Below are 54854 nucleotides of genomic sequence, written 5' to 3' on the forward strand. Positions count from 1 at the left end.
GCACGCATGAGCAGCAACGACCTCAACGACGTCGAGCACCTCGCCTGCGACGTCCTCGTCATCGGCGCGGGCGGCGCCGGCCTCCGCGCGGCCGTCGAGGCCCGCCTGGCCGGCAAGACCGTCATCGTCATCTCCAAGTCCCTGTTCGGCAAGGCGCACACCGTCATGGCCGAGGGCGGCGCGGCCGCCGCCATGGGCAACGTCAACGCCAACGACAACTGGCAGGTCCACTTCCGCGACACCATGCGCGGCGGCAAGTTCCTCAACAACTACCGGATGGCCGAGATCCACGCCCAGGAGGCGCCCGACCGGATCTGGGAGCTGGAAACCTACGGCGCCCTGTTCGACCGCACCCCCGACGGGAAGATCAGCCAGCGCAACTTCGGCGGCCACGAGTACCCGCGCCTCGCCCACGTCGGCGACCGCACCGGCCTCGAACTCATCCGCACCCTCCAGCAGAAGCTCGTCTCGCTCCAGCAGGACGACGAGGCCGCCGGGGAGGGCGAGGCGAAGCTCCAGGTCATCGACGAGACGACCATCACCGAGCTGTTCATCGAGCAGGGCAAGGTGAAAGGCGCGTTCGGGTACCGACGCGGCACGGGGCGCTTCATGGCGATCGCCGCTCCCGCGATCGTCCTCGCCACGGGCGGGATCGGCCGGTCGTTCAAGGTCACGTCGAACTCGTGGGAGTACACCGGCGACGGGCACGCGCTGGCGCTGCGGGCCGGGGCGAGCCTGATCAACATGGAGTTCATCCAGTTCCACCCGACGGGGATGGTGTGGCCGCCTTCGGTGCGCGGCATCCTCGTGACGGAGTCGGTGCGCGGCGACGGCGGCGTGCTGAAGAACTCCGAGGGCGAGCGGTTCATGTTCAATTACATCCCCGAGGTGTTCAAGGCGCAGTACGCCGACAACCCCGAGGAGGGCGACCGCTGGTACACCGACCCGGACAGCAACCGGCGCCCGCCGGAGCTGCTGCCGCGCGACGAGGTGGCGCGGGCGATCAACTCGGAGGTGAAGGCGGGCAGGGGCACCGAGCACGGCGGGGTGTTCCTGGACATCGCGTCGCGGCGCAGCGCCGAGTACATCACCGAGCGGCTGCCGTCCATGTACCACCAGTTCAAGGAGCTGGCCGATGTGGACATCACCTCGGAGCCGATGGAGGTGGGCCCGACCTGCCACTACATCATGGGCGGCATCGAGGTCGACCCGGAGACGGCGTCGTCGAAGGTGACGGGGCTGTACGCGGCCGGGGAGGTCTCGGGCGGCATGCACGGCTCGAACCGGCTGGGCGGCAACTCGCTGTCGGACCTGCTGGTGTTCGGCAAGCGCGCCGGCGAGTTCGCGGCGGAGCACGCGACGGCCACGGAGGCGCCGAAGCTGACCGACGAGGAGATCGCGGCGGCGCAGACGGAGGCCTTGCGGCCATTCGGGAACGACGGGGAGAACCCGTACGAGCTCCAGGCGGCGCTCCAGGCGATCAACGGGCGGCTGGTGGGGATCATCCGCAAGGCCCCGGAGCTGGAGGAGGCCCTCGCCGAGCTGGAGGCGCTGAAGCCGCGGATCGACAACGTCACGGCGGTGGGCGGTCGCGCCTACAACCCGGGCTGGCACCTGGCGCTGGACCTGCGGAACATGTTCGTCTGCTCGGTGGCGACGGCGAAGGCCGCGCTGGAGCGGGACGAGTCGCGCGGCGGGCACACCCGCGAGGACGCTCCGGGCATGGACCCGGAGTGGCGCCGGGTCAACCTGGTGGCCGCGCTCGACGGCGGCGAGGTGTCGCTGACGCGGCAGGACGTGCCGTCGATGACCCCTGAGCTGCTGGGGCTCTTCGACACCAGTGAGCTCGCGAAGTACATGACCCCCGGGGAATACCGGACGGAAGCGGAGGACGCCTGATGAGCACGAGGACCTTCCGGGTGTGGCGGGGCGACGCCGAGGGCGGCGACTTCGCCGAGTTCGACGTCGCCGTGAACGAGGGCGAGGTCGTCCTCGACGTGGTGCACCGCATCCAGGCGGAGCAGGCGCCGGACCTGGCGGTGCGGTGGAACTGCAAGGCGGGCAAGTGCGGCTCGTGCTCGGCCGAGGTGAACGGGATGCCGCGGCTGATGTGCATGACGCGCATGAACGTCTTCGAGGAGGGCGAGCCGGTGACGATCACGCCGCTGCGCACGTTCCCGGTGGTGCGCGACCTCGTCACGGACGTGTCGTTCAACTACGAGAAGGCGCGGCAGATGCCGCAGTTCGCGCCGCCCGCGGACCTGAAGCCGGGCGAGTACCGGATGCAGCAGGTCGACGTGGAGCGGAGCCAGGAGTTCCGCAAGTGCATCGAGTGCTTCCTGTGCCAGAACACCTGCCACGTGGTGCGCGACCACGAGGAGAACAAGCCGCCGTTCTCGGGCCCGCGCATGTTCATCCGCGCGGCCGAGCTCGACATGCACCCCCTGGACGCGCGCGACGACCGGCGCGAGGCGGCGCAGGACGAGCAGGGCCTGGGGTACTGCAACATCACGAAGTGCTGCACGGAGGTGTGCCCGGAGCACATCAAGATCACCGACAACGCGATCATCCCGATGAAGGAGCGCGTCGCCGGGGACCGGTACGACCCGCTGGTGTGGCTGGGCCGCAAGATCTTCCGCAAGGACAGGAGGCCCGCTTAGGCGGACTGTCGGACCCCTGCGGCAGGGTTGTTGCCGGGGGCGCTGCGGATGTCCGTTTTACGCAGAACCGCCGAGGCGCACCCGTTTCACGTTCGAGGGCCCGGCATCGCATCGCGGTGCCGGGCCCTCGTCATTGGTCGTGCCTAGTCGTCGGCGGCCTGGACCAGGTCGATCTCCACGACGATGTTGCCGCGGGTGGCGTTGGAGTAGGGGCAGACCTGGTGGGCCTTCTCCACGAGGGCCTGCGCGGTCTCGCGGGGGGCGCCGGGGGTCGAGACCTCCAGGATGGCGTTGAGGCCGAAGCCCTCGCCCTCCTTGCCGATGCCGACGCTGGCCTCCACGGCGGACGCGCCGAGGTCGACCTTCGCGGCGCGGGCGACGGCCTGGAGCGCGGAGTGGAAGCACGCGGCGTACCCGGCGGCGAAGAGCTGCTCGGGGTTGGTGAGGCCGCCGGGGCCGCCGAGCTCCTTCTGGATGGCGAGGTCGAGGTCGATGAGGCCGTCGTCGGTGGCGACGTGGCCGTTGCGGCCCTCGCCGGAGGAGACGGCGTGCGCGACGTAGAGCGGTTCCATGGTGTTTCCCCTTTACTCGGAGGCGGTTTCGCGGTGTCTGACGGATGCGGTGAACTGGTTGAGCCGGTCGCGCAGGGCGACGAGCTCGTCGTACGACATGCCGGAGGCGGAGCCGACCACCTGGGTGATCTCGCAGCCCTGGCTCTCCAGCTCGGCGCCGCTGGCGGTGAGGTGGACGGTGACGCGGCGCTCGTCGCCCGATTCGCGGCGGCGCTCGACGAATCCGGCGGCCTCCAGGCGTTTGAGCAGCGGCGAGACGGTGCCGGAGTCGAGCTGGAGCTCCTCGCCGATGTCGCCGACGGTGCGGCCGTCGGTCTCCCACAGCAGCATGAGGACCAGGAACTGCGGGTAGGTGAGCCCGAGCCGGTCCAGCATCGGGCGGTACAGCCCGACGACCGCCCGGGAGGCGGCGTACATGGCGAAGCACGCCTGCTCGCGGAGTCTCGGTGTCGCGTCCATGAGAGAAACATAGCGCACAACTCAATTGTGCACAACATAAAAGAGTGTGACGTGCTGGTCAGGCCTTCCGGCGGCGACTATTCGCCGAGGAGGGTGGCGGTGGCGACGGCCTTGAACGCCTCCTCGGGGTTGTCCATGACCCCGGGCGGGAAGTTCCCGGCGATGAGGAGCCCGGCGAAGCCGTGCGCGAGCGACCAGGCGGCCAGCGCGCGGACGTTGAACACGGCGCCGGGGACGGCGCCGGTGCCGCGGTGGAGGGCGTCGCGGGAGCGGGCCTCGGCGCGGAGGAGGTCGGGGTCGTCGGCGTGGAGCAGCTCGGGCCGGAACATGACTTCGAAGTGGGCCTTGTGGTCGATGGCGAAGCGGACGTAGGCGCCGCCGACGGCGTGGAAGTCGCCGGTGGACTCCCAGGCGCGTTCGAGCGCGTCGGCGAAGCGGTCGAAGCCCTCGGCGGCGACGGCGGTGAGGAGCCCGGCCTTGTCGCCGAAGTGGTGGGCGGGCGCGGCGTGCGAGACGCCGGCGCGCTTGGCGACGGCGCGCAGGCTCAGGGCGCTCGGGCCGGCCTCGGCGACGGCCTCGACGGCGGCGTCGATGAGGGCGCGGCGGAGGTCCCCGTGGTGGTAGCGGTCGGTCACGGTGACCACTGTAGCGCGTATCTTGACAGTGTCAAACGCCACTGGCCAATGTCAAGATTTTAACTTGACACTGTCAAGACACGTGGGTACCTTCAGATCAGCACCGCCACGAGATTGGAAGCCCCCTGATGTTCGAGTCCGCCTTCGCCCTGAGCGACGCCTCCCGCCTCCTCGCCGGGATCGTCCTGCTCACCGTCGTCACCATCGAGTTCGGCGGCACCTTCCTGGTCCGGATCGCCAGCGGCAAGGTGCCCTTCACCGAGTTCCAGAAGTCCTTCTCCCGCGCCGGGCACGCCCACGCCGGCGTCCTCGTCATCTTCAGCCTCGTCGGCCTCGTCCTCGCCGACGCGACCGCCCTGGACGGCGCCTGGGGCTGGATCGCCCGCGCGGGCGTCCCCGCCGCCGCGATCCTCATGTCCGGCGGGTTCTTCGCCGCCATGGCCGGGAAGGGCCGCACCGAGCCGAACAAGGCGATCGCGCTCCTCTACGCGGGCGCGGCGAGCCTCGCGGCCGGGACCCTGACCCTCGGCGTCGGCCTCCTGTCCGCCTGAGCCCACATCGCGAGGTCGCGCCGCATGCCCGCGGCGCGGCCCCGCTTAGAATCGGTTCTCGTGAAACTCAGCATCGGTATCGTCGGCCTGCCCAACGTCGGCAAGAGCACGCTGTTCAACGCGCTGACCCGCTCGGACATCCTCGCGGCGAACTACCCGTTCGCGACGATCGAGCCGAACGTCGGCGTCGTCGCCGTCCCCGACGACCGGCTGCCGAAGCTGGCCGAGATCTACAGCTCGGAGAAGATCCTCCCGGCCACCGTCACGTTCGTCGACATCGCCGGCCTGGTCAAGGGCGCCTCCGAGGGCGCGGGCAAGGGCAACCAGTTCCTCTCCAACATCCGCGAGACCTCCGCCATCGCGCAGGTCGTGCGCGTCTTCGAGGACGGCAACGTCACCCACGTCGACGGCAAGGTCTCCCCCGTCGACGACATCGAGACGATCAACACCGAGCTGATCCTCGCCGACCTCCAGACCGTCGAGAACGCCATGAAGCGCCTGGAGCGCGAGGCGCGCATGAACAAGGACGCCAAGCCGAAGCTGGAGGCCGTCCAGGCCGCGCAGGCCGTCCTCGACTCCGGCCGCACCGTCTTCGCCGCCGGACTCGACACCGAGCTGCTGTACGACCTGCACCTGCTCACCGCGAAGCCGTTCATCTACGTCTTCAACGTCGACGAGGACCAGGTCGCCGACGAGGAGCTGGCCGCGAAGCTCCGCGCCCTCGTCGCTCCCGCGCAGGCCGTCGTCCTCGACGCGAAGTTCGAGTCCGAGCTCATCGACCTCGACGAGGCCGAGGCCCTGGAGCTCCTGGAGTCCACCGGCCAGACCGAGCCCGGCCTCGACCGCCTCGCCAGCGTCGGCTTCGCCACCCTCGGCCTCCAGACGTACCTCACCGCCGGGCCCAAGGAGACGCGCGCCTGGACGATCAAGCAGGGCGCGACCGCCCCCGAGGCCGCCGGCGAGATCCACACCGACTTCCAGCGCGGCTTCATCAAGGCCGAGATCGTGTCCTTCGACGACCTCGTCGAGGCCGGCACCATGCAGGCCGCCAAGTCCGCCGGCAAGGTCCGCATGGAGGGCAAGGACTACGTCATGGCCGACGGCGACGTGGTCGAATTCCGCTTCAACGTCTAGGAGCACGGCATGACCGACCCCGCCCCCGGGAGCCGGTGGCACGTCGCCGCCGACGGCACAGTCCTCAAGTCCTACCCGAAGGCCCTCGACCACACCGACACCCGGCGTGAACCGCCGCAGGGCCTGAAGTACCTCCGCTACGCCACCGAACGGCCGGTGGCCCTCGCGGACCTCCAGGCGATGGACGAACGCGTCGCGCGGTCCATGGCCGGCTTCGGGCGGCTGACCGCGGTGACGCTGGTCGCCGGGGTGCTCGGCATCGCCGGAGTGCTGGCCGGGTGGATCGTGCTCCCGCTGCTCGGCGCCCCCGACGCGGCGGGCGTGACGTTCGTCGTGTCGGTCCCGCTCGTGGCGGCCGGGTTCCTGGCCCTGGTGATCGTGCCGGGCGCGATGCGCGGCAGTGTGAAGCGGGCCGGCGCGGCCGCGGGCCTCGCGCCCGATCCGGCGCAGGTCGTGAAGGAGCCCGAGGCGCGGGCGGTCCTCGACGCGCCCGGGACGGTCTCCGGTCCGGCCGCGCGGTAAGCGGCGCAAGCGAAAAGGCCCGCACGAGGTGCGGGCCTTCGTGATGTTCGGCGGATCGCCGGGAGGTGGGGTTCCCGGCGGTCCGCCTTGTCGTTGCCACCGTTCCGGTGGTGGTCCGCCGCTCGCGCGGTGCGGACCGGCCGCTACTCGCCGCGCCTGAGCCAGCGGAAGCGGCCCTTGGCGAGACCGGTCTCCTCGGCCGCGAGGTCTCCGGCCATGGTGATGTAGGCGGTCTCGACGCGCCCGGCGAAGGTCACGTCGGTGAGGCTGAACCCGCCTTCGCGGGCGAGCACGATGAGCGTGGCCTCGTCGGTCCGCCGCACGTCCGGGCGGACGCCGAGCGTGTCGGCGAAGATCTTGATCTGCTCCGCGAGCTCGGCGTGCTGGGAGTCGTCGAGCGGCAGCGACCGCGAGAGGCGGCCGTCGTCCGCTACCCAACCGTTGAGCTCCCTCAGTGCATCCAGCAGCACGTTGTCGTCTTGCTCCGTTCTCCCCATGGCACCGTCGCCATTCATGTCGCCGTTCCGAATCGCCGCGTCCAGCAGAGCTGTGCCCTGCCGGAGCAGGGCCGCGACCGATCAGTAAGGTTGGTCTGACAGCGACCCGGCAGTCACGAGGGGCGTTCGTGTCTGAATTGTCGCCGGATCTTTATCATTTCTGAACCGAGTCTTCCGCGTTGTTCAGCTTCTGTCCAGACCGGCAAACGGGATTAATCAGGTATATCGGAAATACAGGGACAGTTCTTGTCTGGTTCTGTGCCGACGGACACGATTCCTGACCACCCGGCCCATGCGATATCAACCGAACGTATGAACAACAGGATGCTCACTAGCCATCACGCATCGTCATCGTTCGTACGAAAGATAACGAAACGCCTTCAGCACGGCAACGGACCCATCCGACGCTCCCGGGCCACTGGCCCTAGACTCCTGCCGGTGAGCGAAGCACCCGCGCCCCGCATCGTCGTCGGCGCCGCCATCCGCGACGGCCGCACCATCCTCGCCGCCGCCCGCGCCTACCCGCCCGCACTCGCCGGGCTCTGGGAGTTCCCCGGCGGCAAGCTCGAACCCGGCGAGACCGAGGCCGAGGCCCTGCGCCGCGAGTGCCGCGAGGAGCTCGGCGTCGACATCACCGTCGGCGACCGCGTCACCGGCGACCTCACCACCGGCGACGGCCGCTACCTCCTGCGCGTCTACTACGCCGACCTCGCGGGCGGCGAGCCGCACGCGAAGGAGCACGCCGAACTGCGCTGGCTCGCGCCCGACGAGCTCGACTCGGTCCCGTGGCTCCCGGGGAACCGCCCGGCGGTCGACGCGATCCGCGAGGCGATGGGCGCGTAGGCGCCCGGCGGCAGGCGTCAGAAGAAGGTCCGGACGGCGTCGATCACGGTCCCGGTCTCCTCGTCCACGACCGGCAGCAGCCGCCACTTGTCGAAGCCGGTGCAGGGGTGGGAGAGGCCGAGGCGGACGGTGTCGCCGACGGCGAGGCGGTCCACGGCGCCGGTGAGGAACAGGTGCTGGTCGCTGATCTGCGGGCACTGAGCGTCCTTGAGCCCCAGCGGGATCGGCAGGTCCTGGTCGTACGGGAAGTCGCGGCGGCCGCCGTCGAGGATCGCCAGTCCCGGTTCGGGCCTTGAGATCACGCGCGAGCGCCCTTCGAGGGCCGGGCGCAGCCGCGGGCCGTCGCCGCCGCGCGCGGTCGGGGTCATGCGGGCGTAGAAGCCGTGGTCGTGGACGAGGTAGGAGCCCGAGCGCAGGAGCACCTCGGCCCGGTCGGCGAACGGGCCGAGGATCACGGCGACGCGGTCGAAGTAGGCGCTGCCCCCGGCGCTGAGGACGGGCCGGTCCGTCTCGAAGTCCAAGGCCTCGAACAATGTCACGAGGTCGCCCAGGTAGTCGTCGACGGCGGCGATCGAGGCGGCGTCGGTCCCGCTCGCCACGGCCCCTTCATAACCGGCGACCCCTGCGAGCCGCAGGTGCGGCGCGGCCTCGATCTGCGCGGCGACGGCCAGCGCCTCGGCGACGCTCCGCGCCCCGGCCCGGCCGCCCGGGCTTCCGAGCTCCACGTACACGTCGAGCGGCCCGGCCCCGGAACCCCTGACGAACGTCAGGGGTGCTTCGGAAAAAAGTCCGATGGCAGTGCCTTCACCAGCCCATACGCTTAGTCGTGCAAGCTCGGCCGGATCGGCGATCTGGTTGGCGACGACGATGCGGGGCACGCCGAAGTGACGGGCCACCCCGGCTTGAAAGGAGGTGGCAACGGTAATCGCGGCAGCGCCGGCATCCAGCTGGCGGCGCCACAACTGCGGAGCCATGGTGGCCTTGCCATGAGGGGCAAGCGCAAGCCCCCGGTCGGCACACCACGTGGCCATGGCCCGCAGATTGTGCTCAAGCGCCTGGTCCGATATCGATACGAGGGGGGTGGGGAGGGTGGGGGTGGGGGGCCCCGAAGCGATCCACTCGCCGACCGTGAGCCCGTAGGCCGCGGCCGGGACGCCCTTGTGGCGGAAGTCGAGGACCTCATCGCGGAGCGCGTCGAGGCGGGCGATGTCCATCATCGGCGACCGGCCAGGACACGCGGCGCGGCCGGGAGGCCCGTGGCGCTGGGTGCGTGGAGCCGGGCCCGGCGGTCGGCGCGATCGCGAGGCGCGCGGTGGCGGACCTCGGCGGTGGGCGGGTCGAGCCGCGGTCGGCGGTCGGCGCCGTCGTGATCAGGGCCGAGGTGGATCGCTGCGGCGGACGGGGCGAGGCGGGTCCGGCGGCCAGCGCCGTTGCGGAGCGCGCCGTGGCGGGCCTCGGCGGTGGGTGGGTCGAGCCGGGTTCGGCCACCGGATTCCCCGCGGGCCGCGACTGGAGGAAGCTTCGCGAATGGCGGGCGGGGCCGGGTTGGGCGGCCAGCGCCGTCGCGGGCCGCGCCGTGGCGGGCCTCGGGGGTGGGCGGGGCGGGCCGCGGTTGGCGGGCCGCGTTGTGGCGGGTGTCCGTGGGGGGTTGGTTGGGTCGGGTGTGGTTGATGGGTTCACCGCCGTTGGTCGGGCCGCCGTTTATTGGAAGGTATCTTCACTATATGACCGAGAAGATCGCGATCCGCACCGACGCCGCTCCCGCCCCCGCGCACGCCTTCCCGCAGGGGGTCCGCAAGGGCCCGCTGCTCACCGTCTCCGGGCAGGGGCCGGTCGATCCGGCGACCGGCGAGTACCTCTTCCCCGGCGACGTGAAGGCCCAGACCCGGCGGACGCTCGACAACGTCGCGGCGATCGTGGAGTCGGGCGGCGCCACGATGGCCGACGTCATGACGCTCCGCGTGTACCTCGCCGACCGCGCCGACTTCGCCGCGATGAACGAGGTCTACGAGGCGTTCCTCGAAGAGAAGATCGGCGCCGCCGCGCCGTTCCCGTGCCGCACCACCGTCATCTGCACGCTCCCGAGGGCCGAGATGCTGGTGGAGGTCGACGCCCTGGCCTGCGTAGACTAGCCGGACTTTTGCCGACGGGGAGGGGCGCGCAGTGACCGCAGGAGACTTCGTCATCCGGGGCGCCGCCGTCGCCGACGGCACCGGCGCGCCCCTCTACCGCGCCGACGTCGCCGTCCGCGGCGGCCGCATCGCCGGGATCGGCGAGCGGCTCGACGGGGCGCAGGTGATCGACGCGGGCGGGCTCGTGCTCGCGCCCGGGTTCATCGACATGCACGCCCACTCCGAGCTGGCGGTCCTGACCGACCACGACCACCTCGCCAAGCTCGGCCAGGGCGTGACCCTCGAAGTGCTCGGCCAGGACGGCCTCTCCTACGCGCCCGTGGACGAGGCCACCGCGCCGCAGATGCGCGACGCCATCGCCGCCTGGAACGGCCGCCTCGACGTCGAGCACGACTGGCGCACCGTCGGCGAGTACCTCGACCGCCTCGACCGGGGCATCGACGGCCGCGGCATCCCCGTGAACGCCGCGTACCTGGTCCCCCACGGCACGGTCCGGATGCTCGCGATGGGCTGGGACGACCGCCCGCCCACAGGCACGGAGCTCGCCGCGATGAAAGCCCAAGTGGCCCAAGGCATGGAGGAGGGCGCGTTCGGGCTCTCTGCCGGGCTCAGCTACACGCCCGGGATGTACGCGGCCACGGCGGAGCTCGTGGAACTGTGCACAGTGGTCGCGCAGTACGGCGGCTACTTCGGGCCCCACCAGCGCAGCTACGGCGCGGGCGCGATGGAGGGCTACGCGGAGATGATCCAGATCGCCCGCGAGGCCGGGTGCGCCCTGCACCTCGCCCACGCCACCCTGAACTACGAGGTCAACGCGGGCCGCGCCGCCGAGCTCCTCAAGCTCGTGGACGAGGCCCTGGACGAGGGCGTGCCCGTCAGCCTCGACACCTACCCGTACCTGCCCGGCATGACGATGCTCGCCGCGCTTCTGCCGAGCTGGTCGCTCGCCGGAGGCTATGGGGCCCTGAGGGAGCGGCTCGCCAGCGCCGAGACGCGGGCGCGGATCGTCCACGAGCTCGACGTCACCGGGACCGACGGCGCCAACGGCGTGCCCGGTCACTGGGACCGGTACGAGATCGCGGGCGTCGCCGACCCCGGGCTGCGCGGGTACGTGGGCAAGACCGTCGCCGAGGCGGCCGGGGGGCGGCGGCCCGCCGAGTTCTACCTGGATCTGCTGGTGCAGGACGACTTCGGGACCGGGTGCCTCATGCACGTGGGCAACGAGGAGAACGTGCGCGCCATCATGCGGCACGGCGTCCACACGGGATCGTCGGACGGCGTGCTCGCCGGGGACAAGATCCACCCCCGCGCCTGGGGTTCCTTCGCGCGCTATCTCGGGCACTACACGCGGGAGCTGGGGCTGTTCAGCGTCGAGGAGTGCGTGGCCCACCTGAGCGGCCGCCCCGCCGCGGTCCTGGGCCTCGCCGACCGCGGGCTCGTCAAGGAGGGTTTCGCGGCGGACCTGGTGCTCTTCGATCCGGACACTGTGGACGCGCAGTCGACGTTCGCCGAACCGCGTCGGCAGGCCGCGGGCATTCCGTACGTCTTCGTCAACGGCGCCTTGGCGGTCGACGGCGGCGAGCGCACCGGGGCCCTCGCGGGCGGGGCGGTCCGGAAGGCGGCCTAGCGGGGGGCCGTCGACTCGGCCAGGGCGCCCTGCGCGGCCGGGAGGGCCGCGGTGGCGATGACCTCGTCGAGGATCGCGCGGGTGCGGTGGAGGTCGGCGATGGTGCGGTCGATGCGCTCGCGCTCGGCCATGAGGTCGCGCGCGAGGCTCTCGGTGGTCAGCTCGTTGGGGCCGCCGTCCTCGTCGTGGATGCACGGCAGGACCGAGGCGACGGTGGCCGAGTCGAGACCGGCCGCGAACAGGACCTGGATGCGGATGACCCGGTCCACGGCCTTCTCCGCGTAGTCGCGGTGGCCGCCGGGGGTGCGCTCGGAGGCGAGCAGGTCGCGCTCCTCGTAATAGCGCAGGGACCTGACGGAGACGCCGGTCCGCTTCGCGAGCTCACCGATTCGCATGGCGTGCCTCACAATCCCTTGAACCTCACATGGGTGTCAGGTTCTACGGTACCCGCATGACGAACGCAACCACCGCTCAGCACCTCCCGGAGTCCGCCGCGCAACGCCTCTTCGAGCCCGTCAGGCTCGGGGCCCTGGAGCTCCCCAACCGCATGGTCATGGCCCCCATGACCCGCAACCGCGCCACGTTCGCGGGCGTGCCGCTGCCGCTCATGGCCGAGTACTACGGCCAGAGGGCCACCGCGGGCCTCATCGTCGGCGAGGCGAGCACCCCCTCCCCCGCCGGGTTCACGTACCCGGAGATCGCCGGGCTCTACGACGACGCGCAGGTCGAGGGCTGGCGGGCCGTGGCCGACGCGGTGCACGCGGGCGGCGGGCTGCTGGTCCTCCAGATCGAGCACGGCGGGCGCATCGGGCACCCCGACAACAACCCGGGCGGCCTCCTGCCGCTCGCGCCCTCGGCGGTGCGGCTGCCGGGCGGCATCCACACGCCCACAGGGCATCAGGAGGCGCCGGTCCCGGTGGAGATGACCGAGGCGGACGTGAAGGCGACGGTGGGCGAGTTCGCGGCGGCGGCCCGGAACGCGCTGCGGGCGGGCGCGGACGGCGTGGAGGTCCATGCGGCGAACGGGTACCTGCTCAACCAGTTCCTGTCGTCGAGCACGAACCGGCGCGCCGACCGGTACGGCGGCTCGGTGGCGAACAGGATCCGGTTCGTCGTGGAGGTCGCGGAGGCCGTCGCGGCGGAGGTCGGCGCGGCGCGGACGGGGCTGCGGATCTCGCCGTGGAACACGGGGAACGGGATCGACGTGTCCGACAGCGCCGAGGTGTTCCCGGCGCTGCTGGACGCGGTGTCGCACCTGGGTCTGGCGTATCTGCACATCGGGCGGGCGCTGCCGGGCGAGGCGCTGTTCGGGGAGTTGCGGCGGCGCTGGGCGGGGCCGCTGGTCGCGAACCCGGAGCTGGGCGAGGAGCTGCCGATCCCGGCCGACGGGGGCCTGTCGCGGGGGCTGCAGCTGCTGGAGGCGGGGGCGGACGCGGTCGCGTTCGGGCGGGCGTTCCTGGCGAACCCGGACCTGGTGGAGCGGTACCGGAGGGGCGCGGCGCTGACGCCGGTGCGCGAGGACCGGTCGATGTACGGGCGGGGCCCGGAGGCGTACACGGACTACCCGTTCCTGTCCGCTTGAGGCGCAAGGGGAAGGCCCCCTGCCGCGGGTGCGGCAGGGGGCCCGGGTGTTCAGTCGGGTCTCAGCAGTTCAGCTCCTCCAGGGTGAAGCTGAGGTCGGCGGTGTCGCCGGCCGGGAGCGCGAGGCTCCCGAAGTCGGCGGCGTAGCCGTCCTTGGAGGCGATGACCGTGAAGTCGCCCTCGGGGAACCAGTAGGAGTAGTCGCCGTTCTCGTCGGTCCAGAAGTGGAAGCGGTCGCCGTCGGCGCCGCGGACCTGGACCTGGACGTCGCCGAGCGGGACGGTGTCGCCCTCGCAGGTGGCGGCGAGGACGGTCCCGGTGACCTTGCCCTGCTCGACGGTGGGGACCACGAGCATGGAGACGTCCACTGCGGGCGACTCGTTGGGGCTGGTGTAGTTCGCCGTCAGGACGGCCGTGTAGGTGCCGGGCTGGTCGACGCCCGCGTCGGCGGTGGCGCTGGTCTTGACGGTGACGGTGACCGTGGCCCCGGCGGGGACGGTGACCGCGTCGACGCTCGTGGTCAGCCACGAGGTGTCGCCGGGGTAGCCGTAGCCGAGGATGGCGAAGCCGCCGTCGGAGACCGAGAACGTGACGTCGCCGTCGGCGGTCCCGGTGTTGGTGAGCCGCAGCCGGGTCGACCAGGTCGCGCCCTGCTGGACGTAGGTGCTGACGGAGGTCGCGGAGATGCTGATGTTCGCGACGCCGATCGCGAAGTCCGCGGTCGTCACGGCGTCGGGGACGATCGCGACGTCCTCGGTGGCGGAGCCGTAGTCGGCGACGACGGCCTTGAACTCGCTCGGGCCCGAGCCGGGCGCGAACGTCCAGTAGGAGCCGTCGGCGTCCGTGACGGCGGCGTACCCGGACGCGGTGTGGGTGACCACGGCGTCCGCGATGGGCTCGCCGGTCTCCAGGTCGGTCACGGTGCCGCGCACCAGGCCGCCCTCGATGGCGGTGCAGTCGCGGGAGGTGCCGACGAACACGTCGTCGACCTGCCACCACCACGCCCACGTGGTGTTGTCGTTGTAGTGGAACTTGACCTGCGCCGCGGTCGCGTCGGCCCACTCGGACAGGTCGATCTCGACGGTCTGGTCGCGGACGTTCGCGGTCGGGGCCCACACGGTCTCCCACGTGGCGCCGGCGTCGGGGCTGAAGAGGACCTCGGCGACGGTGTTGTAGGAGCCCTTGTAGTAGTCGGTCGCGAAGGACAGGACCGGTTCGTCGGCGGCGGACAGGTCGAACACCGGGGAGACGAGGTCGGAGTCGAGGAGCTTCCCGCCCGATCCCTGCTCATCGGAGTCGGCGATGGCGAACCCGCCGGAGCCGGGGGTGCGGTTGCCGCGCCCGCCGGGGTCGTCGAACGTCCACGGGTTCTCGGCGCGGTTGACGACGGTCCAGCCCGCGGGGGCCGTGCCGCCCTCGAAGCCGGAGCCGAGGGGCTCGTACCCGTAGCCGGGCGCGGTGCAGTCCTCGGTGATCGGGACCTCGATGACGAGGTCGTTCGCGGAGACCACGCCGGTGGTGACGGTCTGGTAGCCGGGGTAGTCGGCGTCGACCACGAGGTCCCACTCGCCGACCGGGAGGGTCAGCGAGAACTCGCCGGTGTCCGGGTCGGTGGTCGTGGAGACCTCGCCGCCTTCGGTGGAGACGGTGGCCGCGAGGGGCCAGCCGTGGCCGGAGCCGTCGACGACGGTGCCGCTCACGGTGCCCGAGTCGACCTGCGTGAGGACGGCGTCGAAGACCGCGGACTGGTCCGCCTCGACGGTGACGGTGCCGGTGGCCTGCGCGTACCCGAACTTGTCGACGGTGACCGCGTACGTGCCGGTCGGCACGACGGGGAGCGCGAACGCCCCGTCGTCGCCGGTGGTCGCGCGGCGGGTGAACTCGCCGGTGAACACCAGGTCGGCGTCCGCGACGGGGGCGCCATCCTGGTCGGTGACGGTGCCGGAGATCGATCCGGTGTCGCCGATCGGGGAGGCGAGGACCGCCGCGAGCGCGTCGAGCTTCCCGTTGCCCCACACGTTGTTCAGGTCGGCGGTGCCGCCGCACTGGTCGTCGTCCACGGGGACGGCGGTGCCGGTGAGGGCCTCGTAGACGCCGTCGTAGTCGCCGTCGAGCGCCGGTGCGGCCGAGAGGATCAGGGCCACGGCGCCGACGACGTGCGGTGCGGCCATGGAGGTGCCGCTCTTGAGGCCGTAGCCGGTCCCGGGGATCGCGGAGCGGACCGCGACGCCGGGGGCGGCCAGGTCGGGCTTGACCTGCCCGTCGCGGCCGGGGCCGCGGGCGGAGAAGTACGCGATCTCGCCGGCCGCGTCGTAGGCGCCGACGCCGATCACGTTCGGGTACAGGCCCGGCGAGCCGGCCGACTCGCAGCCCTCCTCGCCGTTGTTGCCCAGGGACATCACGGGGATGATCCCGGCGGCGTGCCACAGGGCCACGACGTCCTCGTAGAACGGGTCATCCACGGAGGCGGTGGTGCCCCACGAGTTGTTGACCACGTCGGGCGCCTTGGACGGGTCCGGGTCGGAGCCGTCGGCCTTGGTGGGCGCGGCGATCCACTGGCCCGCGTCCAGGAGCGCGTCGGCGCTGGGGCAGCAGCCGTTCACGGCGATCCACTCGGCGCCGGGGGCGACGCCGATCTGGTTCCCGGCCCCGTCGTCGCCGACCATGGTGCCCATGGTGTGGGTGCCGTGGCCGTTGGTGTCGCAGGGGGCGTCCCCGGCGCAGGCGTTCGCGACGTCGAAGAAGTTGTAGTCGTGCGTGAAGGTGCCGTCGCCGTTGTTGCCGCGGTACTGGTTCACCAGGGCCGGGTGGTCGTAGTCCACGCCGGTGTCGATGGAGGCGACGACGACGCCGGTGCCGTCGTAGCCGAGGTCCCACACGTCGGGGGCGTTGATCGCGTCGACGCCCCACTCGGTCGCGGTGGTCCCGAAGCCGCTCTCGGGCACGGGGTCGATGAGCTCGTACTCGGGCGCCTGGACGAGGGCGTCCACATTGGCGACCTGCACGAGGTCGGCGACGAGGTCCTTGCCGCCGGTGGCGCGCACGGTGTTGGAGCCCCAGTAGGATTCGTAGTCGACACCTGACTGCTCCAGGAGGTCGATCACGTCCTTCTGCGAGGCTTCGGCGAACTCCTGGGCCGCTGCAACGGCCTCGGAGCCCTTCTCGGTCTTGGTGTCTGCGGCGAGGGCGGGGCCGAAGTCGGGGGCGCCGTCAAAGCGCACCCAGATCTCGGCCTCGCCCTCTGACTCGATCGCCGCCAGCAGGTCGGCGGCGACCTTGTCGTCTATCAGTGCGTCGGTGTCGGACTCGGCGAAGGCCGCGGTACCGGGCATGGCCGATACCAGCAGGCCCGCGGCCGCAGCCGCGAGCGCCCTGCGCCATCGTCGTTGCGGATTCGTCACGACGGCTCCTGTTCTGTTGGGCTCCGGGCGCGGGGTACGGCCCGGAGTTGGGGGGGTCGTCCGGCGCCTCGCGTGGATGCGCGGACGCCGACGAGGACACGTTGCCAGTCCACAAACGAACGCACAAGGCCCCACTTCGCACGGTTCGGTCACCGGCCGACACAACACCGGTAACGGCCGTATGCGGCGGAGCGGGCGAAGAGCCCGTACCGGAAGCGACCGGCAGAGCCCCTGAACTCGGGAGATTCCCGCGCAGCCCGGCGGAAGCGGGACGCCGCGGCGCGCGGGGTAACGCTTCGTCAACACTCCGGAAACGGAACGTAGACCCTTTGCAGTGATCAAGATCACAAGGAAGGTTGCGCGAAGGCGTTGGGGCGCTTGGGACTCACGTCGAGTAGTGGCCGCATTACCCCTTCTGCCCCCTGGGGCACGCAAAAGGCCCCCGCCCACAGGAGGGCGGGGGCCGAAGCCGGAGCGCGCGGCCTACTCGAAGCCGCCGCCGAAGTCCCCGCCGCCCCCGAAGTCGCCGCCGCCGAAGTCCCCTCCGCCGTAGTCGCCGCCCCCGTCGCCGCCGTCCGCGGACGCGTCCCCGCCGTCGGCGAGGCCGTCCTGGTAGCCGTCGGCGTACCCGCCCTCGACCGCGCCCATCGCGTAGGCCGGGGAGATCATCGCGTCGAAGATCATCATGCCCACCAGGGCGCCCCCGGCGCCCGCCAGCGCGGGCTGCCACCACGGCGTGTTGTACCAGCCGGACGGGACGGGGCGTCCGTCCACATTGCCGCCCGGGTAGTAGTGGCGGTTCTCGTCGCTGGGGTCGGGCGAGCCGGTGTACCGGCGGCCCTCGACCTCGGCGCTCACCGGCTCGGTGAGCGCGCCGGTGCGGCGCTGGCCGCGCATCGTGGGGATCTCCGGGCCCGGGTCGAGGTCCATCGCCAGGCGGGCGGCCCGCACGTAGTGCAGGCCCTCGATGGCGGTCTCGGCCGCGAGCCGGTACTGGTTGATCGACTGCGCCTGCTCAAGCTGGGAGCCGGTCGCCGTGTAGCGCTCGCCCGCGTCGGCGAGGGCCTGCCCGGCGGGCAGGTTGTCGCCGGGGGCGAGGAGGTTCATCGTCTGCCCGCCGAGGCGCTCGTGCAGGCGCCGGGCCTCGGCCTGCGCGTCGGCCAGCTCGGCGGCGGCGCGCTTCTTGTTGGACTGGACCAGGAAGGCGATGACCAGGATGGCGATCACCAGGAGGGTCAACCACAGGAACATGTACCGACTCTACCTGCGGCCGCCCGCTTAGACTGGCCCCTATGACGTGGGTCCTATTGGCGGCGGTGTGCCTCGCGGCGGGCGGGGTCGGGGGATGGTTCGCCGGGCGGTCGCGCCAGGCGGCGGAGCTGGCGGCCGCGACGGCCCGCCTGGAGGCCGCCGCGGAGAACGAGCACCGGCTCGAAGCGACCCTGCGGACGGTGGCGTACGAGGCGACCGACCATTCGCGGGAGGCCGTCGGGCAGGTCCTCGCGCCGATCGCGGACACCTTGCAGCGCTACGAGACGCGCCTGGGCGACGTGGAGAGGGCGCGCGTGGACGCGTACGCGCAGCTGCGCATCCAGCTCTCGGGCGTCGCCGACATCTCCGAGGGGCTGCGCGAGCAGACCGGGCGGCTGCTGGGCGCGCTGCGGTCCCCGCAGGTGCGCGGCCAGTGGGGCGAGGTGCAGCTGCGGCGGATCGTGGAGGCCGCCGGGATGGTCGAGCACTGCGACTTCTCCGAGCAGCACACCGGTTCGGTGGACGGGCGCGGCGTGCGCCCCGACCTGGTGGTGCGGCTGTCGGGCGGGCGGACCCTCGTGGTCGACGCGAAGGCCCCGCTCCAGGCGTACCTCCAGGCCCTGGAGGTCGAGGACGAGGCGGGGCGCGACGAGCTGCTGAAGGCGCACGCGAAGCACCTGCGGCGGCACGCGGAGGCGCTGGCGGGCAAGGAGTACTGGCGGGCGTTCGACGACACGCCGGAGCTGGTGGTCCTGTTCGTGCCCGCGGACGCGTTCCTCGACGCGGCCCTGCGCGGGGACCCGCTGCTGCTGGAGGACGCGTTCGCGCGCGGCGTGGTCATCGCGTCCCCGGCGACGCTCATGGCGCTGCTGCGCACGGTGGCCCACACGTGGCGGCAGGAGGCGCTGGCGCGGCACGCGAAGGAGGTCCACAAGCTGGGCCGGGAGCTCCACGAGCGGCTCGGCTCGGTCGCGGGGCACTTCGCGCGCCTCGGCTCGTCCCTGGAGGCGGCCGTGGGGTCGTACAACGCGGCGGTGGCGAGCGTGGAGTCGCGGCTGCTGGTGACGGCGCGGCGCTTCAGCGAGCTGGAGGTCGCGGGCGAGCCGCCCGAGTCCCCGGCCCCGGTGGTGACGCCGGCGCGGCGCCCGTCCTGGGACGAGTGAGGCGCGGCGGGCGCGCGCGCCACCCACTGGGTGGGTGGGCCAGGTGTAAGACCATCCCTAGCCCCCACCCACCCGGGGAAAGGTAGGCCCATCCTTCCCGGCGGGTCCGACAGGAACGGGCGCCGCAGGCGCCCGTGTCACCCGATCGGGTCAGGCGCGGCCGGCGGCGCGCAGGTCGGTGACGAGTTCGCGCGGGAGCTGGAAGGTGATCTTCTCGGTGACCGGCTCGAACTCCTCGACGCTGGTGAACCCGCGCTGGGCGAGGTGCGACAGGACGTCCTGGACGAGGTTGTCGGGGACCGACGCGCCCGAGGAGAGGCCCACGGTCGCGGCGCCGTCGAGCCAGTCCTCCTGGATCTCGTGCGCGAAGTCGATGAGGTGGCCCGAGCGGGCGCCGTGCTGCACGGCGACCTCCACGAGGCGCACCGAGTTCGAGGAGTTCTTGGAGCCGACGACGAGCATCACGTCGCACTCGGCGGCGATGTCCTTGACGACCTGCTGGCGGTTCTGCGTCGCGTAGCAGATGTCGTCGCTGGGCGGGCTCTGGAGCATCGGGAGGCGCTTCTTGAGCCGGTCGACGGTCTCCATGGTCTCGTCCACCGACAGCGTGGTCTGCGACAGCCACACGACCTTCTCGGGGTCGCGGATCTTCACGCCGTCCACGGCGTCGGGGCCGTCCACGAGCTGGATGTGCTCGGGGGCCTCCCCGGCGGTGCCGACGACCTCCTCGTGGCCCTCGTGGCCGATGAGGAGGATGTCGTAGTCGTCCTCGGCGTAGCGGCGGGCCTCCTTGTGGACCTTCGTCACCAGGGGGCAGGTCGCGTCGATCGCCTTGAGGCCGCGCTCGGCGGCCTGGTCGTGGACCTCGGGCGCCACGCCGTGCGCGGAGAACACGACGACGGACCCGGGCGGGACCTCCGCGTTCTCCTCCACGAACACCGCGCCCTTCGCGGCGAGCGTGTCCACCACGTGCCGGTTGTGCACGATCTCCTTGCGCACGTAGACGGGAGCGCCGTAGAGCTCCAGCGCCTTCTCGACGGTCACCACGGCCCGGTCCACGCCCGCGCAGTACCCGCGCGGCTTGGCCAACAACACTCGCTTCGGGTCTGCCACGCCTCGATGGTAACCGGACGCCCGGTTTCGTCACACCCCCCAGTTACTCTGGCCACGTGACCGCCGCAGAGCAGAGCAGCCCAGCGCAGGGCCAGGACGCACCGGCCACCGGGCCCGGCGCTCCGATGAGCGCCGAGAACCCGTGGCCGCTGCGGGTGGTGTCGAAGAAGATCGGCGACTGGCTGGCGCGGCTCGGGGAGGTGTGGACCGAGGGGCAGATCACCGAGATCAGCCACCGGGGGCGCACGGTGTACCTGACGCTGCGCGACCCCTCGGCGGAAGTGTCGATGCGGGTCGTGGACTTCACCGGCGCGGTCGCCGCGTGCGACCCGCCGCTGCGCGACGGCGCGCAGGTCGTCATCCGGGCGCAGGCGCAGTGGTGGGACAAGAACGGGTCGCTGTCGCTGCACGTGCGCGAGATCCGGCAGGTCGGGCTCGGGGAGCTGCTCGCGCGACTGGAGCGGCTGAAGAAGCTGCTGGCCGCCGAGGGCCTGTTCGCGGCCGACCGGAAGAAGCCGCTGCCGTTCCTGCCGTACCGGATCGGGCTCATCACCGGGCGGGCCTCGGACGCGATGCGCGACGTGCTCAAGAACGCGAAGGCGCGGCTGCCGTCCGCGGACTTCGCGGTCCGCGAGGTCGCCGTCCAGGGGCCGCGCGCGGTCACCGAGGTGTGCGCGGCGCTCGCCGAGCTCGACCGGGACCCGGACGTGGAGGTCATCGTGATCGCCCGCGGCGGCGGCTCCATGGAGGACCTGCTGCCGTTCTCCGACGAGACGCTGTGCCGGGCCGTCGCCGAGGCGGTGACGCCGGTGGTGTCGGCGATCGGGCACGAGCCCGACACGCCGATCCTCGACTACGTCGCCGACTGGCGCGCCTCCACGCCCACCGAGGCCGGGAAGAAGGTCGTCCCCGACCTCGCCGAGGAGCAGCGCGGCCTCAACATCAGCCGCACCCGGCTGCGGCAGGCCCTGCACGCGATGCTCGTGCGCGAGTCGGACGGGCTCGCCGCGATGCGGGCGCGGCCGGTGCTCGCGCGGCCCGAGTCGATGCTGGAGGCCCGGTCGGAGGCGGTCGCGAACCTGGTGCACCGCATGCGGTCCCGGGTCGGATCGCGGCTGGAGCGCTCGGCCGACGAGCTGGAGCACCTGCGGGCGCGGCTGCGCACCCTCTCCCCGCAGTCCACACTGGACCGCGGCTACGCGATCGTCACGGACACCGCGTCGGGGGCGGTCCTGCGGGACGCGGCCGACGCCGGGGAGGCCGTGGAGGTGCGCCTCGCGGCGGGCGCGCTGCGGGCGGCGGTCGTGGCGACGACGACAGAGCAGACGGCAACGGACACGACGGAGGACGACGCGTGAGCGACGAGCAGTTGACGTACGAGGAGGCCCGCGCCGAGCTGGTCGCGACCGTGGAGCGCCTGGAGGCGGGCGGGGCGACCCTGGAGGAGTCCCTCAAGCTCTGGGAGCGCGGCGAGGCCCTCGCCGACCGGTGCCAGTCGCACCTGGAGGGCGCCCGCGAGCGCCTGAAGGCCCGCACGGAGCCCGAGGCGGACGGGGACTAGTCCCCGCGGGTCAGGAGGCGGCGGCGACGCCCGCGGCGAGGGCGTCGAGGTCGCCCGTGCCGTCGGTCTCGGCCGAGAGCACGACCGTGGCGCCGTCGATGACCGCGACCCACGCCTCGCCGGAGTCAAGGTCGTAGGAGGCCCACTCGATCCCGGCGGACTCCACGGGCGTCCCCGCGCCGGTGAGGCCCTCGTCGACGGCGGTCGGGTCGCCGGAGGTCTCGGCGACCTGGAGGCCGTTGCCGTCGGGCGAGTACCAGCCGGTGCGCAGCGTCGTCACGGTCCCGTCGGCGGCGAGGTGCGTGGAGATCGGCTTCCAGTCCTCGCCCAGCTCCGGCTCGATCGCGGGCAGGCCCAGGCTCGCGGCCGTCGCGTAGTTCTCGCCGGTGTCCACGACGCTGACCTGCCGGTCCTCGGCGATCCAGCCCCACCCCCAGTAGACGAGGCCGAGCGGCACCAGCAGCACCGCCATCGACAGCGCCATGTCGCGCATGCGCCGGGGCTTGGGCCGCTTGGCCTTCGCGGACTCGGCGTTCGCCTCCGCGGCCTCCCGGGCCCCGTCGATGTCGGCCTCCGCGGCCGTGACCTCTTCGCTGGACATGCCCCCATCCTGGACGACCGCCGCGGCGCGCCCCGAGCCGCCCCGCCGCGGGGTGGCGCACGAGTCCCCGCGCCGCCGGGCCGCGATGCGGCCGAACCGGGACGCACGCCGCCAACGAGGCGCGAATCCGACTTCCGGGCCCTCGGGGCACTGCAATAACCTTTCGTGCAGCGGCACCCGCGCCCGACCGGAAGGAGCCCCCGTTGATCCTCGTGGCAGGCGAGAACGTCATCGACCTCGTGCCCGCACCCGGCGGCCAGCTCCGCCCCACCTGCGGCGGCGGCCCCGCGAACACCGCCGTCTCGCTCGCCAAGCGCGGCATCCCCACCGCGCTCGTCGGCTCCGTCGGCGGCGACCACTTCGGGCGGCGCGTGTGGCGCCGCCACATCTCCGCGGGCGTGCGCCGCGACTGGCTCCAGCGCACCGACCTGCCCTCGACGCTCGGCCTCGCCGTCGTCAACGGCGACGGCACCGCCCGCTACGACTACTGGACGACCGGCACCGCCGACTTCGCGTGGGAGGGCCGGGCTCTGCCCAAGCCCGACCCGGCCGCGGTGGACCTCGTCCACTTCGGGTCCCTCGCGGCCTACCTGGAGCCGTCGGCGCGCGCCATCGAGCACTGGGTCACCCGCGCCCGCGGCTCCGTGCCCGTCACGTTCGACCCGAACCTGCGCCTCGGCGTCATGGGCGAGGCCGCGAAGGTCCGCGAGCGCACCGAGCGGCTCGTGGGCCTGTCGACCCTCGTGCGCGTCTCCGAGCGCGACCTCGCGCAGATCTACCCCGGCACGCCCGTCGACCGGGTCGCCCGCGAATGGCTCGGCGCCGGGCCCGAACTCGTCGTCGTCACCCTCGGGGACGCCGGGTCGGTCGCCTTCCACCGCAACCACACCACCGAGGCCACCGCGCCGCCCGTGGACCTCGTGGACGCGATCGGCGCGGGCGACGCCTACACCTCGGGCCTGCTCGGCTGGCTCACCTCCGCGGGCTGGATGCGCCTCGACCGCCTCGCGTCCTGGGGCAACTCGACCGTGGTCGCCGCGGCCCTGCGGTACGCGAGCCAGATCGCCGCCCACGCGTGCACCGTCCCCGGCGCGCCCTGACCCGCGCCCCCCACACGCCCGCAATCCGGACACCAGCGGCATAAAATGGACTCGTGCCACACCAGGAACTCCGGATCTGCATCGCCGAGGACGACCTCGACGCCGCGCTGCGCCTCGACGTGCGCCGCGGCCTGACCTCGGAACCCAAGCACCTCCCGATGCGCCTGCACTACGACGGGCGCGGCTCGGCCCTGTTCGGGGAGCTCACCCGCCAGCCGGAGTACTACCAGACCCGCGCCGAGCGCGCCGTCCTGCGCGACAACGCCGCCGCCATCGCGGCCTTCGGCGCCGGCCCGGTCGCCGTCGTCGAACTGGGCGCGGGCCGCGCCGAGAAGATCCGCCCGGTCCTCGACGCCCTCGCCGCCGCCGGGCGCCTCGACGCGTTCTGGCCCTTCGACGTCGCCGAAGGGGAGGTGCGGGACGTGCTCGCGGAGCTGGCCCCCGCCTACCCGGGCGTGCGGCTCGGCGGGATCGTCGGCGACTTCACCCGCCACCTCTCCCAGCTGCCCGACAGCGGGTCCGCGCGCCTCGTCGCGTTCCTCGGCGGCACCTTCGGGAACTTCACCGGCCCCGAGCGCGGCCGCTTCCTCCAGGACCTGCGCGAGGCCCTGCGCCCCGGCGACCGGTTCCTCCTCGGCGCCGACCTCGTCAAGGACCCCGAGGTGATCCTCGCGGCCTACAACGACGCCGCGGGCGTCACCGCCGAGTTCAACCGGAACGTCCTCCACGTCCTCAACCACCGCCTCGGCGCCGACTTCGCGCCCGAGCACTTCGAGCACGTCGCCCTCTGGGACGGCGGCACCGACACCGTCGACATGCGCCTGCGCGCCCTGAAGCCGATGACCGTCCGGATCGCGGACCTGGACCTGGACGTGTCCTTCGCGGCCGGCGAGGAGATCCGCACCGGCATCTCCGTCAAGTTCCACCGCGGCGAACTGGAGACGCAGCTGCGCGCCGCCGCCTTCGCGCCCGAAGCGTGCTGGACCGACGAGGACGGCCGCATGGGCGTGTTCCTCGCCGAGGCCGCCTGAACACGCGTGCCGGTCCGGTCCGGCGGCTAGGGTGGCGGGCATGGGAGAGATCGTGCTCATCCGCCACGGCGAGACGACCTGGTCGGCCTCAGGGCAGCACACGTCCGTGACCGACCTCGACCTCACCGAGCACGGTGCGGCCCAGGCGAAGGCGCTCAAGCCGCTCCTGGCGGGCCGGCGGTTCGCCGCGGTCTGGTCCAGCCCCCGCAAGCGGGCCCTGGTCACCGCCGACCTCGCCGGGCTCGACGTGGACGCCGTCATCCCCGACCTCGCCGAATGGGCGTACGGGGACTACGAGGGCCGCACCGGCGACGAGATCGCCGCCGAGGACCCGCACTGGTCCCTGTGGACCGACGGCGGCAAGGGCCCCGCAGGGGAGCGCCCCGAGCAGGTCGCCGCCCGCCTCGACCGGGCGCTCGCCGAAGCCGAGCCGCTGCTCGTCCAGGGCGACGTCGCGTTCGTCGCGCACGGCCACAGCCTCCGCGTCGCCGCCGCCCGCTGGCTCGGCCGCCCGCCCCGCGACGGCCGCGACTTCACCATCGACACCGCCTCGGTCGGCGCCCTCGGCTACGAGCACGGCGGCCACGCCGTGACCCTGTGGAACCTGACCGCCCCGGCGGTGGCCCCGCCGGAATAGGCTTGGCGGTGCACACCACGAAGGGGCACCGCCATGGATCCGATTCTCGTCTCGATCGCCACCGCCGCCGCCGGGAAACTCGCCGAGGAGGCCGCCCGCGGGATCGTCGCCGCCGGACGGTTCGTCAAGGAGCGCTTCGCCAAGGACGACAAGCAGGAAGCGGTCCTCATGCGCGCCGAGACCGGCCGCGCCCCGGTCGAGGACCTCGCCGCCGCCATCGAGGAGGCCGCCGCCGCCGACCCCGGGTTCCTCTCCAAGCTGGAGCAGCTCGCGGGCCGCAAGATCGAAGTGACCCAGGTGAACCAGGCAGGACAGCAGGTCATGTTCCAGAACAACTTCTACGGCGGCGGGCCCGAGAAGGTCGTCCAGGGGGAGACCGTCAACATCCGGAACCTGTAGCCTCACCGTTCATGAGCGATCCCCTCCCCTCCGCACGCGTGCCCGCCCGGGCCTGGCTGTGGGCCTTCGGCGCGGCGCTGGCCGTGGAGCTGCTGGCCGTCGCCTTCGGCTGGGACGGCGTCAGGTGGGTCAGCAAGGGCGCCTTGACGCTCCTGCTCCTCGGCTACCTCCGGTCCGCCCTCGCGCCGGGCCAGACCGTCGCCCGCCTCTTCGCGGCGGGCCTGCTGTTCGCCTGCGCCGCCGACCTCGCGCTCCTGGTCGAGGGCACGCCCGCGTTCCTCACGGGCATGGGCCTGTTCGCGGTCATGCAGGTCCTCTACATCGCCGCATTCGTCAAGCTCGGCGCCATCCATGCGTTCGACAGCGGCCGCGTCGTCCTCATCTCCTACTTCGCGTTCTGGGCCGGGCTCATCACCGCACTGTGGACGCAGCTCGGCCCCCTCGCCGTGCCCGTCGCGGTGTACAGCCTCCTCCTCGTCGCCATGGCCGCCCTCGCCGGAGTGCTCGGGTTCTGGAACACCCTGAAGCACCCCCTCGGCTGGGGCGGCCTGCTGTTCGTCGTCTCCGACTCGATCCTGGGCCTGGGCGTCGCCGGGTACGACATCCCCGGCGCGGGACTCGCCGTCATGTCGACCTACGGGATCGCGCAGCTCCTGCTGACCCTGGGCACCGCCAGGTTCCTCAAGCGCCGCCCGGCCCACTAGAGTCGTGCCATGAAACGCGTCCTGTGGGTCCTGGCGTTCGTCGTCGGCGGCTACTTCATCGTGCGGGCCCTCATGGAGCCCTTCGTCATCGACTTCTCGGACCCGTCCTCGTACGCCGAGGACTGGGGCGGCCCCAGCCTCTTCGGCGTCCTCCTCGTCCACATGGGACCGGGCGTGCTCGCCGCGGCCCTCCTCGTCTGGCTCGTCAGAAGGAACGACAGGGCCAAGAAGGCCGCCCGCGACCAGTCCTAGGCGAGGTCGATCCGCTTGAGCCGCTGGGTGGCCCGGGTGAGGACCACGTAGGCGACGCCGGGGCCGTGGGCCGCGGCGACCGCGTCGAGGTCGACGGCGATCACGGCGTCCCATTCCAGGCCCTTGGACTCCAAGGGCCCCACCAGGGTCACGCGGTCGTCGGTGACGACCGCGGCGAGCTCCCCGTGGCGGCCGTAGGGCGCGATGACGCCGACGGTGCCCTCGACGGCCCCGAGGGCCTCGGCGACGGCGCTGGCGAGCTCCGGGAGGAGCGCGTCGGCGTCCACGGTGCGGGCCTCGACGGGGATGCCGGTCTCGCGCACGGCCTCGGGGAGGTCGATGTTGCGCAGGCGCGGCTTGGCCCACTCGGCGGCGTACTCGAAGACCTCCATGGAGTTCCGGTAGTTCTTCGTCAGGTGGAACTCGTGGATCTTGCCGCGCGGGACGGCGCGGCGGCGGGCGTCGGCCGACTCCTTCGGGCGCGGCCAGCTCGACTGGGCCTCGTCGCCGACGATGGTCCACCCGGCGGCGCGGCCGCGGCGCGAGAGCATGCGCCACTGCATCGGCGAGAGGTCCTGGGCCTCGTCGACGATGACGTGCGCGTAGTCCTCGTAGAACGCGTCGCGGGCCTGGCGCTCGGGCCGGTCGTAGAAGCGGTCCTGAGCGGTCGAGACCTCCTGGATGCCGTCCCACGAGCGGATGCGGTCGCGCCCGCGCGGCTGGGCCCTGACGCCAAGGAGGAGGCGCAGCTCGTCGAGGAGCGCCACGTCGGGGATGGAGAAGTCGGCCTCGCGCAGCGACGCGGCGACCAGGTCCACGGTCTCGCGCTTGAGGTGGCCCTCGGAGGCGGACGCGAGGCGGCGCGCGTCGCCGCCCCAGCCGAGGACCTCGGCGGGGTCGAGGTCGGGCCACCAGTGGTCGAGGAAGGTGAGGAACTCGCCGCGCGAGCCGACGTCGCGCGAGAACTTCGCGGGCTCGGCGTCGGGGATCACGGGCTTGATCTTGCGCCACAGGGCGATGAGGAGGGCGCGGCCGGCCTCGGTCTTGGCGAGGTTGGGGCGCGGCTCCTTCTCGAAGACGCGGGCGCGCGCGGCGGCGAGGTCGGCGGCGTCGAGGCGGAACACGTCGCCGCGGTAGACCATGCGCAGCTCGTCGGGCGCGCCCGGCGGGGTCTGGCGGACCAGGCGCCGCAGGATCGGGAGCATGATCGTGCCGCCCTTGACGGCCGCGACCTGCGGCAGGTCCTGGCGGACCGCCTCGACCCCGGCGTACAGCTCGCCGAGGGAGTACAGCGCGGCGGTCTCCTCGCCGAGGCTGGGGAGGACGCGGCCGATGTACTTCATGAACACCGCGGAGGGCCCGACGACGAGGATGCCCGCGGCCTCGTACCGGCTGCGGTCCTGGTAGAGCAGGAACGCGGCGCGGTGCAGGGCCACGACGGTCTTGCCGGTGCCGGGCCCGCCGGTGATGATCGTGGCGCCGCGCCCGGGCGCGCGGATCGCGGCGTCCTGCTCGGCCTGGATGGTCGCGACGATGTCCCGCATGCGCCCGGTCCGCTTGCGGCCCAGGGCGGCCATGAGCGCGCCGTCGCCGATCACGGGGAGGCGCTCGGCGGCGTCCTCGTTGAGCAGGTCGTCGCTGATCTCCTCGACCGAGCGGCCGAACGAGCGGATGACGCGCCGCCGGGCCACCTCCTGGCGGTCGACGGCGGTCGCGCGGTAGAACGGGGCGGCGGCGGGGGCGCGCCAGTCGACCAGGAGCGTGCGGTACTCCTCGTCGCGCACGCCGAGGCGTCCGATGTGGCGGACCTTCCCGTCGTCGAAGTCGAGCCGCCCGAAGACGAGCCCCTCGTGCTGGGAGTCGAGGTCGGCGATGCGGCGGGCGGCCTGGTAGACGAACACGTCGCGCTCGTACCGCGCGCCGGGCACGGTGGCGGCGAGGTGGGCGTAGCCGGAGTCGCGGTTGCCCTCGGCTTCGCCTCGGAGCACGTCGACGCGGCTGTAGACGCGGTCGACGAACTCCTGCTCGATCGCGATCTCCTGCTCAGGGGTGTTGGCGGGATCGGGATCGGGCACGGCGTGGGACGTGTCGACGTCCTCCGGGCGGCGTTCGTCGGCGGGGCCTGGTTCCTGGGACACGGCGCTCCTCGCTCGAATTCGGGACGCACCAGCCTAGCGCGCCCGCGCGACCCCCGTCCGCCGATCATGGACCGGCGAGTGCTCGGCCACCTGCCGGGCCGCTACGGCCGCGCGTCCCAGACCCGGTACATCCACTTGTAGCCGTCGGCGATCTCCTCGAACCCGAACTGCCGGTAGAGCCCCTGGGCGTCGGCGGTGGCGAGCACGACCCGCTTGACGCCCATCTCCTCGGCGTCGGCGACGATCCGGTTCATGAGCAGCTTGCTGATCCCCTGCCCGCGCACGGACCGGTCCACGAAGACGTCGCTGAGCCACGCGAAGTAGGTCCGGTCGGTCACGAGCCGCCCGAACGCGACCTGCCCGCCGGGCCCGTAGACGCCGTAGACGAGGGAGTGCGCGATCGCGTGGTCCATGTCCTCGCGGGTGCGGCCCTCGGCCCAGTACGTGTCCGTGGAGATGACCCGGTGGACCCAGTCCCGGTCGAGCCGGTCGGGGTCAGTGGAGATCTCGTACGCTTCGCTGCCCATGTGGTGCTCCTTCGCTCTCAGGCCCCTGCTGTGCTCTGAACGACGGTGCCCCGCTTCCGCTTGCGCCGCAAGTAGATTTCCATGAAGGCCACGTTCAGGACGATCGAGGAGACGACCGCCGAAGTGTAGGCGGCGTCGAACAGCGGCTCGAAGTCCCCGCCGTAGTACCCGTCGAGGAGCGGGAGCTGGAGCGCGATGAACAGGCCGAGGTAGACGCGCAGGTTCACGGCCGCGAAGGTCCCCGCGAAGTTCCGCAGCATCCACTCCCGGTGCGCGGCGAAGTCGCGGGCGCGCACGGCCCGGTAGGCGCGCAGCGCCGAGTAGAACCACCACACGTCGAGCAGCACGAACGTGGCCATCGGGACCGGCCCGGCGGTGGTCAGGAACGCGACGACGATGCCGCTGAGGCTGCCGGGCAGGACCCCCGCGAGGAGGTAGGTGCGGCCGAGGACCCGGTGGACCTTCGGGTGGTTGTCGCGGATCGAGGCGAAGAACTGGAACGGGCCGACGAGCAGCGCGATCCCGGCCGTGGCGGCGTGGACCACGAGGAACGGGAGATGGAACGGCACGTCCTCGCGGATGCCGACGCGGGAGTCCACGTCGGGGACGAGATAGGCGGGCACGGCGTACAGGACGATCGCGACGCTGAGGATCGCGACGGTGAGGACGGCGGCCCGGCCCTTGCGGGCCGCGGGCGGTCGCCCGAGGGTGGCGGTCATGGGGTGCTCCTGGTGTGAGTTTCACTATCGATAGTGAAACTATCACCTGAGATCGGCCACCGTCAACGCCGCTTCGGGTAAGAAAGACCCATGCGAATCGGCGAGCTGAGCGCGAGGACCGGGGTCCCCGCGGCGACCATCAAGTACTACGTGCGCGAGGGCCTGCTCTCCGGCGGCGAGCGCCGCGGCCACAACCAGGTCGAGTACGGCGAGGAGCACGTGCGGCGGCTGCGCCTGGTGCGGGCGATGGTCGAGGTCGGGTCGGTGCCGATCGCGAAGGTCCGCGAGGTGCTCGCCGAGATCGAGGACCCGCGCCGCGACCTGGACTCGACGCTCGGCGTCGCGAGCCGGGCCCTGTCGCAGCACCGCGTCCCGGCCGAGGCGCCCGCGGAGGAGGACGTGGCGACGGCGAAGGCGATCGTGCGCGGCCGCGGCTGGAACGCGGTCCCCCTGGAGCACGGGTACGTCTGGACGCTCGCGGACGCGATCGGACGGCTGCGGGAGCTGGGCCTCTCGGACATGGTCGACATGACCGGCGAGTACGCGCGCGCGGCCGAGATCGTGGCGGAGTTCGACCTCAAGCTGCTCCAGATGCGCAGCGACCGCGACGAGATTCTGGAGGCGATGGTCGTCGGCACGGTCCTGGGGGACGCGATCTTCGAGGCGCTGCGCCGGATCGCGCAAGTCGAGGTGTCGGCGCGGGTATACCCACCGGGGCAACGGGAACCGCGACAAAGCGAAGAAGACTCGTCCACTGGGGAGTAAGGATTGGAAAGCCTTTCCCTCTCCCCCACCCTGTTTCATGCACTAATGACAATGTCTGCACTTGTCGGGTTTTTGACTTCGCAAGTCGATTGGGTGGTTCTAGGCTTATTCCACGCCCGGAAATGGCGTGGCGGCGGGTTTCCAAGCCTGCTCGACAAGCGACTTCGCCGCCATCACCAGGAGGCCGTCCGCCGAAGTGGGGTAGACGGACGGCCCGCGGCGGGGTCCCGACTACCTGGCCCGGGGCCCCGCCGCCTTTTTTGCGGGGCCCCGGGCCAGGTAGTCCAGAAAGGCGAGGTCCTGGCCCGGGGCCCCGCCGCCTCCGAAAGCCGAAGGTTGAGCCGGGGCACCCCGGTCTCTACGATGGAGACCACCGTCTACCTCTGGAGTGCGATTCCCGTGGCCCTCAACTCGTCCATGGTCCCGCTCGGTACGGCCGCGCCGGACTTCTCCCTCCCGGACCTCGACGGCGAGGTGCGGTCGCTGGAGAGCTTCACGGCGCCCGCGCTCCTGGTCGCCTTCGCCTGCAACCACTGCCCGTACGTGCGCCACATCGAGCAGACCTTCGGGAGCTTCACCGCGGGCCAGGCCGACCTCGACACGGTCGCCATCTGCGCCAACGACACCGCCTCCCACCCCGAGGACGGCCCGGCCGGGCTCGCCGAGCAGGTCGCGCGCGCCCAGTGGACGTTCCCGTACCTGGTGGACGAGTCGCAGGAGGTCGCCCGCGCCTACCGGGCGGTCTGCACGCCGGACTTCTTCCTCTACGGCCCCGATCGCAAGCTCGCCTACCGCGGCGCGTTCGACGGCTCGACCCCCGGCAACGGCGTGCCCGTCACCGGGGAGTACCTCGCGTCCGCGATCGAGCGGGTCCGCAAGGGCGAACCGGTGCCCGAGCCGCACTACCCGTCGATGGGGTGCGGCATCAAGTGGCGCTAGACGAGTGCGCCGCCGCGGGCCGCGACGCGGCCGTTCTTGACGACGAGCGTGCGCGGGCGGTGCTCCAGGACCGCCTCTGACGGGGTGCGGCCGGGCACGGCGACGAGGTCGGCGGTGTCGCCGACAGCGAGGCCGTAGCCCTCGACCTTGAGCAGGCGCGCGCCGCCGAACGTGGCGGCTTCGAGGGCCAGCTCGATGTCGGCGTCGCGGCTGAACCCGGCGTTCCGCGCGAACCACTGGGTGCGCTGGAGCATGTCGCCGGTGCCGTAGGGGCTCCACAGGTCGCGCACACCGTCGTTGCCGATGCCCATCGTGACGCCAGCCGCGTCGAGCTCGCGCAGCGGCAGGATCTGCCTGGGCGCCACGGAGGTCAGGCCGATCTTCAGCTCCGCGAGGTCGGCGATGAGGCGCTCGCGGGTGGCGTCGTCGGCGTCGCAGAGCGCGAACGCGTGGCTGATGACCACCTTGCCGGTGTAGCCGAGCGCGCGGGTGCGCTCGATGATGAGGTCGAACTCCCGGATGCCGAGGTCGCCGCCGTCGTGGAGGTGGATGTCGATCTCGGCCCCGTACTGCGCGGCCAGCGCGAAGACGAGGTCGAGGTGGGTCTCGGCGTCGAGGTCGAACCCGGCGGGGTCGATGCCGCCGATGGACTTGACGCCCGCCTTGAGGGCCTCTTCGAGGAGTTCGGCGGTGCCGGGGCTGACGAGGATGCCGGTCTGCGGGAAGGCCACCAGCTCGACGTCGATGCGCCCGTCGAGGCGCTGCACGCCTTCGAGGACGGCCTCCACCGCGCCGATGCCGATGCCGGGGTCGACGTCGACGTGGGAGCGGGCGTGGGTGGTCCCGGAGACGACCATGTTGGTGAGCAGCGCGGTGATGAAGTCGGGGTTGGGGACGCCGAACTCGGCGCGGCGGTCGCGGCCGTAGGCGATGGCGGCGGCGAGGCCGGGGCCTGCGGTGCGCGGGACCCAGGGGCCGCCCCAGAGGGTCTTGTCGACGTGGGCGTGCGCGTCCACGAGGCCCGGGACGACGACGGCGCCGGCGAGGTCTTCGACCTGTGCGCCTTCGTCTTTCAGAGCGTCGCCGATGGCGCTGATGCGGCCGTCCTGGACGAGCACGTCGGTGCGTCCCTCGCGGCCCCAGAGCCGGGCGTCGCGCAGCAGCAGGTCGGTCATGGTGTCGGTCCTTCCCTCAACGGTTCCCGCAGTTAACGGTATACCACTAACATGGACCGTATACCGTTGACGGGCCTCCGTCCACCTCCGAGGAGCACCATGAGCCGAGCCGACCAGGTCTACCAGGCGCTGCGCGAGCGCATCGTCACCGTCGGGCTGCGCCCTGGCGCGCGCCTGATCGAACGGGACCTCGCCGCGGAGTTCGAGGTCTCCCGCATCCCCCTGCGCGAGGCCCTCCAGCGGCTCGCCGCCGACGGCCTGGTCACCGCCGTCCCCGGCCAGGGCAGCATCGTCACCGTGCCCACCCCGAAGGACATCGCCGACCTCTTCGACGTGCGCGCCGGGCTCGAACCGGTCGCCGCGCGCCTCGCCGCGGCCAACGCCGCGCCCGAGGACCTCTTGAAGCTCCAGGCGTGCGTGCTCCCCCGCGAGGCCGCGTCCTCCCGGACCGAGGCCAACGCCGCGTTCCACCGCGAGCTCGTCGCCGCCGCCCGCAACCCGCTGCTCGCCCAGATCATGGAGCCCCTGGAGGCGCGGATGCGCTGGGTCTTCCACCTCACCGTCGAGCGCGACCCCGAGCGCCAGCGCCAGGAGCACGCCGAGCTGCTGGAGGCCCTGGTCGCGCCGGACCCGGACCGGGCCGCGGCGGTGGCGTTCGCGCACGTCGAGGACGGCCGCTCGTTCACGCTGGAGGCGGCCCGCAGGTGGCAGCTGGAGGCCGTGGACGCGTACGAGGCGACGCGCACGAGGCGCCGCCGGGTGGACGCGGAATTAGCGCCAGAGCTGGTGGAGCGTCAGCTCCAGTTCGCCGAGCATGTTGCGCAGCAAGGGCATCGACAGGCCGATCACGGTGCCCGGGTCGCCGTCGATGCGGTCGATGAACGCGGAGCCGTACCCGTCGAGGGTGAAGGACCCGGCGACGTGGAGCGGCTCGCCGGTGGCGACGTACGCGGCGATCTCCTCGTCGGAGACCTCCGCGAAGTGCACAGCGGTGCCGGAGGCGCGCACGATCTGCCGGTCGGCGGCGGTGTCGATGAGGCAGTGGCCGGTGTAGAGCGTCCCGGAGTTGCCGCGCATCCGCTTCCAGCGGGACGTGGCCTCCTCGGGGCCCTCGGGCTTGCCGAGGATCTCGTGGCCGAAGTGGAGCACCGAGTCGCAGCCGAGGACGAGGGAGCCGGGGCTGACCTGGTCGAGGACGGCCTGGGCCTTGAGTTCGGCGAGCGCGCTGGCGAGTTCGGCGGGGTCGTGGCCCATGACGCGGGACTCGTCGACGCCGGAGACGATGACGAGCGGGTCGATCCCGGCGGCTTCGAGGAGCGCGCGGCGGGCGGGCGACTGCGAAGCGAGGACGAACGGCCGGGTCAACGGTCGATCCCCCGGCGGGCGGGGACGGCGGTGTCGCGCCAGGAGCGGCGGACGCGCAGTTTCAGGCCGGGGTTGGACCAGGCGGCGCGGCGCGCGGGCGCCTCGTCCTCCTCGGCGGGGCGCGGGAGCGCGGTGATGAGGCCGACCAGCGCGGCCAGCTCCTCATCCGTGGGGTTGCCTCGGAGGACCTTGAGCTCCAGTCCCATCGTGCTACTCCTCGTCGTAGTCGAACTCGCGGTGCACCCGCTCCCAGAACCCGTCGCGGACCCAGATCCGCGCTTCGGGGTGGTCGCGTAGAGAGTAGCCGAGTTCCTTCTCGGCTTCCACTAGCAGCTCCTTGTCGATGACGGTGGGGAGCTGGGGCCCGGGCAGGAGGTCCGCTATGTTGTCGGCGCCCCTGGTCAGGAGCCATTTGTGGCCGACGTACTCGCCGATGGAGCGGACGGTCTCGGGGTCCAGCTTCTCGCCGGTCTGCGTGGTGCGCACGAATTTTGGCCTCGCCGACTCCGCTTGCGCGAGCGCGTCGGCGGCCGTCATGGTGACGGCCACGGATTGGCGGGTCCCGAAGACCATCGCCGGGTTGGGGACGACGGGCGCGGGCTCGGCCATGGGGGCGCCGACCATGCCGTGGGTGGCCGCGGCGGCGGTGCCGCTCTTGGTGAAGTAGGCCTTGAGCTCTTCGGACTCGATGGTCTCGACGGTGTCGGACTCCCAGACGAGGCGTTCGGCCTGGTTGGTGCCGTAGGGCGGTTCGACGCCCCAGAGGTGGACGCGGACGCCGTAGGCCTGGGCGACCTCGACGGCGGGGACCATGTCCTCGTCGCCGGCGAGGAGGATCGCCTCGTGGATGGCGCGGTGGCGGGCGAGCAGTTCCAGGTCGGAGCGGATCTGGGCGTCGACGCCCTTCTGCTGTCCGCGGGAGTTGAGGTTGCCGAGGCGGACCTTGACGTAGTCCATGTTGGCGATGACGCGCTGGTCGACGGTGGGGACCCGGTCGCGGGCGGCGTCGAACCAGTAGAGGCGGAGCAGTTCGCCGTCGGAGAGGCGGATCGCGGCGCGTTCGATGAGGGACTTGATGAGCTTCTCGGCGTCGACCCGGTAGTCGCGCCTGGAGGTGGCGTCGAGCAGGAGTTCTGCGGCGGCCGCGTAGAGGTAGCCGACGTCGATGAGGATCGCGTACCGCCGGGACGGCAGTCCTGGAAGCATTCCTCCGATTGGTGTCATCGCCCACACTCCCAATATCCGGCGGGACGATTCGTCCCGCTTTCCCAGCTGTATAGACGGTACCCGGATCGGACTCTTGGGGTGGGAGTGGTGCACGCCGCTCCGGGGGGAAATGCGGTTTCCGCCGGTAGCCGGGGTGCGCACGGAACGGGACGCGCGGGCTCCTCACCGGATCGGGTGAGAAGTCCGCGCGTCCCGGGCGGTCCTAGAGCGGGATGTTCCCGTGCTTCTTCGCGGGCAGCTCGTCGCGCTTGGAGGCGTTCATGCGCAGGCCGCGCACGAGCATGGCGCGGGTCTCGCGCGGCTGGATGACCGCGTCGATGAGGCCGAGCTCGGCGGCGACGTACGGGTTGTTCAGCTTCTCCTCGTACTCGGACATGAGCTCGGCGCGCTTGGCCTGCTCGTCGTCGGCCTTGGCGAGTTCGCGGCGGTACAGGATGTTGACGGCGCCCTGTGAGCCCATGACGGCGATCTCGGCGGTCGGCCAGGCGAGGCACAGGTCGGCGCCGACGCCCTTGGAGCCCATGACGCAGTACGCGCCGCCGTAGTCCTTGCGGCAGACGACGGTGAGCTTGGGGACGGTGGCCTCGGCGTACGCGTAGATGAGCTTGGCGCCGCGGCGGATGATCCCGTCGTGCTCCTGCGAGGTGCCCGGGAGGAACCCGGGGACGTCGACGAAGGAGATGATCGGGATGTTGAAGGCGTCGCAGAACCGGATGAACCGGGCGGCCTTCTCGGAGGCGTCGATGTCGAGGCAGCCCGCGAAGTGCATGGGCTGGTTGGCGACGACGCCGACGGGCTTGCCGTCGAGGCGCCCGAAGCCGGTGAGGATGTTCTTCGCGAACAGGGCCTGGGTCTCCAGGAACTCGCCGTCGTCGAGGACGGACTCCACGACCTTGTGCATGTCGTAGGGCTGGTTCGCGGAGTTCGGGATGACGGTGTCGAGCGCCAGGTCGTCGGCGGTGAGGTCGAGTTCGAAGTCCTTCGACTCGTACGCCGGGGGCTCGTCGAGGTTGTTCGACGGCAGGTACGACAGCAGGTGCTTGACGTATTCGAGCGCGTCGTCCTCGTCGGAGGCGAGGTAGTGGGCGTTGCCGGCGACCGCGTTGTGGGTGCGGGCCCCGCCGAGCTCCTCCATGCCGACGTCCTCGCCGGTCACCGCGCGGACCACGTCGGGCCCGGTGATGAACATGTGGCTGGTCTGGTCGACCATGACCGTGAAGTCGGTGATCGCGGGCGAGTAGACCGCGCCGCCCGCGCACGGGCCCATGATGAGCGAGATCTGCGGGATGACGCCGGAGGCGCGCACGTTGCGGAAGAAGATCTCCGCGTAGCCGCCGAGCGAGGCGACGCCCTCCTGGATGCGGGCCCCGCCGGAGTCGGAGATGCCGATGATCGGGCGGCCGGTGCGCAGCGCCAGCTCCTGGATCTTCGTGATCTTCTCGCCGGAGACCTGCCCGAGCGAGCCGCCGAGGACGGTGAAGTCCTGCGCGAACACGCACACCTCGCGGCCCTCGATGGTGCCGTAGCCGGTGACGACGCCGTCGCCGTAGGGCCGGTTGGCCTCCATGCCGAAGCTGGTGGAGTGGTGGCGCCGCAGGCTGTCGAGCTCGACGAACGACCCCTCGTCGAGCAGTTGCTCCAACCGCTCGCGCGCGGTGCGCTTGCCCTTCTCGTGCTGCTTCTCGATCGCCCGGGGGTTCCCGGTGGCCGATTCGGAGAGGCGCTCGGCCAGGTCGGCGAGCCGCCCGGCGGTCGTGTGGAAGTCGATGTCGGTCACGCTTCGGATCGTATCGACTTCCGGAGTGGCTACGCTATGCGCGTGGACACACCGACGAGAAAGCCACTGGACCGCGACGCCCTGTGGTCGCTGTTGTCGGAGAAGTCCGACTTCTGGACCCGGCTTGACGTGGTGGCCGTCACTGGATCGACGAACGCGGACCTGGCGGCGGCCGCGAGGCTCGGGGCCGGCGAGGGGCGCGTGCTCATCGCCGAGGAGCAGTCGAGCGGGCGCGGGCGCCTGGACCGGCGCTGGGAGAGCCCGGCCCGGGCGGGCCTCGCAATCTCGTTCCTGCTGCGGCCCGAGGCGCCCCGCGAGCAGTGGGGGACGCTGGGGATCGCCACCGCGGTCGCGCTGGAGGAGACGCTGCGGGCCGTGTGCGGGGTCCGGGCGAAGCTGAAGTGGCCCAACGACGTGCTCATCGACGGCCGGAAGGTCTGCGGCATCCTCGCGCAGGCCGAGGGGGACGCCGTGGTCGTGGGGGCCGGACTGAACGTGTCGCTCACCGAGGCGGAGCTGCCGGTCCCGCAGGCGACGTCGCTGCTCGTCGCGGGGGCCGCGAGCCTCGACCGGGAGCTCATCGCCGCGACGTTCCTCGCGCACGTCGCGGCCGTGTACCGCACGTGGAGCGCCGAGGGCCCGGGGCCCGTGGTGGAGCGCTGGGAGGAAAACTCCGACACGCTGGGCAGGGAAGTCGCGGTATCGTTCCCGAACGGCCGCAACCTGACCGGCCGCGCCGTCGCCATCGACGCCGACGGCCGACTCCAGGTCGACCCGGGCGACGGGCCGGTGGAGACGGTCGCCGCGGGCGACGTCGTCCACCTGCGGCCGCGGGCGTGAACCCGAGGGAGTGGCGCATTGACCGACCCCGAGCATCAAGGCACCCGGCCGGCCCGGCAGCCGCCGGGCGCGACCGGCCTCGACCCTGAGTCCGAGGCGCTCTACCGGCTCCTGCTGACCAGGTCCGAGGCCACGGTCGCGCAACTGGCCGCCGACGCGTCGCGCTCCGTGGACCGCGTCAGGAGCGTCCTGGCGCACCTCGTGGACGAGGGCTTCGCGACGATGGTCGCCGACTCCCGCTTCCGCGCCGTCGGCCCCGACGCCGTCCTGGGCGGGCGCATCGCCTCCCAGCTCGGCGAGGTCCTCGGCGAGTACGAGGCCCTGCGGGAGCTGCTGAACCTCCACCGCGCCGGGCCCGCCGACGCGGGCGGAAGCCAGTGGGAGGTCGTCACCGGCGCGACCGCGATCCGCTCGCGCATCCGCCAGCTCAAGGCCGCGGCCGAGCGGAGCCTGTGCACGTTCGTGCGCCCGCCGATGGTCCTGCCCGTCCCCGAGGACGGCCTGCACCAGGACCTCCAGGCCCGCGGCGTCGTCCACCGCATCCTGTTCGACCGGGCCGTCCTCGACATCGACCCCTACGCCGACTACGTGCGCCACGCCCTCGAATCGGGCGACGAGGTCCGCTTCGCGAAGCGCCTGCCGCTCAAGGTCCTCATCGTGGACGACCGGACCGTGTTCATGGAGGAGCCCGGCGGCGAGCGGCCCCGCGCGATCGTCACCGGGAACCGGTCGATCGCCGGTCTCGCCGCGACCCTGTTCGAGCAGCTGTGGACCGCGGGCATCCCCGCGACCACCGCCGCCGAAGGGGCCGTGCGCATCGACGAGGACGACGCGGTCCTGCTCGGTCTGCTCATCGCGGGCCTGACCGACCAGTCCATCGCGTCCAAACTGGGCATCGGGCTGCGGACCGTGCAGCGGCGCGTCCGCGAGCTCATGGACCTGGCCGATGTGGACACCCGCATCCAGCTCGGGTGGCACGCCGCGAAGAACGGCTGGGTCCCGTAGCGCGCAGGGCGAACCGGTGCGCGCAATCGTGGTCACGGGGCCGGTGACGAAGTGTTGTACTGTGCTTTTGAACATTCGTACCGCCCCCGGCCCGTATTTCTCACTCCTGGAGGTCCGCAGTGGGATATCCCGACGACCAGCTCGCCCGTGACGAGGTTGTCAAGCTCCACACCCACCCGCACTGGAAGGAAGGCGTCGGCCCGGTCCTCTGGTTCGTGGTCTTCCTGGCCATCGGCGCCATCGCCGTCACCTACACGACCAAGCTCGACTGGGACGGGAAGATCTGGCTGATCCTGGCCGAGGTCGTCATCACCCTGGTCCTGCTGGTGTGGCTGTCGGTGATCCCGTGGATCCGCTGGCGCTCCACCCACTACGTCATCACCGACCAGCGCGTCATGTGGCGCGAGGGCCTCGTGACCCGCGAGAGCCGCCACATCCCGCTCGCCCGCGTCAACACCGTGTCCTACACCCAGAACGTCTGGGAGCGGATCTTCGGCTTCGGCGACATGAACATCGACTCCGCCTCCGACGACGGCGAGATCAAGCTCATCGACGTCCCCGGGGTCGACAAGACCAAGGCGCTGCTCTACCAGCTCGCCGAGGACGACCGCTCGCGCCGCGCGAGCCAGGGCGACGGCGCCTAGCAAGCCCATCGGACGCGCAAGGCCCGCACCGGCAGGGTGCGGGCCTTTTGCTCTGCGTCTCAGGCGTTTTCGAGGGCCTCGGTGAGCTTCGGGGTACGGAACACCCAGGTGCGGTACGCGAAGAACCGGAAGATCGAGGCGAGGCCGACGCCGAAGAAGTTCGCCGCGACGTTGACCGCGATGGCGTTGTCGAAGTACTGCGGCCACACCTGCGCGAGGCCGCTGTTGGCCCAGATGCACGCCAGGGAGATGAGCAGCCCGATGCCGTTGAAGAAGAAGTAGAGGCCGTACTGGCGGTGCGCGGCGGCCGAGCCGCGGCGCTCGCGCCAGGTCCAGTGCCGGTTGCCGAAGAACGCGACGGTCATCGCCACGACCGAGGACAGGATCTTCGCCCACCAGTAGGACCAGTCCATCCCCAGGTACATGACGTTGAACAGGCCGAAGTCGATGATGTAGGCGGTGCCGCCGACGCCCGCGAAGCGGATCAGCTCGCCCGCGTGGCGCTTCAGCAGCCCGGTCACTCGGGCCGCGAGGCCGCGGCGCGCGGGGGTGTCGGTGGTGGTCATCAAGCGCCAGGATACCCGTCGCGGGCCCGGTCCGGGAGGGCCGAACGGCTCACTCGTGCGGCTGCGCGAGGGCCACGACGCCGACGATGAACGGGTCGTCGCCGCGCTCGAAGCGGACCACCCCGGCCTCGCCGGTGTGCGCGGAGTAGACCTGCACGTCGACGCCGAACGCGTACCAGTTCGGGTTGTTCACCGCGCCGTTCGCCTTGCACGAGGCGGCCTGGCCGAGGTGCTGGTCGCCTGCGGAGACGCTGTCGCCGCGGCGGTTCGCCGAGCCGCCCCACAGGGTCGCCGCGATGTCCACTTCGCCGCCGTTCTCGATCTCGATCTCCGTGTCGGAGGCGGCCGCGCCGTCGTAGACCGCGACCTCCTTCGCGTCCGCGCCCGGCTCGGCGTAGACCACGGTCAGGGACCAGCCCGCCCAGTGCTGCTCGGCGATGCAGTGCGCGTCGAGACTGATCGGCCAGGTGCTGCACTCGGAGGTCGGGAGCTGGTGGTTGTCGGTGGCGACCCAGTACTCGCCGCCGCCGTTCACCAGGCCCGTGACGTCGGCGAACGCCTGCACGCCCGGCGTGGTGTCGGTGACCGAGTCGGCCGAGAGCGAGGTCCAGGAGCCGCCGGGGCCGTGCAGCGAGACGTCCGTCGGCAGGTCCTCGTGGGCGCCGGCCCAGTACAGGCCCGCCCACTTGACGGTGGCGCCGCCGGGGACGTCGAGGACCGCGCCGGAGGCGGCCTCGCCCTCGCGCCCGGCGGGCGCGTCCTGCGGCTTGTACGCCTTCATCGGCCAGCGGTCGCCCGCGCCGAGCAGCGACGCCTCCTTGCAGCCGGGGACCGAGCAGGTCATCCAGGTGTTCCCGGAGGCCGTGACGCCGGTGGCGTCGAGGCTCGCGTACCCGACGGTGCTCCCGGCGGGGGCGATGGGCACCTGGAGGCGGGTGGTCCCGGAGATCCCCGGGCCGTCCACGGTGACCTCGAAGGTCTGGTAGCCGGAGACGTCCTCAGCGATGCGGATGCGCAGGTTCGCCTCGGCGGGGGACGGCATCTGCGGGATCGTGCAGTGCACGGTGGCCCCTTCGACGCAGGTCCAGCCGGGGTCGGCGGTCTCGGAGGCGAGCGTTATCCCCGGGGGGAAGACGACGTCGAGCGTGACGCGGTCGGTCGCGGCGGCCTGGCCGTGGCCCGCAGTCGCCGACTCCGTCGCGACGGCGGACTCCGCGGTCCGCTCGGTCCGCGGCGCGTACGCGCCGCCGGAGTTCTCGGGCGCTTCGAGGCGGATCGGGAGGATCGCCTCGCCGCCCGCGACGAGGCCGCTCGTGCCCAGGCCGTGCGCGATGCCGTACGCGGCCGGGTCCTCCTCGTCGGGCGCGGGCTCCTCCGCGGGGTCCTCGGGGTCCGGTTCGGGGTCGGGGTCGTCCGGGTCCTCCGGCGCGGGGTCGTCGGGGTCGGGGACCGGGTCGTCCTCGGCCGAGGGGCCGGGCTCGACGGGCTCGGTGACCGCGGGCTCGTCGGGCGCGGCCTGCGGCTCCTCTTCCTCCTCGCCGGAGGTGAGCGCGAAGACCGCGACGGCCGCGACCACCGCGACCGCGGTGCCGGTGGCGAGCGAGCCCTTCGTGCCGAGCTGCTGCACGATCCGGCGGATCCAGTTGAACGCCCTGATGAACGGGGCGGCGAGGAACGCGAACACCCCGCCGACGGCGAGGCCCGCGGCCGAGACCGCGCCCGCCGCGAGGTACGGGCTGGCGGCCTGGCCGAGGAACACCCACGCGATGACGGAGCGCAGGCCCGAGTTGAGCTCGGTCAGCTCCGCGAACAGGAGGTTGCAGGTGACGCACGAGTCGAGGTGGTCGTCCACCTTCTGCACGTCGCGCTCGCCGAGCTTGCCGCGCACGCGCGCGCCCAGGCGGTCCACGGTCCACCGGCACTCCTCGCGCGGGGAGTCGGCGGCGTGCTCGGTGAGGTAGTTCTGGCGGAGCTTCTCGCGGGCCCGGTACGCGAGCGCGGAGACTCCGTTCGGGGTCATGCCGAGCATCGTGGCGATCTTGGCCGGGGAGTCCTCCTCGACCTCGGTGTGCCACAGGACCATCCGCCAGCGCTCGGGGAGCTTCCCGAAGGCGAGGGCGGCGTAGCGGCGCTCCTGGCCCTCGACGGCGGGGTCGACGTAGATCTCGCCGGAGTCGTGGGCGGTGAGGTCGTCGGTGAACTCGACCTTCTTGTCGCGGCGCACGCGGTCGTAGAAGGTGTTGCGGAGGGTCTGGAGCATGTAGGGGCGGAAGGCGAGGTCGGGGCCGCCGCCTTCGCGGAAGGTGTGGAGGAGTTTCGCGAAGGTCTCGGAGACGAGGTCGTCGGCGCCCGCGGGGTCGCGGCTGAGGATGCGTGAGAGGCGGCGGGCGGCGTGGACGTGGCGCTCGTAGAGGACGGCGTAGGCGGTGGTGTCGCCGCGGCGGGTGGCGGCGATGAGCTCGGGGTCGGAGAGCGCGGCGGGGACGTCGCCGGGGGCGTCGGGTCCGGGGCCGCGGGGATCGCCGGCGGGGACGGTCTCGGGCATCGTGCGCCGGTGCTCCTTCCTGGTTGCGCCGAGCTCGTACGATCGGGGGGCTCGGAGGCGTCTCGCTGGTGAGGCGCCGCGGGTCGTCTTGATTGGAGGAGTTCTCGCTGTCTCCCTTGGGTTAACGAGCGAGTCGGCCTCCGGTTGCGCCCCGCTCCGCCGAGGTTCGGGCAGGCGGCGAACAGGACATTCCTCGGAGTTTAGGGCAAAAACCCGTCATAGCCGTGAATTGTGATGCGATTGTGACCATGTGTGATGGTATTGGGACTTCCCGCCCGGGTTCCAGGCAACTGTCGGAAATACGTCAGGCGATTGCGTACCGTTGGGCGACGCATGGTGTGATGCGAACGACGCGAAGGAGGTGAGCGATGCCCGCATCGGTACTGCTGGCGCTTCTGGTCGGAACCGCCCTGCTGGCCCTGACCCCGGCCCTGGTGCGCCGCTACGACCCCGACGAGCGGATGATCGCCGACCGGGCCTCCTCCGACGCGCGCGTGCTCGACCGCGAAGGGCACCGGCCGTCCCGTCCCGCCTCCCACCGGACCGTCGCGCTCGATCCGGGAACCGACCCCGCAGAACCGGAGGAAACGGACGGCTCACTCGACGATCTCCTTGACTCCCAACGGCCTCAGCGCGTTTCAGGCGCGCGCGGGTGGGAGCGGCGCGGCACGCGTAGCGGCGACTCGGTACGGTTGGTCTCCGACCAGTCGTTGACCGGCGAGGACCCCGAGATGCACGAGCAGGCCAGGCTCCGGCAGATGCGCGCCGAGTGGTGGCGGCGGCGACACCGCCGCATCCTCTACGTGCTCATAGCCCTTGCCCTGCTGGAACTCGCCGGCGTGGCGATCGGCGGGCCGGGCTTCTGGATCGGCGCGGGGCTCTCCCTCGCGGCGCTGGGCGGGTACGTGTGGTTCCTGCGCGAGCGCGCGAAGCGCCTGCGCCCCAGGCGGCCCAAGGCGATGATCACCGCCGAGCCCGAGCACGAGGAGGTCGGCCCGCCGACCTACGTGCCCGAGCAGCCCGACGGCGACTACGCCGACGAGGGGTACGTCGAGGAGGACACGCGCGAGTCGTTCCTGTTCGCCGACGACGAGGACGACGAGCCCGCTCCCCCGCCGCGCCCCGACCCGAGGCGCCCCGAGGGCTCCGGAGGCGTGCGCGGCCGCTCCTACGAGGCCCCGGCGAAGCTCGAACGCTGAGGCGCGTCGTTCGGGGACGGGTCACAACCGCCGCACCGCTAGACTTGCGCGGTTATGCCTGATGAGGAACCGCAGCACCGCCACATCCTGACGTTCAATTTCCGCCAGGGCCGCAACAAGCCCCGCCACGACGAGGCGTTCGCGCGCCTGTGGCCGCGCTACGGCCTGGAGTGGACGCCCGAGGACGGCCGGATCGACCCCGCCGCGCTGTTCGGCCGCACCGCGCCCCTGGTCCTGGAGATCGGCTCGGGGAACGGCGAGGCCGCCGCCGCGATGGGCGACGCCGACCGGGACCGGGACCTCCTGGCCGTCGAGGTGTACCCGCAGGGCATCGCCGACCTCATGGACCGGGCCGAGGAGCGCGGCCTCGACAACCTGCGGATCTACCAGGGCGACGCGCTGCCGCTGCTGTGGGAGGGGCTCGCCCCGGAGTCCCTGGACGAGGTGCGGGTGTACTTCCCCGACCCGTGGCCGAAGAAGCGCCACCACAAGCGGCGGATCATCCAGGCCGAGCACGTGGCGACCCTCGCCGCCCTCCTGCACTCCGGCGGGCTGTTCCACTGCGCCACCGACATCGCCGACTACGCGGAGCAGATGCTCGACGTGCTCTCGGCGGAGCCGGCGCTGGAGAACACCGAGGAGGGCTTCGCGGCCCGCCCGGAGCGGCGCCCCGTGACGAAGTTCGAGCGGCGCGGCGTCAAGGCCGGGCGCGACATCTTCGACCTGGTGTTCCGCAAGAAGTAAGGACGCCGTCAGGCGGCGGTGCCAGGACTGGGCCGACGCGTCGGTCAGGGACGCGACCTGGTCGACGACGGCCCGGAGCTTCGCCGCGTCGTCGGCGGCCGCGTGCCACAGCTCCGCGAACATCGGCTCCATCGCCTCGGGCCCGCGCTCGCACAGGAGCGCCACGAGGTCGTGGAGGATCTCGCGCTGGCGCGTGTACCAGGACTCGTCGGTGCGCGGGCGCATGACGTACCGCCAGGCGATGCCCTTGAGGAGCGCGCACTGGAGGCGCTCGCGCTCGGGGACGACCAGGTCGGCGTCGTAGCGGCGCAGGGGCCCTTCGCCGAAGCGGTCGCGGGTGGCGCGGACCGCGCCGTTGACGAAGCGGCCCACCAGGTTCGAGGTGAAGTCCTTGAGGACGACCATGGCGGCGAACGAGCCGTCGTAGTCGTGGAGGCCCTCGGTGACGGGGTCGCGCAGCAGGTCGCGCAGGGCCTCGCGGAGCGTCGCGGTGGACTCGTCGGCGTACCGGCCCGCGACGTCCTCGCAGACGGCGGCCTGCTCGTCGGCGTCGTCCATGAGCTTCGCGAGGTTGATGTAGCCGCCGTGGAGGCCGTCCTCCACGTCGTGCACGGAGTACGCGACGTCGTCGGACCAGTCCATGACCTGCGCTTCGAGGCAGGTGACGCCTTCGGGGACGCCGCCGCGGACCCAGTCGAACACGGGCCGGTCGTCCTCGTAGACGCCGAACTTGCGCACGCCGGGCCGGGCGGGCCACGGGTACTTGCAGGCCGCGTCGAGGGAGGCGCGGGTGAGGTTGAGGCCCGCGGAGCGCCCGTCCGGGTCGAGGACCTTCGCTTCGAGGCGGGTGAGGACGCGGAGGGTCTGGGCGTTGCCCTCGTAGCCGCCGCAGGGCCCGGCCACCTCGTGGAGGGCGTCCTCGCCGTTGTGGCCGAACGGCGGGTGGCCGAGGTCGTGGGCGAGGCCCGCGACGTCCACGACGTCGGCGTCGCAGCCGAGCGCGGACCCGAGTTCGCGGGAGATCTGGGCGACTTCGAGGGAGTGGGTGAGGCGGGTCCGCAGGAAGTCGTCGGTGCCCGCGGTGTGGACCTGGGTCTTGTCGGCGAGGCGCCGGAACCCGGCCGAGTGCAGGAGGCGGGCGCGGTCGCGCTGGAACGGCGAGCGGGTCGACCCGGGCTCGGGCACGAGCCGCGCCGCGGAGGGCCACTGCTTGGCCAGCGGGTGCAGAGCGGGATCGGTCACGCTGTCGAGCCTAGCGCGACCGATCCCTTGTGCTCGCGGCTAATCCGCCAGGTACAGGCGCAGGACGCCGGTGCCGTCGCCCCCGTCGGAGCCGTGGGCCCACGCGAAGGCCGAGAGCGCTTCGGCGCCTTGGAAGTCGTCCGGGTAGGTCTCGGCCGCGGCGGCGAGGTCGACCCAGACCGCGAGCGCGGACTGCTCGGGCGCGACGGCGGCGAAGTCGCTGAACCGGGGGTCCTCGGCGAGGGTCCCGGACGCGGTCTCGCTGCCGGTGTAGGAGATCTCGGAGCCCTCAGCGGTGACGCCCTCGGGGAGGGTCGCGTCCTCACTGGCCAGGGACTCCTCGACGAGGGCCTGGAGGTCGGCGGCGCGGTCCTCGGCGAGGTGGGCCGAGACGAGCAGGGACTCGGGGTTCATGCCCTCCTCGGCGTCGAAGTCGCCCGCGAAGGAGAGGCTGGCCCCGGCGAGGAGGTCGGTGAAGCCGGTGACCATGGCCTCGATCTCCTCGGTGTCGGGCCCGTAGTCGTAGTCGTCGACCCACGGGTCCTCTTCGGTCCCGGCCATCCAGTAGCGCTCGTCGAGTTCGAGGTAGCGGGTCTCCTCCTCGGCGGTGAGCGTCGAGTTGTAGTAGCCGGTCTGGAGTTCGAGGTACTCGGCGTACTCGTCGGCGGTGAGCGGGTCGCCCGCGGGGACGGCGGGCTCGGCGTAGTCGTCCACGCCGTAGAGGCCCTCGTAGGCGTCGAGCCACTCGCTGGTGAGCTCGCCGATGTTCTCGGGGATGTACGCGGTGGCGGCGACGTCGGCGGCGGGCAGCTCGCCCATCCCGGCGAGGAGGTCCTCGGAGCCGGTCCACGGGTCGTCCTCGCCGCCGAAGAGGCGGTAGGTCAGCTCGAAGCCCTCGTCGAACGCGGAGAAGCCCGCGATGAGCTGGCCGGAGTAGAACTGCGAGAACATGTCCGCGTCCGCGCCGGTGAGCTCGGCGAGCTCGCCGACGGACTCCATGTCGACCCAGTAGACGGCGAGCTGGTCGCCGTCGAGCCAGGCGCGGGCCTCCTCGTAGGAGGCGGACGCGGAGAGCGGGGCGGACCCGGCCTCGGACTTCGCGGCGTCGAGCGCGGCGCCCGCGCCCGTCTCGCCGACGACCATGAGGACGTGGTCGTCCTCGACGGTGTAGGCCATCTGGTCCTCGTCGAGCCCGGCGGCGGCGCGGAGCTTCGCGAGGCCGTCCTCGGCGGCGCCGGCGTCGGTGCTGGCGAGGCTCACGACGGCGTACGGCTGCCCGTCGTGCTCCCACATGGCGAGGCCGTGGCGGCCGCCGAGCCAGGAGGAGAGGTCCTTCTCGGCGTCCACGCCTTCGAGGCCGGACTCTTCGAGGAGGTCGGCCAGGAGGTCGTCGGTGGAGTCGTAGTCGAGGTCGTCGAATTTGGAGAGGTGCTCCAGGAGCTTCGGCGTCTGGTCGAACGACGGGTCGAGGTTGAGCTCCATGTACATGCTCGCGGAGGCGGGGAAGCTCTCGGCCGGGTCCGGCCCGCCCTTGAGGACGAACTTGAACAGGACCACGGCGCCGACGGCGGCGAGGAGGACCACGGACAGGATCGTCGCGACGGCGACCTTGGCGCCCCTCCCGCCGCGGGGCGGGGGCGGGGGCGCGGGCGTGTACGCGCCCGGCGGCAGGTACGGCGGCTGGCCGCCTCCGGGCGCCTGGGGCGCGCCGGGCTCGACGTACGGGACCGGCTGCGGCGCGGGGCCGGGCTGGTAGTACTGCTGCGGCGCGGGAGACTGCTGGTACTGCGGGTACTGGGGGCCGCTGGGCGGCCCCTGGTACGGCGGGGGGCTGGGTTGACTCGACATCCTTCGACGCTACGGCGCGCGCGCAACGGGCGTATCCCGGGAACGTGCCAAACCGGCGTCAGCGGGCCCGCTGACCACCCGGACGGCTGAACCGCCGGGCCGCCGCGGCCCTAGAACTCGAAGACCTGCCCGGGGCGGACGACGTCCACCGGGCCGGTGTACGCGGCCTTCGCCTCGGCGAGCGTGGACTCGCGGGAGTTCCACGGCTCCACCAGGTGGGTGAGCAGGAGGCGTCCGGCGCCGGTCTTGGTGGCGTACTCCCCCGCCTCCTTCCCGGTGAGGTGCACGTCCTTCGGGTTCTCGCGGCCCTCGACGTAGGACGCCTCGGCGAGGAGCACGTCGCAGTGCGCGGCGAGGGTCTCCAGGGCCTGGCAGGGCCCGGAGTCGGAGGTGTACGCCAGGGACGACCCGGCGTGCTCGACGCGGATGCCGTAGGTCTCCACCGGGTGCGCGACCCGGTCGACGGTGACGCTGAGCGGGCCCAGCTCGAAGCTGCCGGGCGCGAGCTCGCGGAAGTCGTAGACGTCGCGCAGCGACGGGTGGCACAGCTCGCCCTGCCCGCCGTAGGCGGCGACGATGCGCTCGCCGACCCCGGTGGGCCCGTACATGGGCACGGGGTGGCCGGGGGCCTCGGGCGCGTAGCGGCGCATGACGGCGTAGGCGCACGCGTCGAAGAAGTGGTCGGCGTGCAGGTGGGTCACGACCACCGCGTCGACCAGGTGTGGATCGAGGTGCTTCTGGAGCTCACCGAGCGAGCCGGTGCCGAAGTCGATCAGCAGCCGGTAGCCGCCCGCCTCGACCAGGTAGGCCGAGCAGGGCGTGTCGGGCGCCGGGAACGAGCCGGCGCATCCGATGACCGTGAGTTTCATGGCAGATCACACCTTGTCCAGTACGGCTGCGGCCGCGCTCGGGAACAGGTTCCCCAGGAACCGCCTGGAGGTCCTGGTGAACGCCTCCGGGTCCCCCGTGGCGAGGAACCGGTGCGCGGGCGGGACTGCACTGGAGGTCAGCAGGTCGTGCTCGGTGAGCACGCGGTAGAGTTCGCGGGCGCACTCGCTTGCGGAGTTCACCAGTGTCACGTCCTCTCCCATCACCAGTCCTATGAGTCCCGACAGCAGCGGATAGTGGGTGCAGCCCAACACGACCGTGTCGATGTCGGATTGCTGTAGCGGCTCAAGGTACCCCTGGGCGAGGCCCAGGAGCTGTCGGCCGGTTGTCACACCGCGTTCCACGAAATCCACGAAGGCCGGGCAGGCGACGGCGGTCACCTCGACGTCCGGGACGGCGTTGAAGGCGTCCATGTACGCGCCCGACGAGATCGTGGAGACCGTCCCGATCACCCCGACCCGGCCGGTCCGCGTCGTGGCGACGGCGCGGCGGACGGCGGGCCGGATGACCTCCACGACAGGGATGTCGTAGCGGTCGCGGATGTCGGCCAGGCTCGCCGCGGAGGCCGAGTTGCAGGCGATCACGAGCGCCTTGACCTCCTGTTGGACCAGGTGGTCGCAGACGTCGAGGGACAGCTTGCGGACCTCGGCGATGGGCCTGGGACCGTACGGGACATGGGCGGTGTCGCCGACGTAGACGAGTCGCTCGGCCGGCAGCTGTTCGCTGATCGCCCGCGCGACGGTCAAACCTCCGACACCGGAGTCGAAGATCCCGATGGGCGCGTCGTTCATGGGCTCCGAGAGTACGTCCAAACCGGGGTTCCGCGCCCCCGCTCGCCACGGGAATGTCGTCAAAATGACAACGTGGCGCTCGCCACATTTTCGCTGGACGCAAGCGCTATTAGGCCAGCCGCAGCATCGCGAACGCGGCCAGGAGCGTCACCGTGGAGGCGGCCATGAACATCCAGGGCACGCCCTTGAAGCGCACCGTCGCGAAGGCCATCATGGCCAGGAGCATCCCCACGACGCCGACGGAGATGAACGCGGGCGTGAACCAGTCCGGGCCCGAGCCGAACACCTTGAACAGGCCCACGATCGCGGAGGCGACCCCCGCGAGGACGAGCACGAGCGCCCAGATCGCGACGCCCGCGAGGCGGCGCAGGCGCACCTCCGGGCCCTCGGCGCGGGTCTTCGGGGCGGCCGGGTCGACCGGGATGGACAGGCCCCGCCGCGGAGTCGGCTCCGACTCCGGTTGCGGCGCAGCGCCTTGGCGTGGAAGCCCGCTGGCCGTGCCGCTCGCCGCGCCGATGGTCAGGGTTCGCTGGTCGCCGGTGGTCATCGGACCAGGCTAGCAACCCACTGAGGACTGCTCAGGAGTGGACCTGCGCGGTGCGGACCGCGCCGCGGCGCGCGGGACGGGCCGGGGCGGCTGTGACGGATGGGAGCGGTGGGCCGTGAGCGGATGGACACGCATCGATGTGGACTAGGCTCCGGCGAATGCCGATCTCCTTCGATGCCACCGGTCTCCAGCAGATCGGACCCACCGCCTGGGCCAACCCGGGCAGCGACGACAAGATCGAGGTGAAGACCGTCGAGGGCCAGGCGTTCGAGCCCTCCTGGATGCACGACCTCGGGGCCTTGCGCCGCGGCTTCGCGGGCATGTACGGCGAGGCCGGGTGCCTCATCGAGCTGGAGCGCTACGAGATCGTCGGCGTCCCGGTGATCTACCAGGTCGTGAAGGTCCCCCACCCGGCGCTCCCGGCCGGGCAGGTCTTCATGGCGATCTACACCGTCCCCAAGACCCCCGTGTACGCCCAGTTGATCTACGCCGCCGCCGAGTCCGGGATGACCGGCCTGCGCGAGGCGACCCTCATGGCCCAGCTCGGCATGCCCGCCGACTGGACCCGGCCCCACCCCTTCGACCCGTCCCTGCGCTCGCGCCTCCCGTTCCACCGCGGCGACGACCCCGCGTTCGACCGCCAGTTCCCCGACCACCCCCTCTCCCGCGCCCGCGCCTGGGCCGGCCACATCGGCCGCACCATGCGCATCGACCCGGCCTTCGCCGCGCAGGCGAACCTCGGCTGACCGCCTCCGGCCGGGCGCTGTCGCACCCCCGAGGCATCGTTGAAGCCGGGGGCGACTCAGCGCCGACACGCCCGACCGCGTGGGCCGCAAGCGAAAAGGCCGGGCCCGCGCGATGCGCGAGCCCGGCCTCGGGAATCGATGTGTCAAGCCCACACCTGGCCGTCGAGGGCGTCCACCGCGTCGTCCAGGACGTCGGAGTAGGCGCCGGTCGACAGGTACTTCCAGCCGCCGTCGGCCACGAGCAGCGCGATGTCCGCGTCGCGCCCGGCCTTCGCGGCCTCGCGCGCCAGCGCCAGCCCCGCGTGCAGGACCGCGCCCGTGGACAGGCCCACGAAGAGCCCCTCCTCGGACAGGACCTCGCGCGTGCGCCGCAGCGCGTCCTCGGTGCCGACGGACAGCCGCCGGTCGAGGACGGTCTCGTCGTACAGCTCGGGCACGAAGCCCTCGTCGAGGTTCCGCAGCCCGTACACCAGCTCGCCGTACCGCGGCTCTGCGGCGACGATCTGGACGCCCGGCGCGTGCTCGCGCAGGTACCGCCCGACGCCCATGAGCGTCGCGGTGGTCCCCAGGCCCGCCACGAAGTGCGTGATCTCGGGCAGGTCCGCGAGGATCTCGGGGCCGGTGCCCTCGTAGTGGGCGGCGGCGTTCGCCGGGTTCGCGTACTGGTTGAGCATCACCCAGTCGGGCCGCTCGGCGGCCATCGCGCGGGCCTTCGCGACCGCGGCGTTGGAGCCGCCCGCGGCCGGGGAGAACACGATCTCGGCGCCGAACGCCCCGAGGAGCTGGCGCCGCTCCATGGAGGTGTTCTCGGGCATGACCGCGACGAGCTTGTAGCCCTTGCGGCGCGCGATCATCGCGACGGCGATGCCGGTGTTGCCGGAGGTCGGCTCCAGGATCGTGGCGCCGGGGTGGAGGAGGCCGTCGCGTTCGGCGGCCTCGATCATCTTCGCGGCGACGCGGTCCTTGACCGAGCCGGTCGGGTTGGCGCCCTCCAGCTTGGCCCACAGCCGGACCCCGGGGGCGGGCGACAGCCGCGGCAGACCGACCAGGGGCGTGCCGCCCGTGGTCGCGGTGATGTCGTCGAAGCGTGCCACGGCGTTCCCTCCGTCTTACATGCCGCCCGCGACCGCGGGCAGGATGGTCACGGAGTCGCCGTCGGCCAGCTTGGCCTCCAGGCCGCCGATGAAGCGGACGTCCTCGTCGTTGATGTAGACGTTCACGAAGCGGTGGAGCGCACCCTCGTCGGTGACCACCCGGGCGCGCAGGCCGGTGTAGCGGGAGTCGAGGTCGGCGAACAGCGCGCCGACGGTCTCGCCCTCGCCGGAGACGAGCTTCTCGCCGTTGGTCTGCGGGCGCAGGATGGTCGGGATGCGGACTTCGATGGACATGCGGGTTTCCTTTGTTCCGTGAGCAGCCTCGTGGACGCTCGAATTGTCTGGCGCGCAGCCGAACGCTGCATGGACCTGGTCCGCCCGGGGGCGGGCGCTCAGTGACAGTCGTAGACCGTGGAGTCGGGGGTGTGCGCGAACTTGTAGCTCTGGACCGCCTCGGGCGCGCCGGTGACCTCGATGGGCTCCTCGGTGATGACGCCCTCGGCGATGCGGAAGGACCGGACCTCGGCGGTCTCGGGGTCCTTCGTGGTGACGAGCACGTAGTGGGCGCCGGGCAGGCCCAGCTCGGAGGCGATCCCGGCGTCGGAGCGCGACGGGTAGGCCTCGGTGTGGGTGTGGGAGTGGTAGGCCACGACGACTTCCTCGTCGTTGTCCCACATGCGGTCGTACTCGCGCTTCCACTCTTCGGAGTCGAACTCGTAGAAGGTGGTGGAACGGGCAGCGTTCGTCATCGGGACGTGCCTCTGAGGCGCTCCCGTGCCCTCGGGGCCGGCGATGATGCCGCACGCCTCGTCGGGATGGTCCGCGCGGGCGTGCGCGACCATCGCTTCGACCAGCTCATGCGCGATCCGCAACACGTCAGCAAGCGTACACGCGGCGGCACCCGCGCTCCAGCCCTCGTTCAGAGCGTGAGACGAACCTCCCGACCTGCGGCGGGAGGGAATAATCGCGGGGCCGCGAGGGCCGCTCGCGCACCGGGCCCGGGCCGGGCCGGGGTGCATTACGCTCACCCCTATGTCCGTCACGCTGCCGCGAACGCCCCTGTACACCGACCACTACGAGTACACGATGCTGGAGGCCGCGCTCCGCGACGGGACCGCCGGGCTGCCGTGCGTGTTCGAGGTGTTCGGGCGCCGCCTGCCCACCGGCCGCCGCTACGGCGTCGTGGCCGGGATCGGCCGCCTCGGCGAGGCGATCGAGCGCTTCCGCTTCGAGGACAGCGACCTGGAGGACCTGACGTCCCGCGGGGTCGTCAAGGAGTCCACGGCCGAGTGGCTGGCGGACTACCGCTTCAAGGGCGACGTCGACGTGTACCCCGAGGGCGAGCTGTACTTCCCGGGCTCGCCGATCGTGACGGTGACCGGGACGTTCGCCGAGTGCGTGCTCCTGGAGACCCTGACGCTCTCGATCCTCAACCACGACAGCGCGGTCGCGAGCGCGGCGGCGCGGATGGTGACGGCGGCGCGCGGCCGCCCGATCCTGGAGATGGGGTCGCGGCGCACGCACGAGGCGGCGGCGATCGCCTCGTCGCGGGCGGCGTACCTGGCGGGGTTCGCGGCGACCTCGAACCTGGAGGCGGGCCGCCGGTACGGGGTGCCGACCTCGGGGACGAGCGCGCACGCGTTCACGCTGCTGCACACCTCGGAGGTGGCGGCGTTCCAGGCGCAGATCGACGCGTTCGGGACCGACACCACGCTCCTGGTGGACACGTACGACATCACGCAGGGCATCCGCAACGCGGTGGCGGTGGCGGGGCCGCGGCTGCGGTCGATCCGCATCGACTCCGGCGACCTGGACGTGATGGCCACGAGCGCGAGGGAGCTGCTCGACGAGCTGGGCGCGAAGGACACGAAGATCGTGGTCTCCGGCGACCTGGACGAGTACTCGATCGCGGCGCTGGCGGCGGCGCCGGTGGACATCTACGGCGCGGGCACGGCGGTCGTGGTCGGGTCGGGGGCGCCGACGGCGCAGCTGGTCTACAAGCTCGTCGAAGTGGAGGGCCGGGCGGTCGCGAAGCGCTCGGAGCACAAGGGCACCAACGGGGGCCGCAAGATCGCGGTGCGCCGGCACAAGCCGACGGGGACCGCGGTCGAGGAGGTCGTGGTGTCCCAGGGGGTCCCGGATTCGCAGCCGGGCGACAAGCTCCTCCAGACGCCGATGTTCCGCGGCGGGGAGCTGGTGGAGCAGCCGACGCTGGAGCAGTCGCGGGAGCTGCTGCGCCAGCGGCTCATCTCGATCCCTTGGGAGGGCCTGAAACTGTCCCCCGGCGATCCGGCGATCCCGGTCGTGCAGCGGCACGGGGACGAATAGTTCCTTTTGCGCCCCACGGGATCGGGGCGGTGGGGTAGCGGCTACGCTGCGCCTGAAACACACTGGCCTGGGCTTCCGGGATACGATGCGGTTGCCCCCTGTCCGTGTTCCCCCGCGACGTTCCCGCGATCCTCCGAAAGGAACCGCCCCAATGGTCTTCAGCAAGCTCAAGCAAATCCTCGGCAGCGGCATCGAAGTCGACACGCTCCTGCACGAGAAGCACGTCGTCCCGGGTGGGACGCTCAAGGGCGAGGTCCGCATCTCGGGAGCCGAAGTGGACGCCGCCGTCGAGAGCGTCGAGATCGAGTTCACCGCACTGGTCGAGGACGACTCGAAGGGCGAGGACGCGACCGCGGTCCACGACTACTTCAAGGCGGAGGTCTCGGGCAAGTTCGACCTCGCGAAGGGCACGGCGCACCCGATCCCGTTCGAGGTGCAGGTCCCGTGGGAGACCCCGTTCAACAACGTGGACGTGCGCCCGCTGGTGGGCGGCATGAAGCTCGGCGTCTCGACGCACCTCGCGCTGGACCAGGCCCTGGACAAGGGCGACCTGGACTGGCTGACGGTGGAGGCGCTGCCGGTCCACAAGGCGGTGTGGGAGGCGCTGGAGTCGCTCGGGTTCGCGTTCCAGGAGACGGACCTCGAACTGGGCACGATCCAGGGCGCGACGGTGCCGTTCTACCAGGAGGTCGAGTTCTGGGCGACCGAGGGCGAGTTCCACGAGCGCATCCGCGAGCTGGAGGTCGTGTTCGTGGTCGGCGAGGCGAGC

General features: G+C 72.0%; 54 protein-coding genes and 3 pseudogenes (1 of these 57 cut by a window edge). 29 read left to right on the forward strand and 28 right to left on the reverse strand.

The genetic code is table 11. From position 1 onward, the window contains the following. The first annotated feature begins 6 nt into the window (after positions 1-6). On the forward strand, positions 7-1899 hold the full coding sequence (locus ACFFXY_RS14635) for a fumarate reductase/succinate dehydrogenase flavoprotein subunit (protein ID WP_382351701.1): 1893 nt from the start codon (positions 7-9) through the stop codon (positions 1897-1899). Continuing rightward, positions 1899-2654: pseudogene (locus tag ACFFXY_RS14640) on the forward strand (succinate dehydrogenase/fumarate reductase iron-sulfur subunit); the annotation flags it as partial. The gene ACFFXY_RS14635 and the pseudogene ACFFXY_RS14640, both read left to right, overlap by 1 nt. Positions 2655-2803: 149 nt before the next feature. On the opposite strand, the gene ACFFXY_RS14645 reads toward ACFFXY_RS14640, so the two are convergent. The 3 genes from ACFFXY_RS14645 to ACFFXY_RS14655 form a co-directional block, all read right to left on the reverse strand. Continuing rightward, positions 2804-3232, reverse strand: a complete 429-nt coding sequence (locus tag ACFFXY_RS14645) for an organic hydroperoxide resistance protein (RefSeq protein ID WP_382351704.1) — start codon at positions 3230-3232, stop codon at positions 2804-2806. Positions 3233-3244: 12 nt separating this feature from the next. Next, positions 3245-3691 (reverse strand): MarR family winged helix-turn-helix transcriptional regulator, encoded by a 447-nt coding sequence (locus ACFFXY_RS14650; RefSeq protein WP_382351707.1) that lies wholly within the window; start codon positions 3689-3691, stop codon positions 3245-3247. Positions 3692-3768: 77 nt separating this feature from the next. Further along, on the reverse strand, positions 3769-4326 hold the full coding sequence (locus ACFFXY_RS14655; RefSeq protein WP_382351710.1) for a TetR/AcrR family transcriptional regulator: 558 nt from the start codon (positions 4324-4326) through the stop codon (positions 3769-3771). A 128-nt stretch (positions 4327-4454) separates the two neighbouring features. Between ACFFXY_RS14655 and ACFFXY_RS14660 the strand changes: the two genes are divergently transcribed. Genes ACFFXY_RS14660 through ACFFXY_RS14670 form a run of 3 tightly spaced genes read left to right on the forward strand, consistent with a single transcriptional unit; the run spans position 4455 to position 6533 of the window. Beyond that, a complete protein-coding gene (locus tag ACFFXY_RS14660; protein WP_382351713.1) occupies positions 4455-4877 on the forward strand; it encodes a hypothetical protein in 423 nt (140 codons plus the stop codon). Between the two features lie 60 nt (positions 4878-4937). Continuing rightward, positions 4938-6011: a redox-regulated ATPase YchF gene (ychF, locus tag ACFFXY_RS14665; protein ID WP_382351716.1), complete on the forward strand. Its 1074-nt coding sequence runs from the start codon at positions 4938-4940 to the stop codon at positions 6009-6011. 9 nt (positions 6012-6020) lie between these two features. After that, complete coding sequence (locus ACFFXY_RS14670; RefSeq protein ID WP_382351719.1) at positions 6021-6533, forward strand: hypothetical protein; 513 nt, start codon at positions 6021-6023, stop codon at positions 6531-6533. 143 nt (positions 6534-6676) lie between these two features. Here the strand turns inward: ACFFXY_RS14670 and ACFFXY_RS14675 are convergent, their stop codons facing one another. Then, on the reverse strand, positions 6677-7030 hold the full coding sequence (locus ACFFXY_RS14675) for a pterin dehydratase (protein WP_382351722.1): 354 nt from the start codon (positions 7028-7030) through the stop codon (positions 6677-6679). A 438-nt stretch (positions 7031-7468) separates the two neighbouring features. Between ACFFXY_RS14675 and ACFFXY_RS14680 the strand changes: the two genes are divergently transcribed. Then, positions 7469-7873 carry a (deoxy)nucleoside triphosphate pyrophosphohydrolase gene (locus ACFFXY_RS14680; RefSeq protein WP_382351725.1) on the forward strand — a complete coding sequence of 135 codons (405 nt, stop codon included), beginning with the start codon at positions 7469-7471 and terminating at the stop codon, positions 7871-7873. 17 nt (positions 7874-7890) lie between these two features. Here ACFFXY_RS14680 and ACFFXY_RS14685 read toward each other — a convergent pair whose 3' ends face one another. Next, a complete protein-coding gene (locus ACFFXY_RS14685; protein ID WP_382351728.1) occupies positions 7891-9090 on the reverse strand; it encodes an alanine racemase in 1200 nt (399 codons plus the stop codon). A gap of 507 nt (positions 9091-9597) precedes the next feature. Between ACFFXY_RS14685 and ACFFXY_RS14690 the strand changes: the two genes are divergently transcribed. Beyond that, positions 9598-10005, forward strand: a complete 408-nt coding sequence (locus tag ACFFXY_RS14690; RefSeq protein WP_382351731.1) for a RidA family protein — start codon at positions 9598-9600, stop codon at positions 10003-10005. A gap of 31 nt (positions 10006-10036) precedes the next feature. Further along, on the forward strand, positions 10037-11632 hold the full coding sequence (locus tag ACFFXY_RS14695; RefSeq protein WP_382351734.1) for an N-acyl-D-amino-acid deacylase family protein: 1596 nt from the start codon (positions 10037-10039) through the stop codon (positions 11630-11632). Here ACFFXY_RS14695 and ACFFXY_RS14700 read toward each other — a convergent pair. Next, entirely contained in the window at positions 11629-12027 is a 399-nt protein-coding gene (locus ACFFXY_RS14700) for a MerR family transcriptional regulator (protein ID WP_382351737.1), read from the reverse strand. The two genes, ACFFXY_RS14695 and ACFFXY_RS14700, sit on opposite strands and share 4 nt — an antisense overlap. Before the next feature lie 56 nt (positions 12028-12083). On the opposite strand from ACFFXY_RS14700, the gene ACFFXY_RS14705 reads away from it, so the two are divergent. Further along, complete coding sequence (locus ACFFXY_RS14705; protein WP_382351739.1) at positions 12084-13214, forward strand: alkene reductase; 1131 nt, start codon at positions 12084-12086, stop codon at positions 13212-13214. Between the two features lie 61 nt (positions 13215-13275). On the opposite strand, the gene ACFFXY_RS14710 is transcribed toward ACFFXY_RS14705, so the two are convergent. Then, the gene (locus ACFFXY_RS14710; protein ID WP_382351742.1) at positions 13276-16614 is read right to left on the reverse strand and encodes a S8 family serine peptidase; all 3339 of its coding nucleotides are present in this window, start codon (positions 16612-16614) and stop codon (positions 13276-13278) included. 483 nt (positions 16615-17097) lie between these two features. Beyond that, complete coding sequence (locus ACFFXY_RS14715) at positions 17098-17865, reverse strand: hypothetical protein (protein ID WP_382351744.1); 768 nt, start codon at positions 17863-17865, stop codon at positions 17098-17100. Positions 17866-17906: 41 nt separating this feature from the next. Here ACFFXY_RS14715 and ACFFXY_RS14720 point away from each other — a divergent pair, with 41 nt between their 5' ends. Next, a complete protein-coding gene (locus ACFFXY_RS14720; protein WP_382351746.1) occupies positions 17907-19028 on the forward strand; it encodes a DNA recombination protein RmuC in 1122 nt (373 codons plus the stop codon). 150 nt (positions 19029-19178) lie between these two features. Here the strand turns inward: ACFFXY_RS14720 and ACFFXY_RS14725 are convergent, their stop codons facing one another. Then, the gene (locus ACFFXY_RS14725; RefSeq protein ID WP_382351749.1) at positions 19179-20141 is read right to left on the reverse strand and encodes a 4-hydroxy-3-methylbut-2-enyl diphosphate reductase; all 963 of its coding nucleotides are present in this window, start codon (positions 20139-20141) and stop codon (positions 19179-19181) included. Positions 20142-20266: 125 nt separating this feature from the next. On the opposite strand from ACFFXY_RS14725, the gene xseA reads away from it, so the two are divergent. Together xseA and ACFFXY_RS14735 are read left to right on the forward strand one after the other, a co-directional pair. Continuing rightward, positions 20267-21499, forward strand: a complete 1233-nt coding sequence (xseA, locus tag ACFFXY_RS14730; protein ID WP_382352011.1) for an exodeoxyribonuclease VII large subunit — start codon at positions 20267-20269, stop codon at positions 21497-21499. Continuing rightward, on the forward strand, positions 21496-21702 hold the full coding sequence (locus ACFFXY_RS14735; protein WP_382351752.1) for an exodeoxyribonuclease VII small subunit: 207 nt from the start codon (positions 21496-21498) through the stop codon (positions 21700-21702). The genes xseA and ACFFXY_RS14735 overlap by 4 nt, the downstream gene beginning before the upstream one ends. A 10-nt stretch (positions 21703-21712) precedes the next feature. Here the strand turns inward: ACFFXY_RS14735 and ACFFXY_RS14740 are convergent, their stop codons facing one another. Then, positions 21713-22303 (reverse strand): DUF4245 family protein, encoded by a 591-nt coding sequence (locus tag ACFFXY_RS14740; protein ID WP_382351755.1) that lies wholly within the window; start codon positions 22301-22303, stop codon positions 21713-21715. Between the two features lie 212 nt (positions 22304-22515). On the opposite strand from ACFFXY_RS14740, the gene ACFFXY_RS14745 reads away from it, so the two are divergent. Genes ACFFXY_RS14745 through ACFFXY_RS14770 form a run of 6 tightly spaced genes read left to right on the forward strand, consistent with a single transcriptional unit; the run spans position 22516 to position 26426 of the window. Next, complete coding sequence (locus ACFFXY_RS14745) at positions 22516-23403, forward strand: carbohydrate kinase family protein (protein ID WP_382352014.1); 888 nt, start codon at positions 22516-22518, stop codon at positions 23401-23403. Positions 23404-23456: 53 nt separating this feature from the next. Next, the gene (gene egtD, locus ACFFXY_RS14750) at positions 23457-24434 is read left to right on the forward strand and encodes an L-histidine N(alpha)-methyltransferase (protein ID WP_382351758.1); all 978 of its coding nucleotides are present in this window, start codon (positions 23457-23459) and stop codon (positions 24432-24434) included. Positions 24435-24474: 40 nt separating this feature from the next. Then, positions 24475-25071, forward strand: a complete 597-nt coding sequence (locus ACFFXY_RS14755) for a histidine phosphatase family protein (protein WP_382351762.1) — start codon at positions 24475-24477, stop codon at positions 25069-25071. Between the two features lie 33 nt (positions 25072-25104). Beyond that, positions 25105-25470 carry a hypothetical protein gene (locus ACFFXY_RS14760; RefSeq protein ID WP_382351765.1) on the forward strand — a complete coding sequence of 122 codons (366 nt, stop codon included), beginning with the start codon at positions 25105-25107 and terminating at the stop codon, positions 25468-25470. A gap of 11 nt (positions 25471-25481) precedes the next feature. Continuing rightward, positions 25482-26174 (forward strand): lysoplasmalogenase, encoded by a 693-nt coding sequence (locus ACFFXY_RS14765; RefSeq protein WP_382351768.1) that lies wholly within the window; start codon positions 25482-25484, stop codon positions 26172-26174. Between the two features lie 9 nt (positions 26175-26183). Continuing rightward, complete coding sequence (locus tag ACFFXY_RS14770) at positions 26184-26426, forward strand: hypothetical protein (RefSeq protein WP_382351771.1); 243 nt, start codon at positions 26184-26186, stop codon at positions 26424-26426. Here the strand turns inward: ACFFXY_RS14770 and ACFFXY_RS14775 are convergent. The 3 genes from ACFFXY_RS14775 to ACFFXY_RS14785 form a co-directional block, all read right to left on the reverse strand. After that, positions 26423-28564: a HelD family protein gene (locus tag ACFFXY_RS14775; RefSeq protein WP_382351774.1), complete on the reverse strand. Its 2142-nt coding sequence runs from the start codon at positions 28562-28564 to the stop codon at positions 26423-26425. The two genes, ACFFXY_RS14770 and ACFFXY_RS14775, sit on opposite strands and share 4 nt — an antisense overlap. A gap of 101 nt (positions 28565-28665) precedes the next feature. Then, positions 28666-29091, reverse strand: coding sequence for a GNAT family N-acetyltransferase (locus ACFFXY_RS14780; protein WP_382351777.1), 426 nt, complete (start codon positions 29089-29091; stop codon positions 28666-28668). A gap of 17 nt (positions 29092-29108) precedes the next feature. Continuing rightward, positions 29109-29810 (reverse strand): DUF2306 domain-containing protein, encoded by a 702-nt coding sequence (locus tag ACFFXY_RS14785; protein WP_382351780.1) that lies wholly within the window; start codon positions 29808-29810, stop codon positions 29109-29111. A gap of 90 nt (positions 29811-29900) precedes the next feature. Between ACFFXY_RS14785 and ACFFXY_RS14790 the strand changes: the two genes are divergently transcribed. Together ACFFXY_RS14790 and ACFFXY_RS14795 are read left to right on the forward strand one after the other, a co-directional pair. Then, positions 29901-30575, forward strand: a complete 675-nt coding sequence (locus ACFFXY_RS14790) for a MerR family transcriptional regulator (protein WP_382351783.1) — start codon at positions 29901-29903, stop codon at positions 30573-30575. A gap of 363 nt (positions 30576-30938) precedes the next feature. Next, complete coding sequence (locus ACFFXY_RS14795) at positions 30939-31514, forward strand: thioredoxin family protein (protein ID WP_382351786.1); 576 nt, start codon at positions 30939-30941, stop codon at positions 31512-31514. On the opposite strand, the gene ACFFXY_RS14800 is transcribed toward ACFFXY_RS14795, so the two are convergent. After that, positions 31511-32689, reverse strand: a complete 1179-nt coding sequence (locus tag ACFFXY_RS14800) for an amidohydrolase (RefSeq protein ID WP_382351789.1) — start codon at positions 32687-32689, stop codon at positions 31511-31513. The two genes, ACFFXY_RS14795 and ACFFXY_RS14800, sit on opposite strands and share 4 nt — an antisense overlap. Positions 32690-32788: 99 nt before the next feature. Here ACFFXY_RS14800 and ACFFXY_RS14805 point away from each other — a divergent pair. Then, positions 32789-33298 (forward strand): annotated as a pseudogene (locus ACFFXY_RS14805) (GntR family transcriptional regulator); the annotation flags it as partial. Positions 33299-33460: 162 nt separating this feature from the next. Here the strand turns inward: ACFFXY_RS14805 and ACFFXY_RS14810 are convergent. The 4 genes from ACFFXY_RS14810 to ACFFXY_RS14825 all read right to left on the reverse strand — a co-directional run bounded on the left by ACFFXY_RS14810 (position 33461) and on the right by ACFFXY_RS14825 (position 37067). Next, positions 33461-34096: a Maf family protein gene (locus ACFFXY_RS14810; RefSeq protein WP_382352017.1), complete on the reverse strand. Its 636-nt coding sequence runs from the start codon at positions 34094-34096 to the stop codon at positions 33461-33463. Beyond that, the gene (locus ACFFXY_RS14815; protein ID WP_382351791.1) at positions 34051-34260 is read right to left on the reverse strand and encodes an acyl-CoA carboxylase subunit epsilon; all 210 of its coding nucleotides are present in this window, start codon (positions 34258-34260) and stop codon (positions 34051-34053) included. Before ACFFXY_RS14815 ends, ACFFXY_RS14810 begins: the two co-directional genes overlap by 46 nt. A gap of 4 nt (positions 34261-34264) precedes the next feature. Further along, positions 34265-35260 carry an NYN domain-containing protein gene (locus ACFFXY_RS14820; RefSeq protein ID WP_382351794.1) on the reverse strand — a complete coding sequence of 332 codons (996 nt, stop codon included), beginning with the start codon at positions 35258-35260 and terminating at the stop codon, positions 34265-34267. A 223-nt stretch (positions 35261-35483) separates the two neighbouring features. Continuing rightward, positions 35484-37067 carry an acyl-CoA carboxylase subunit beta gene (locus ACFFXY_RS14825; RefSeq protein WP_382352020.1) on the reverse strand — a complete coding sequence of 528 codons (1584 nt, stop codon included), beginning with the start codon at positions 37065-37067 and terminating at the stop codon, positions 35484-35486. A gap of 27 nt (positions 37068-37094) precedes the next feature. Between ACFFXY_RS14825 and ACFFXY_RS14830 the strand changes: the two genes are divergently transcribed. The 3 genes from ACFFXY_RS14830 (at position 37095) to ACFFXY_RS14840 (ending at position 39547) form a co-directional block, all read left to right on the forward strand. Beyond that, positions 37095-37898, forward strand: a complete 804-nt coding sequence (locus tag ACFFXY_RS14830; RefSeq protein WP_382352023.1) for a biotin--[acetyl-CoA-carboxylase] ligase — start codon at positions 37095-37097, stop codon at positions 37896-37898. 18 nt (positions 37899-37916) lie between these two features. Continuing rightward, on the forward strand, positions 37917-38903 hold the full coding sequence (locus ACFFXY_RS14835; RefSeq protein ID WP_382351796.1) for a hypothetical protein: 987 nt from the start codon (positions 37917-37919) through the stop codon (positions 38901-38903). Positions 38904-39022: 119 nt separating this feature from the next. Next, positions 39023-39547 (forward strand): PH domain-containing protein, encoded by a 525-nt coding sequence (locus ACFFXY_RS14840; protein WP_382351799.1) that lies wholly within the window; start codon positions 39023-39025, stop codon positions 39545-39547. A 59-nt stretch (positions 39548-39606) separates the two neighbouring features. Here ACFFXY_RS14840 and ACFFXY_RS14845 read toward each other — a convergent pair whose 3' ends face one another. Together ACFFXY_RS14845 and ACFFXY_RS14850 are read right to left on the reverse strand one after the other, a co-directional pair. After that, positions 39607-40113 (reverse strand): GtrA family protein, encoded by a 507-nt coding sequence (locus tag ACFFXY_RS14845; protein WP_382351802.1) that lies wholly within the window; start codon positions 40111-40113, stop codon positions 39607-39609. Positions 40114-40162: 49 nt separating this feature from the next. Further along, on the reverse strand, positions 40163-42658 hold the full coding sequence (locus ACFFXY_RS14850) for a sigma-70 family RNA polymerase sigma factor (RefSeq protein WP_382351805.1): 2496 nt from the start codon (positions 42656-42658) through the stop codon (positions 40163-40165). A gap of 368 nt (positions 42659-43026) precedes the next feature. Here ACFFXY_RS14850 and ACFFXY_RS14855 point away from each other — a divergent pair, with 368 nt between their 5' ends. After that, on the forward strand, positions 43027-43857 hold the full coding sequence (locus ACFFXY_RS14855) for a hypothetical protein (RefSeq protein WP_382351808.1): 831 nt from the start codon (positions 43027-43029) through the stop codon (positions 43855-43857). A 54-nt stretch (positions 43858-43911) separates the two neighbouring features. After that, positions 43912-44601, forward strand: a complete 690-nt coding sequence (gene trmB, locus ACFFXY_RS14860; protein ID WP_382352026.1) for a tRNA (guanosine(46)-N7)-methyltransferase TrmB — start codon at positions 43912-43914, stop codon at positions 44599-44601. Between the two features lie 9 nt (positions 44602-44610). Here trmB and ACFFXY_RS14865 read toward each other — a convergent pair. The 5 genes and pseudogenes from ACFFXY_RS14865 to ACFFXY_RS14885 all read right to left on the reverse strand — a co-directional run. Then, positions 44611-45828, reverse strand: a pseudogene (locus ACFFXY_RS14865) (deoxyguanosinetriphosphate triphosphohydrolase); the annotation flags it as partial. Positions 45829-45882: 54 nt separating this feature from the next. Next, complete coding sequence (locus ACFFXY_RS14870; RefSeq protein ID WP_382351811.1) at positions 45883-47691, reverse strand: hypothetical protein; 1809 nt, start codon at positions 47689-47691, stop codon at positions 45883-45885. 110 nt (positions 47692-47801) lie between these two features. After that, positions 47802-48560 carry an MBL fold metallo-hydrolase gene (locus ACFFXY_RS14875; protein WP_382351814.1) on the reverse strand — a complete coding sequence of 253 codons (759 nt, stop codon included), beginning with the start codon at positions 48558-48560 and terminating at the stop codon, positions 47802-47804. A gap of 6 nt (positions 48561-48566) precedes the next feature. Beyond that, positions 48567-49370 carry a glutamate racemase gene (gene murI, locus ACFFXY_RS14880; RefSeq protein ID WP_382351817.1) on the reverse strand — a complete coding sequence of 268 codons (804 nt, stop codon included), beginning with the start codon at positions 49368-49370 and terminating at the stop codon, positions 48567-48569. Positions 49371-49479: 109 nt separating this feature from the next. Beyond that, positions 49480-49917 (reverse strand): hypothetical protein, encoded by a 438-nt coding sequence (locus ACFFXY_RS14885; RefSeq protein ID WP_382351820.1) that lies wholly within the window; start codon positions 49915-49917, stop codon positions 49480-49482. Between the two features lie 158 nt (positions 49918-50075). On the opposite strand from ACFFXY_RS14885, the gene ACFFXY_RS14890 reads away from it, so the two are divergent. Next, a complete protein-coding gene (locus ACFFXY_RS14890) occupies positions 50076-50663 on the forward strand; it encodes a hypothetical protein (protein WP_382351823.1) in 588 nt (195 codons plus the stop codon). Positions 50664-50806: 143 nt separating this feature from the next. Here the strand turns inward: ACFFXY_RS14890 and ACFFXY_RS14895 are convergent, their stop codons facing one another. The 3 genes from ACFFXY_RS14895 to ACFFXY_RS14905 all read right to left on the reverse strand — a co-directional run bounded on the left by ACFFXY_RS14895 (position 50807) and on the right by ACFFXY_RS14905 (position 52632). Then, the gene (locus ACFFXY_RS14895) at positions 50807-51757 is read right to left on the reverse strand and encodes a PLP-dependent cysteine synthase family protein (RefSeq protein WP_382351826.1); all 951 of its coding nucleotides are present in this window, start codon (positions 51755-51757) and stop codon (positions 50807-50809) included. 15 nt (positions 51758-51772) lie between these two features. Continuing rightward, positions 51773-52051 carry a MoaD/ThiS family protein gene (locus tag ACFFXY_RS14900; RefSeq protein ID WP_382351829.1) on the reverse strand — a complete coding sequence of 93 codons (279 nt, stop codon included), beginning with the start codon at positions 52049-52051 and terminating at the stop codon, positions 51773-51775. Positions 52052-52149: 98 nt separating this feature from the next. Beyond that, positions 52150-52632 (reverse strand): M67 family metallopeptidase, encoded by a 483-nt coding sequence (locus ACFFXY_RS14905; protein ID WP_382351832.1) that lies wholly within the window; start codon positions 52630-52632, stop codon positions 52150-52152. Positions 52633-52789: 157 nt separating this feature from the next. On the opposite strand from ACFFXY_RS14905, the gene ACFFXY_RS14910 reads away from it, so the two are divergent. Next, positions 52790-54085: a nicotinate phosphoribosyltransferase gene (locus ACFFXY_RS14910; RefSeq protein ID WP_382351835.1), complete on the forward strand. Its 1296-nt coding sequence runs from the start codon at positions 52790-52792 to the stop codon at positions 54083-54085. 151 nt (positions 54086-54236) lie between these two features. Then, positions 54237-54854: the 5' portion of a sporulation protein gene (locus ACFFXY_RS14915; protein ID WP_382351838.1), read on the forward strand. Its footprint extends 153 nt past the window's final position; 618 of the gene's 771 nt are visible here — the first part of the coding sequence; its start codon is at positions 54237-54239; the stop codon falls past the right edge of the window.

The sequence above is a fragment of the Glycomyces mayteni genome (assembly GCF_042428885.1).
Classification (GTDB): Bacteria; Actinomycetota; Actinomycetes; order Mycobacteriales; family Micromonosporaceae; genus Glycomyces; species Glycomyces mayteni.

Coding starts and splice junctions, on each gene's coding strand:
- ACFFXY_RS14635 (WP_382351701.1), top strand. CDS start 7: ATGAGCAGCAACGACCTCAACGACGTCGAGCACCTCGCCTGCGACGTC.
- ACFFXY_RS14645 (WP_382351704.1), bottom strand. CDS start 3,232: ATGGAACCGCTCTACGTCGCGCACGCCGTCTCCTCCGGCGAGGGCCGC.
- ACFFXY_RS14650 (WP_382351707.1), bottom strand. CDS start 3,691: ATGGACGCGACACCGAGACTCCGCGAGCAGGCGTGCTTCGCCATGTAC.
- ACFFXY_RS14660 (WP_382351713.1), top strand. CDS start 4,455: ATGTTCGAGTCCGCCTTCGCCCTGAGCGACGCCTCCCGCCTCCTCGCC.
- ACFFXY_RS14670 (WP_382351719.1), top strand. CDS start 6,021: ATGACCGACCCCGCCCCCGGGAGCCGGTGGCACGTCGCCGCCGACGGC.
- ACFFXY_RS14675 (WP_382351722.1), bottom strand. CDS start 7,030: ATGGGGAGAACGGAGCAAGACGACAACGTGCTGCTGGATGCACTGAGG.
- ACFFXY_RS14685 (WP_382351728.1), bottom strand. CDS start 9,090: ATGATGGACATCGCCCGCCTCGACGCGCTCCGCGATGAGGTCCTCGAC.
- ACFFXY_RS14690 (WP_382351731.1), top strand. CDS start 9,598: ATGACCGAGAAGATCGCGATCCGCACCGACGCCGCTCCCGCCCCCGCG.
- ACFFXY_RS14700 (WP_382351737.1), bottom strand. CDS start 12,027: ATGCGAATCGGTGAGCTCGCGAAGCGGACCGGCGTCTCCGTCAGGTCC.
- ACFFXY_RS14705 (WP_382351739.1), top strand. CDS start 12,084: ATGACGAACGCAACCACCGCTCAGCACCTCCCGGAGTCCGCCGCGCAA.
- ACFFXY_RS14715 (WP_382351744.1), bottom strand. CDS start 17,865: ATGTTCCTGTGGTTGACCCTCCTGGTGATCGCCATCCTGGTCATCGCC.
- ACFFXY_RS14720 (WP_382351746.1), top strand. CDS start 17,907: ATGACGTGGGTCCTATTGGCGGCGGTGTGCCTCGCGGCGGGCGGGGTC.
- xseA (WP_382352011.1), top strand. CDS start 20,267: ATGAGCGCCGAGAACCCGTGGCCGCTGCGGGTGGTGTCGAAGAAGATC.
- ACFFXY_RS14740 (WP_382351755.1), bottom strand. CDS start 22,303: ATGTCCAGCGAAGAGGTCACGGCCGCGGAGGCCGACATCGACGGGGCC.
- ACFFXY_RS14755 (WP_382351762.1), top strand. CDS start 24,475: ATGGGAGAGATCGTGCTCATCCGCCACGGCGAGACGACCTGGTCGGCC.
- ACFFXY_RS14760 (WP_382351765.1), top strand. CDS start 25,105: ATGGATCCGATTCTCGTCTCGATCGCCACCGCCGCCGCCGGGAAACTC.
- ACFFXY_RS14765 (WP_382351768.1), top strand. CDS start 25,482: ATGAGCGATCCCCTCCCCTCCGCACGCGTGCCCGCCCGGGCCTGGCTG.
- ACFFXY_RS14770 (WP_382351771.1), top strand. CDS start 26,184: ATGAAACGCGTCCTGTGGGTCCTGGCGTTCGTCGTCGGCGGCTACTTC.
- ACFFXY_RS14780 (WP_382351777.1), bottom strand. CDS start 29,091: ATGGGCAGCGAAGCGTACGAGATCTCCACTGACCCCGACCGGCTCGAC.
- ACFFXY_RS14785 (WP_382351780.1), bottom strand. CDS start 29,810: ATGACCGCCACCCTCGGGCGACCGCCCGCGGCCCGCAAGGGCCGGGCC.
- ACFFXY_RS14790 (WP_382351783.1), top strand. CDS start 29,901: ATGCGAATCGGCGAGCTGAGCGCGAGGACCGGGGTCCCCGCGGCGACC.
- ACFFXY_RS14795 (WP_382351786.1), top strand. CDS start 30,939: ATGGAGACCACCGTCTACCTCTGGAGTGCGATTCCCGTGGCCCTCAAC.
- ACFFXY_RS14800 (WP_382351789.1), bottom strand. CDS start 32,689: ATGACCGACCTGCTGCTGCGCGACGCCCGGCTCTGGGGCCGCGAGGGA.
- ACFFXY_RS14815 (WP_382351791.1), bottom strand. CDS start 34,260: ATGGGACTGGAGCTCAAGGTCCTCCGAGGCAACCCCACGGATGAGGAG.
- ACFFXY_RS14820 (WP_382351794.1), bottom strand. CDS start 35,260: ATGCTTCCAGGACTGCCGTCCCGGCGGTACGCGATCCTCATCGACGTC.
- ACFFXY_RS14830 (WP_382352023.1), top strand. CDS start 37,095: ATGCGCGTGGACACACCGACGAGAAAGCCACTGGACCGCGACGCCCTG.
- ACFFXY_RS14845 (WP_382351802.1), bottom strand. CDS start 40,113: ATGACCACCACCGACACCCCCGCGCGCCGCGGCCTCGCGGCCCGAGTG.
- ACFFXY_RS14850 (WP_382351805.1), bottom strand. CDS start 42,658: ATGCCCGAGACCGTCCCCGCCGGCGATCCCCGCGGCCCCGGACCCGAC.
- ACFFXY_RS14855 (WP_382351808.1), top strand. CDS start 43,027: ATGCCCGCATCGGTACTGCTGGCGCTTCTGGTCGGAACCGCCCTGCTG.
- trmB (WP_382352026.1), top strand. CDS start 43,912: ATGCCTGATGAGGAACCGCAGCACCGCCACATCCTGACGTTCAATTTC.
- ACFFXY_RS14870 (WP_382351811.1), bottom strand. CDS start 47,691: ATGTCGAGTCAACCCAGCCCCCCGCCGTACCAGGGGCCGCCCAGCGGC.
- ACFFXY_RS14875 (WP_382351814.1), bottom strand. CDS start 48,560: ATGAAACTCACGGTCATCGGATGCGCCGGCTCGTTCCCGGCGCCCGAC.
- murI (WP_382351817.1), bottom strand. CDS start 49,370: ATGAACGACGCGCCCATCGGGATCTTCGACTCCGGTGTCGGAGGTTTG.
- ACFFXY_RS14885 (WP_382351820.1), bottom strand. CDS start 49,917: ATGACCACCGGCGACCAGCGAACCCTGACCATCGGCGCGGCGAGCGGC.
- ACFFXY_RS14890 (WP_382351823.1), top strand. CDS start 50,076: ATGCCGATCTCCTTCGATGCCACCGGTCTCCAGCAGATCGGACCCACC.
- ACFFXY_RS14900 (WP_382351829.1), bottom strand. CDS start 52,051: ATGTCCATCGAAGTCCGCATCCCGACCATCCTGCGCCCGCAGACCAAC.
- ACFFXY_RS14910 (WP_382351835.1), top strand. CDS start 52,790: ATGTCCGTCACGCTGCCGCGAACGCCCCTGTACACCGACCACTACGAG.